Source organism: Spirosoma lituiforme (assembly GCF_054776635.1).
In genome coordinates, this window is the sequence record NZ_BAAHBO010000007.1 from 115,344 (window position 1) to 173,014 (window position 57,671).

Annotated in this window: 40 protein-coding genes (2 of these 40 cut by a window edge); 36 read left to right on the forward strand and 4 right to left on the reverse strand. The window is 48.6% G+C overall.

Features of this window, described 5'->3' with window-relative positions:
- The 17 genes from mraY to ACYU87_RS21455 all read left to right on the forward strand — a co-directional run.
- Positions 1-471: the end of a phospho-N-acetylmuramoyl-pentapeptide-transferase gene (gene mraY / locus ACYU87_RS21375; protein WP_461136138.1), read on the forward strand. It extends 738 nt beyond the left edge of the window; 471 of the gene's 1,209 nt are visible here — the last part of the coding sequence; its start codon lies beyond the left edge, outside the window; its stop codon occupies positions 469-471.
- Between the two features lie 607 nt (positions 472-1,078).
- Entirely contained in the window at positions 1,079-1,522 is a 444-nt protein-coding gene (gene rplM, locus ACYU87_RS21380) for a 50S ribosomal protein L13 (RefSeq protein WP_461136139.1), read from the forward strand.
- A 6-nt stretch (positions 1,523-1,528) separates the two neighbouring features.
- Entirely contained in the window at positions 1,529-1,915 is a 387-nt protein-coding gene (gene rpsI, locus ACYU87_RS21385) for a 30S ribosomal protein S9 (RefSeq protein WP_461136140.1), read from the forward strand.
- Positions 1,916-2,055: 140 nt separating this feature from the next.
- Positions 2,056-2,889, forward strand: coding sequence for a 30S ribosomal protein S2 (rpsB, locus tag ACYU87_RS21390; RefSeq protein ID WP_461136141.1), 834 nt, complete (start codon positions 2,056-2,058; stop codon positions 2,887-2,889).
- A gap of 192 nt (positions 2,890-3,081) precedes the next feature.
- Complete coding sequence (gene tsf / locus ACYU87_RS21395) at positions 3,082-3,915, forward strand: translation elongation factor Ts (RefSeq protein WP_461136142.1); 834 nt, start codon at positions 3,082-3,084, stop codon at positions 3,913-3,915.
- 380 nt (positions 3,916-4,295) lie between these two features.
- The gene (locus ACYU87_RS21400) at positions 4,296-4,901 is read left to right on the forward strand and encodes an RNA polymerase sigma factor (RefSeq protein ID WP_461136143.1); all 606 of its coding nucleotides are present in this window, start codon (positions 4,296-4,298) and stop codon (positions 4,899-4,901) included.
- Between the two features lie 209 nt (positions 4,902-5,110).
- The gene (locus ACYU87_RS21405; RefSeq protein WP_461136144.1) at positions 5,111-5,950 is read left to right on the forward strand and encodes a mechanosensitive ion channel family protein; all 840 of its coding nucleotides are present in this window, start codon (positions 5,111-5,113) and stop codon (positions 5,948-5,950) included.
- 44 nt (positions 5,951-5,994) lie between these two features.
- Positions 5,995-6,972: a DUF3078 domain-containing protein gene (locus ACYU87_RS21410; protein WP_461136145.1), complete on the forward strand. Its 978-nt coding sequence runs from the start codon at positions 5,995-5,997 to the stop codon at positions 6,970-6,972.
- A gap of 35 nt (positions 6,973-7,007) precedes the next feature.
- Entirely contained in the window at positions 7,008-7,340 is a 333-nt protein-coding gene (gene mscL, locus ACYU87_RS21415; RefSeq protein ID WP_461136146.1) for a large-conductance mechanosensitive channel protein MscL, read from the forward strand.
- Positions 7,341-7,430: 90 nt separating this feature from the next.
- The gene (gene murD, locus ACYU87_RS21420; RefSeq protein ID WP_461136147.1) at positions 7,431-8,780 is read left to right on the forward strand and encodes a UDP-N-acetylmuramoyl-L-alanine--D-glutamate ligase; all 1,350 of its coding nucleotides are present in this window, start codon (positions 7,431-7,433) and stop codon (positions 8,778-8,780) included.
- 70 nt (positions 8,781-8,850) lie between these two features.
- On the forward strand, positions 8,851-9,972 hold the full coding sequence (locus tag ACYU87_RS21425; RefSeq protein WP_046576897.1) for an FtsW/RodA/SpoVE family cell cycle protein: 1,122 nt from the start codon (positions 8,851-8,853) through the stop codon (positions 9,970-9,972).
- 108 nt (positions 9,973-10,080) lie between these two features.
- Positions 10,081-11,187 (forward strand): undecaprenyldiphospho-muramoylpentapeptide beta-N-acetylglucosaminyltransferase, encoded by a 1,107-nt coding sequence (murG, locus tag ACYU87_RS21430; protein ID WP_461136148.1) that lies wholly within the window; start codon positions 10,081-10,083, stop codon positions 11,185-11,187.
- Between the two features lie 40 nt (positions 11,188-11,227).
- Positions 11,228-12,613, forward strand: a complete 1,386-nt coding sequence (gene murC / locus ACYU87_RS21435) for a UDP-N-acetylmuramate--L-alanine ligase (protein WP_461136149.1) — start codon at positions 11,228-11,230, stop codon at positions 12,611-12,613.
- A gap of 37 nt (positions 12,614-12,650) precedes the next feature.
- Positions 12,651-13,424, forward strand: a complete 774-nt coding sequence (locus ACYU87_RS21440; protein ID WP_461136150.1) for a cell division protein FtsQ/DivIB — start codon at positions 12,651-12,653, stop codon at positions 13,422-13,424.
- A gap of 11 nt (positions 13,425-13,435) precedes the next feature.
- Complete coding sequence (gene ftsA, locus ACYU87_RS21445) at positions 13,436-14,818, forward strand: cell division protein FtsA (RefSeq protein WP_461136151.1); 1,383 nt, start codon at positions 13,436-13,438, stop codon at positions 14,816-14,818.
- A gap of 80 nt (positions 14,819-14,898) precedes the next feature.
- The gene (ftsZ, locus tag ACYU87_RS21450; protein ID WP_461136335.1) at positions 14,899-16,332 is read left to right on the forward strand and encodes a cell division protein FtsZ; all 1,434 of its coding nucleotides are present in this window, start codon (positions 14,899-14,901) and stop codon (positions 16,330-16,332) included.
- A 65-nt stretch (positions 16,333-16,397) separates the two neighbouring features.
- The gene (locus ACYU87_RS21455; RefSeq protein WP_461136152.1) at positions 16,398-17,105 is read left to right on the forward strand and encodes a DNA alkylation repair protein; all 708 of its coding nucleotides are present in this window, start codon (positions 16,398-16,400) and stop codon (positions 17,103-17,105) included.
- Between the two features lie 95 nt (positions 17,106-17,200).
- On the opposite strand, the gene ffh is transcribed toward ACYU87_RS21455, so the two are convergent.
- Entirely contained in the window at positions 17,201-18,520 is a 1,320-nt protein-coding gene (gene ffh, locus ACYU87_RS21460; protein WP_461136153.1) for a signal recognition particle protein, read from the reverse strand.
- Positions 18,521-18,899: 379 nt separating this feature from the next.
- On the opposite strand from ffh, the gene ACYU87_RS21465 reads away from it, so the two are divergent.
- Positions 18,900-19,247 carry a hypothetical protein gene (locus tag ACYU87_RS21465; protein ID WP_461136154.1) on the forward strand — a complete coding sequence of 116 codons (348 nt, stop codon included), beginning with the start codon at positions 18,900-18,902 and terminating at the stop codon, positions 19,245-19,247.
- A 231-nt stretch (positions 19,248-19,478) separates the two neighbouring features.
- Positions 19,479-20,321 (forward strand): endonuclease/exonuclease/phosphatase family protein, encoded by an 843-nt coding sequence (locus ACYU87_RS21470; protein WP_461136155.1) that lies wholly within the window; start codon positions 19,479-19,481, stop codon positions 20,319-20,321.
- 134 nt (positions 20,322-20,455) lie between these two features.
- On the opposite strand, the gene ACYU87_RS21475 is transcribed toward ACYU87_RS21470, so the two are convergent.
- The gene (locus ACYU87_RS21475; RefSeq protein WP_461136156.1) at positions 20,456-22,147 is read right to left on the reverse strand and encodes an amidohydrolase; all 1,692 of its coding nucleotides are present in this window, start codon (positions 22,145-22,147) and stop codon (positions 20,456-20,458) included.
- 322 nt (positions 22,148-22,469) lie between these two features.
- On the opposite strand from ACYU87_RS21475, the gene ACYU87_RS21480 reads away from it, so the two are divergent.
- Both ACYU87_RS21480 and ACYU87_RS21485 read left to right on the forward strand, forming a co-directional pair.
- A complete protein-coding gene (locus ACYU87_RS21480; protein ID WP_461136157.1) occupies positions 22,470-23,687 on the forward strand; it encodes an NADP-dependent isocitrate dehydrogenase in 1,218 nt (405 codons plus the stop codon).
- A 79-nt stretch (positions 23,688-23,766) separates the two neighbouring features.
- Entirely contained in the window at positions 23,767-24,174 is a 408-nt protein-coding gene (locus ACYU87_RS21485) for a Dabb family protein (protein ID WP_461136158.1), read from the forward strand.
- A gap of 130 nt (positions 24,175-24,304) precedes the next feature.
- Here the strand turns inward: ACYU87_RS21485 and ACYU87_RS21490 are convergent, their stop codons facing one another.
- Positions 24,305-24,811 carry a SixA phosphatase family protein gene (locus ACYU87_RS21490; protein ID WP_461136159.1) on the reverse strand — a complete coding sequence of 169 codons (507 nt, stop codon included), beginning with the start codon at positions 24,809-24,811 and terminating at the stop codon, positions 24,305-24,307.
- Positions 24,812-24,923: 112 nt separating this feature from the next.
- Positions 24,924-25,721: a 3-keto-disaccharide hydrolase gene (locus tag ACYU87_RS21495; protein ID WP_461136160.1), complete on the reverse strand. Its 798-nt coding sequence runs from the start codon at positions 25,719-25,721 to the stop codon at positions 24,924-24,926.
- 123 nt (positions 25,722-25,844) lie between these two features.
- Between ACYU87_RS21495 and ACYU87_RS21500 the strand changes: the two genes are divergently transcribed.
- The 15 genes from ACYU87_RS21500 to ACYU87_RS21570 all read left to right on the forward strand — a co-directional run.
- On the forward strand, positions 25,845-27,764 hold the full coding sequence (locus ACYU87_RS21500) for a family 16 glycoside hydrolase (RefSeq protein WP_461136161.1): 1,920 nt from the start codon (positions 25,845-25,847) through the stop codon (positions 27,762-27,764).
- A 6-nt stretch (positions 27,765-27,770) separates the two neighbouring features.
- The gene (locus tag ACYU87_RS21505; protein WP_461136162.1) at positions 27,771-29,780 is read left to right on the forward strand and encodes a c-type cytochrome; all 2,010 of its coding nucleotides are present in this window, start codon (positions 27,771-27,773) and stop codon (positions 29,778-29,780) included.
- Positions 29,781-31,156: 1,376 nt separating this feature from the next.
- Complete coding sequence (locus ACYU87_RS21510; protein WP_461136163.1) at positions 31,157-33,481, forward strand: GumC family protein; 2,325 nt, start codon at positions 31,157-31,159, stop codon at positions 33,479-33,481.
- Positions 33,482-33,548: 67 nt separating this feature from the next.
- Positions 33,549-34,214, forward strand: a complete 666-nt coding sequence (locus ACYU87_RS21515) for a sugar transferase (protein ID WP_461136164.1) — start codon at positions 33,549-33,551, stop codon at positions 34,212-34,214.
- 172 nt (positions 34,215-34,386) lie between these two features.
- Positions 34,387-35,823 carry a lipopolysaccharide biosynthesis protein gene (locus tag ACYU87_RS21520; protein WP_461136339.1) on the forward strand — a complete coding sequence of 479 codons (1,437 nt, stop codon included), beginning with the start codon at positions 34,387-34,389 and terminating at the stop codon, positions 35,821-35,823.
- A 66-nt stretch (positions 35,824-35,889) separates the two neighbouring features.
- On the forward strand, positions 35,890-37,551 hold the full coding sequence (locus tag ACYU87_RS21525; protein WP_461136165.1) for a hypothetical protein: 1,662 nt from the start codon (positions 35,890-35,892) through the stop codon (positions 37,549-37,551).
- Positions 37,552-37,570: 19 nt separating this feature from the next.
- Complete coding sequence (locus ACYU87_RS21530) at positions 37,571-38,647, forward strand: glycosyltransferase family 9 protein (protein ID WP_461136166.1); 1,077 nt, start codon at positions 37,571-37,573, stop codon at positions 38,645-38,647.
- 61 nt (positions 38,648-38,708) lie between these two features.
- Positions 38,709-39,956, forward strand: a complete 1,248-nt coding sequence (locus ACYU87_RS21535; protein ID WP_461136167.1) for a glycosyltransferase — start codon at positions 38,709-38,711, stop codon at positions 39,954-39,956.
- Positions 39,957-39,981: 25 nt separating this feature from the next.
- Entirely contained in the window at positions 39,982-41,136 is a 1,155-nt protein-coding gene (locus tag ACYU87_RS21540; RefSeq protein ID WP_461136168.1) for a glycosyltransferase family 4 protein, read from the forward strand.
- The gene (locus tag ACYU87_RS21545; protein WP_461136169.1) at positions 41,105-41,662 is read left to right on the forward strand and encodes a DapH/DapD/GlmU-related protein; all 558 of its coding nucleotides are present in this window, start codon (positions 41,105-41,107) and stop codon (positions 41,660-41,662) included. Before ACYU87_RS21540 ends, ACYU87_RS21545 begins: the two co-directional genes overlap by 32 nt.
- Positions 41,663-41,797: 135 nt before the next feature.
- A complete protein-coding gene (locus ACYU87_RS21550; RefSeq protein WP_461136170.1) occupies positions 41,798-42,802 on the forward strand; it encodes an acyltransferase family protein in 1,005 nt (334 codons plus the stop codon).
- Between the two features lie 634 nt (positions 42,803-43,436).
- Complete coding sequence (locus ACYU87_RS21555; protein ID WP_461136171.1) at positions 43,437-44,261, forward strand: glycosyltransferase family 2 protein; 825 nt, start codon at positions 43,437-43,439, stop codon at positions 44,259-44,261.
- 74 nt (positions 44,262-44,335) lie between these two features.
- On the forward strand, positions 44,336-45,568 hold the full coding sequence (locus tag ACYU87_RS21560) for a WcaI family glycosyltransferase (protein ID WP_461136172.1): 1,233 nt from the start codon (positions 44,336-44,338) through the stop codon (positions 45,566-45,568).
- A 314-nt stretch (positions 45,569-45,882) separates the two neighbouring features.
- Positions 45,883-52,572: an amino acid adenylation domain-containing protein gene (locus ACYU87_RS21565; protein WP_461136173.1), complete on the forward strand. Its 6,690-nt coding sequence runs from the start codon at positions 45,883-45,885 to the stop codon at positions 52,570-52,572.
- A protein-coding gene (locus ACYU87_RS21570) for an amino acid adenylation domain-containing protein (protein ID WP_461136174.1) crosses the window boundary here: on the forward strand, positions 52,569-57,671 show its 5' portion. 87 nt of this gene lie beyond the right edge of the window; 5,103 of the gene's 5,190 nt are visible here — the first part of the coding sequence; it begins with the start codon at positions 52,569-52,571; the stop codon falls past the right edge of the window. The genes ACYU87_RS21565 and ACYU87_RS21570 overlap by 4 nt, the downstream gene beginning before the upstream one ends.

The following is a 57,671-nucleotide window of genomic DNA, read 5'->3' on the forward strand; positions in this document are numbered from 1 at the left end:
ACGATTGGCGTGTTGGCGTATTTGTCCGGTAACAAAGTTTTCTCGCAGTACCTCAATATCATGTACATCCCGAATTCAGGCGAGCTGGTTATATTCTGCGCGGCCTTCGTGGGAGCCTGCGTCGGCTTTTTATGGTATAACTCCTACCCGGCACAGGTATTCATGGGTGATACCGGTAGCCTGATGCTAGGGGGCGTCATTGCCGTGTTGTTCCTGGCCATTCGTAAAGAGTTAATGATCCCCATTATCTGCGGTATTTTTCTGGTCGAACTGGTGTCCGTTATCATGCAGGTCAGCTATTTTAAATACACAAAGCAAAAGTTCGGGGAAGGCCGACGAATCTTCCTGATGTCGCCCCTCCACCATCATTTTCAGAAGAAAGGGTACCATGAAGCCAAGCTGGTGACGCGTTTCTGGATCGTTGGTATTATTCTGTCGGTACTGGCTTTAGCAACATTGAAGCTACGGTAACAGGTCATTAACGAAGAGTCGAGAACCTCATTTCCGGCTCTTCATTAACTGTTCTATATCGTTCAAGAGATTTGAACGATACGTTCGGACTTTTCAACCAGAATGTCCATATCACCCGTGGTTCGATTGTAACCATGCAGAATTACAGAATACCCGCCAACTAATACGTAGAGGACTTTTCGTTTCTGTAAAGCCACCAAAAAATCCTAAAAATCTACCTTAAAGAGATCAGTCATTTTCGTGTTTTCGAGCTGAAAAAGCAGTGCGGTCCAACGAGGGGGGGTATTTACATCATACCGAAATGCGGTGCTGTTCAAATAAGCAGCCGCTTTTAATCAGTCAGCAAACGTTGCCGGTTGATTTCGGGCATGGTAACGTTCTGTTTCTTCGTGAGTACCCATGTGAAACGCAGTCCTGTCCAGTCGAAACGAATCAGCCATTTGACGTTAGCAGGTTAGATAAAGCAAAAATAAGGCGTTGCTTTCATATTCTAGCCATCCCCTTGTTTTTCAGTACTCTATCTCGTATATTTGCACTCCCGTTTCAGGACGGGCCTGTTTTTTACGCAGGTAAGGTAGTATAAATCAAACAATTAGTCTCCATAACAGTGAATACGCTCAGTTACAAAACCATCTCTGCCAACAAAGAAACGGTGCAGAAGGAATGGATTGTGGTTGACGCTCAGGGTGAAGTGCTTGGTCGGCTGGCCAGCAACATCGCACGCCTGATTCGCGGCAAACACAAAACCAACTTCACTCCACACGTTGACTGCGGAGATAACGTGATTGTCATCAATGCCGATAAGGTTCGCCTTACCGGAGCCAAGATGACCGACAAAGTCTACGTCCGCCACACAGGTTATCCTGGTGGTCAACGGTTCGCATCGCCCCGGTTGCTGCTTGAAAAACATCCTGAGCGTATCATCGAACACGCCGTCAAAGGTATGTTGCCGAAAAATCGGCTCGGTCGTCGGTTGTATACCAACCTGTACGTTTATGCCGGTGGTCAACACCCACATGAGGCTCAGCAACCAACAGAAGTTAAATTCTAAGTCATAATGGATCGTATTAATACCATTGGCCGCCGTAAAACTGCCATCTCCCGCATCTATATGTCGGCGGGCAGCGGAGCCATCTCGGTGAACGGAAAAGACTACAAACAGTATTTTCCTACCGAAGTCCTGCAAATCATTCTGAACCAGCCGTTCGCAACGGTCAACGGTGTTGGCGGTTACGACGTAAAAGTAAACGTTCGCGGTGGTGGTGTATCGGGACAAGCCGAAGCGACGCGGATGGCTATCGCCCGTGCCCTTGTTGAACTGAACGCTGAGTTCCGTCCGGCCCTCAAAAAAGAAGGCTTCCTGACACGGGATTCGCGTATGGTCGAACGGAAAAAATATGGCCGTCGGAAAGCCCGTCGTCGGTTCCAGTTCTCGAAACGTTAATATGGTTTTACGGTTGCGGATTGCGTTTTTTTCACAGCCACAACCTGAAGCCGTAGACAGAATTTGTCCAGACTGCCCTTAGATGATGCCGACGGGTGGTGCTGCGTATTTTTTAACAACATTCATATTTCAAGTCGGAAATGGCACAAATTGAATATAAAGACCTCCTCGACGCGGGTGTGCACTTCGGTCACCTTACGCGTAAGTGGGATCCCCGGATGGCTCCGTACATCTTCATGGAGAAGAACGGCATCCACATTATTGACCTCAACAAAACAGTTGCTGCGTTAGACGAAGCTGCGAACGCGATCAAAGGTATCGTTCGTTCGGGCCGGAAAGTGATGTTTGTCGCAACGAAGAAGCAGGCTCAGGAAATCGTTTCGGAAGAAGCGCGTCGCCTGAAAATGCCATACGTTACGGATCGCTGGCAGGGCGGTATGTTAACGAACTTCGCTACGATCCGTAAGTCGCTGAAGAAAATGCAAACGCTGGACAAAATGCTGAAAGACGAGGAGACCGTCAAAAGTATTGCCAAGCGTGAGCGTTTGACACGCAGCCGCGATAAAGAAAAATTGGAACGCGTATTGGGCGGTATTGCCGATCTGACTCGTTTGCCAGCCGCTCTGTTCGTTGTTGACGTAAAGCGTGAACACATCGCTGTTGCTGAAGCCCATCGTTTGGGTATCCCCGTATTTGCCATGTGCGATACGAACTCGAATCCCGAAGAAGTTGACTTCGCTATTCCAGCTAACGATGATGCGTATAAGTCGATCTCGCTGATTACGCTTGCCATCGGTAAGGCCATCGAAGAAGGCCTGATGGAGCGGAAACAGGATAAAGACGATCAGCGCGTTCAGGAAGAAGAAGAAGCTAAACGTTCTGAAGATCTGGCCCAGGCGAAAGCCGAAGGCGAAACTCAGCCAGAAGCGACTGCTGCTCCGGCCGCCGTTGCTGAAGATGAGCAGGACGCATAAAAGGTTTATGGTATATGGTTTCCGGCGGCCCGTTGCTACGGTTGCTAACGCTTTACGAACTATATACCGAATGCCGTAAACCTGACTTTGAAATAGCCCGTAGCCAGCCGCTATGGGCTATTCCATTTCGGGACCCAATGCTTTGAGTACCAAACATTTTTTGGCAATTTAATTAGACAATAACCTATTATTATGGCAATTACTGCTGCTGACGTAAATAAACTTCGGCAAGAGACCGGAGCCGGCATGATGGACTGTAAAAAAGCCCTCACCGAAGCCGAAGGCGACTTTGACAAAGCGAAAGAAATTCTGCGGAAGCAGGGTCAGAAAATAGCCGATAAACGGGCTGACAACGCAACGGCTGAAGGCATTGTATTGGCGCACGTTAGTTCGGATGGTAAAAGCGGTAAAGTCATCGCACTGGCCTGCGAAACGGAGCCAGTTTCTAAAGTGGCTGATTTCCAGAGCCTGGCAAAGGCGGTACTTGACGCAGCCGTTTCTACGGACGCGACAGACAAAGCAACTCTTCTGGCAGCTCCCCAGGCTGATGGCCGTTCCCTCCAGGATCACATCACCGACCTGATGGGCAAAATTGGCGAGAAGGTTGATGTTGCTTCATTCGAAACGGTTTCTGCAGATCAAGTTGTATCGTACATTCACTCAAATGGTAAACTGGGTGTATTGGTTGGTATGATGAATACGAACGGTACCGACGTTACTGAAGTAGGTAAGGACATCGCTATGCAAATTGCGGCTATGAAGCCGGTTGCTTTGGATAAAGACGGTGTTGATGCAACGATCGTACAGCGCGAAATCGAAATCGGCAAAGAACAGGCTCGTCAGGAAGGCAAGCCAGAAGCAATGCTCGAGAAAATCGCGATGGGTAAGCTCAACAAATTCTACAAAGACAATACCCTATTGAACCAGGAGTTTGTTAAAGACAGTTCGGTGACGATTGCCCAATTATTGGAAAAAACCAGCAAAGGACTAACTGTAACTGCTTTCAAGCGGGTATCAATTGGTTAATAGTCTGGTCACTCATAGTAAAAATACCCGGCCTTGTGGTCGGGTATTTTTCGTTTAAAGGGTCATTGTCACCGCCTGGCGTAGAATAGAGCAACCAATTGGCGAATACATATCTGGAAAGCATCACGTTACCTATCGACATGATCATTTTATAACTCAATTGCATTTACAGTAGCTTGTTAGTCACACTATTGTTGATAGAGGTTGGCTGGTGTGACCAATCCAAAAAGTCAGGGTACCATCCAAATGAATCAGGCATGTAATTTATGCCCATGTTTCATATGCCAGTACACTAAACTAAAGATAATTTATACCGCTACATATCAAGCTGCTGTTACTTTCGATCGGCCCCTGTGTCTTACTATCCATTATTACATAAAATGGATACTTTTTCAGATGAGGAGTTGGTACGTCTGTACGTAGAAACGCAGCGGAACGCATACTTTGAGCGACTGTACAAACGATACTGCGATAAAGTCTATCGAAAATGCTTATCGTTTACAAAAGACCCGGTCCGTGCAGAAGATCTGACACATGATATTTTCCTTAAGCTGGTTGTAAAACTGAGTGGCTTCCGTGGACAGTCTAAATTCTCGACCTGGTTGTACTCGATCACTTACAATTACTGTACTGATCAATTAAGATCGCACAACGTGCGCCGGGAAGTATACATAGACGATGGTTGGGAACGATTGGATGTTGGCGACGACGATGGTCTGGCTGAACTAGCCGAGATGGAGGCTCAACAACTTCAGAAAGCGCTGCATTACCTGCCGATTGAGGAACAGACTATGCTACTCATGAAATACCAGGATGACATTAGTATCCGTGAGATTGCCGTTCACAGTGGCCTGACAGAGAGTGCCGTGAAAATGAGACTCAAGCGATCACGTGACAAACTGCGGAAACACTATCTGGAAGGTGCTGTCTTCTGGTTATTGGTCGCCATCAAAGTAGCCCTTTCTGTTCGCCGGCCTTTTCGTTAACTAATCCCTTATGGAATCTCCAAAACCGTTCAAAGAAATCGAATCAGATGCCGTCTGTCCACCTCATTTACAAAATGAACTAGTTTCAGAAATTGATTTGATCCGGAATGCGATCACACTTATAGATGTTTATGTCGGTAATTTATTCGATCTGGTCACTACCCTCGTAAACCCATCCCAAATCTCACAGAACGACACACATCTCCCCCATGAGACAGCTTCCTAATCTGGCAGAAGTAGTACGTAATACGTTTCAGAATCTGATCAATCAATTCGTTGAATTTGTTCCCCGCATAGTTGGGGCTATGCTAATTTTGTTGATTGGTGTTGGGTTTGCCCGGCTGGCAGCTTTTATCATCCGCCGGGTCCTGAATCAGGTAGGTCTGGATAGGATCGGTAATCGGTTAAATGAAATCAGCTTTATAAAGCGGTTGAAAACCGAAATTAAGCTCAGTGAAATCATTGCCAAAATTCTTTACTACTACATCTTACTAATGTTCATTACAGCCTCTACCCAAACACTAGGGGTAGCTGTGATCTCCGACATGGTAGCGTCTCTGGTAAATTTCATTCCTAAATTAATCGTAGCGGCTATAATGCTACAAGTGGGCGTTTTACTGGCCGATGCCTTGAGGGAGGCTGTTCTGGGTCTATGTAAATCGTTCAATATCAGTTCCGGACGGTTACTTAGCATGATTGTGTTCGTCTTTTTTCTGATTGTTACTGTCATCAGCGCACTAGGGCAAGCGGGCATCAATACCGAACTGCTGGAATCAAGCTTCAATCTCATTATTGGTGGGATCATCTTTGCGTTTGCTATTGGTTACGGGTCAGCATCACGCGATTTGATGGCTAATATTCTATCGTCTTTTTATACGAAGAACAAGTATCAGGAAGGCCAGATTATTCAAATCGACCAGGTAAAAGGTAAAATCATAAAGATCGATTCCTTATCATTGACGCTTCGCACTGGAGACACAACCACCGTGATTCCTTTGCAGGCGCTACAAACGAAAAACGTAGAATTGTTTCAACCGGCTGATTTATAATGACCTATTTTTACAAAGAATGCTCTTTGCTAACAAAATATGCAGTGTGCCTACTTATCTGCTGGCTATGTTTTGACCAAGTCTCCGCGCAGGACTCGACCAGAATAACGACAAACTTTAAAGACACGATCTCAGTAAAACCTGATACATCTTATTGGCAGCGGTCATTCAGTGGTGGCGTTAATTTTAATCAAGCTTCGTTCAGTAACTGGTCGGGAGGTGGGGTGAACTCGATTGCTATCGGGGGCGTTGTTACAGCCCGCTCCTTATACGAAAAAGGGAAGACCTCCTGGGACAATACCGCCGATCTTCAGCTGGGGTACGTAACCCAACTAGGCAGCACCCGCAAAGCAGCCGACCAGATTATTCTTATATCCGTACTGGGTCATCGGATAGCGCCTGAATGGGATTTATTCGTTTCGGGTACGTTCAATACATTTTTCACGGCCGGTTACCGATACGACAAGCTGCCGGCTGACCAAACCAGTCTCAAGGTTTCCAATTTTTTTGCACCGGCTCAACTAACGTTTTCTGCCGGGTTAGCCTACAAACCCACCGACTGGTTTGCCCTCCGGTTAAGCCCGTTGGCTCCCCGGTTTACGTTCCTGGCGGATCAGCGTGTACGTGTGCGGCAAGATGCGACAACGGGCCTTTACGTGCCCGATCCTACCCAACGAGCCTACGGCGTGGACCCCGGTAAAAGTAGCCGAACGGAATGGCTGGCGTTTCAACTACAGGCCGTTCTGAATAAAAACTTAAGCGAAAACGTTTCGTTGAACACTCGTTATCAACTCTTTACAGAGTACTCTCAATTTAACAACATCAACCACCGACTCGACCTTACACTAACGGCTAAAGTGAGTCGATACCTGAATACGACATTTGGCTTCATCGCTCTCTACAATAAGGACTTTAGCTCTTTTCTGCAAATTCAGCAAACACTGGCGATCGGCCTTTCTTATAACCTGAGTTCTTTCCGAAAAAAGAAGGAAAAGGCTGACTCTTCGTTAGGGCGCTTCTAATATAATTAACCTTTATAAACTACATTAAGAGTCTTATGCTGAACGAATTTCGTGCATTTATTGCCCAGGGTAACGTATTGGATTTAGCCGTTGGCGTCATTATTGGGGCTGCCTTTGGCAAGATTACGACCTCTTTGGTGGAAGACATCGTCAACCCAATCTTAGGCCTGTTTCTCGGCGGTGTTGATTTTAGTCAGTTAAAAATTGTCTTGAAAGAAGCCGTTGGAACGACTCCCGAAGTGGCTATCCGTTATGGCAACTTTATGAATACATTTATACAGTTTTTGATTATTGCCTGGGTTGTTTTTCTGATTGTAAAATTAGCCAACCGGGCCCGTTTATCGAGTTCGTTAGCGCCCAAAAGCTAACACCTGACAAGAAAATTTACCATTGGAGCCCCGGCCTATAGTCAGGGCTTCTTCATTTATGCGTTATTTTGCTATTTGTATAGCTTTTCTATGTCAGTTCAAAAAATAGTCATTCTTGGCGGGGGCGAAAGCGGTGTCGGTGCGGCCCTACTGGCCCAAGCCAAAGGTTTTGATATCTTCCTCTCTGATAGAGGGTCGCTTAAAGCAGAATACCGAAACACGCTTGAAGCAGCAAATATCCCTTTCGAGGAAGGTCAGCATACAGAAGAACGCGTTTTAGCGGCAAACGAAGTGATAAAAAGTCCCGGCATTCCTGCCACGGTGCCACTCGTTCAGCAGTTGCGGGCACAGGGAACGCCCGTTATTTCCGAAATTGAATTTGCGGCTCGCTATACAAGCGCCCGATTGATTGGCATTACTGGCAGCAACGGCAAAACGACCACCACTCTCCTGACGTACCATCTACTTAAAACGGCGGGCCTGAATGTGGGACTGGCCGGCAACATAGGCGACAGTTTTGCCGCGCAGGTCATTGCCGACCATTTCGATTACTATGTTCTGGAGCTGAGCAGCTTCCAGCTGGACGACATGTATCAAACCCATCTTGACGTCATGGTGCTGCTTAACATTACCCCCGATCATCTGGATCGTTACCAGTACAGCTTCCAGAATTATGTGGATTCTAAATTTCGAATTTTACAAAACGCCCGCCCGCAGAACAATTTCATCTATTTTATGGAGAGCCAACCCATCCTGGATGAATTGGCCAAGCGGCAACCGGACGTACATCAACTCCCTATTTCCCTAAAAGACTCTCCATCACCTGGCGGCTATCTGGCTGATGGGCAATTGATTACTAAGAATAAGCAGCATTCCTTTTCCATTTCACAAAGCGATACACCTTTGCGTGGGCCGCATAATGCCCTCAATATGCTGGCGGCCATCCTGGCGGCCCAGTCGGTAGGTATAACCAACGAAGCCATTGAAGCAGGCCTGAAATCTTTCCAGAATGCAGCCCACCGGCTCGAACCGGCCGGTTTGATCAACGGCGTTCAGTTCATCAATGATTCCAAAGCCACGAATGTCGATTCGGTTTTTTATGCGCTCTCCAGCATGGACGCACCAACAATCTGGATTGCAGGAGGTCAGGATAAAGGGAACGATTACAGCCAGTTAGACGAACTGGTGCACAAAAAAGTAAAAGCGTTGATTTGTTTAGGCGTAGACAATCATAAATTAGTAGATCATTTCGGCAGCACTGTTTCGTTTATCTATGAAACACAGGACATTACCGACGCTATCGCCAAAGGGCTTGAGTGGGGTAATCCCGGCGATGTTGTTCTGCTATCACCGGCCTGTGCCAGTTTCGATTTATTTAAAAACTACGAAGACCGGGGTAACCAGTTTAAAGCAGCCGTAAGAAAGATGTATGATATATGATGTAGGATGTATATAATACAAACCCGCACACATCATACATCCTATATCCTATATCATATATTAGAAAAACATGTTTCTTCGCGACTGGATTCGTACACATCTCAAAGGCGACCGTCAGATCTGGTGGATCGTACTTTACCTGTCCATCATGAGTGTGCTGGTTGTTTACAGCGCAACGGGTACCAAAGCCTTTCGTGAACTCGATGGTAATACCGAAATATTTTTGCTCAAGCACGGATCCCTCCTGCTTATTGGACTGGCTTGCACTTATTTCGCCCACAAGATCAATTACGTGTATTACGCCCGGCTCTCAAAATTCGGGCTATGGCTCTCCATTCCTTTATTACTTTGGGCCTTTTTTAAAGGCTCAACCCTGAATGATGCCTCGCGGTGGGTAACGATTCCGATCATTAACCAAACGTTTCAGCCCTCCGATTTGGCCAAACTGGCGCTTATTTCCAACCTGGCAGCTATGCTGGCCAAGCGGCAGCGCTTTATGAGCGATCCAATCGTGCTTTTCAACCTGATTCTGTGGATTGGCGTTATTTGCTCACTCATTATTTTATCAAATACGTCAACGGCGCTTCTATTGGGGGCTACTTGTTTTTTACTGATGTACATTGGCCGGGTACCCGTACGTTATCTGGGGTACATGATTGCCGTTTGTGTCGTGTTCGGCGGTATAGCCCTGGCGGCTGGGCAGCGCTTTGGCACAGCCTCGAACCGGGTAAAGAATTTTATGAGTTCCGATACAATTTTTTACCAGGTCGAACAATCGTACATCGCGCTGGCTAACGGTGGCTTAACAGGTCAGGGACCCGGCAACAGCCATCAGCGAAACACCCTGCCCAACCCATTTTCCGACTTCATTTATGCCATTATCGTCGAAGAATATGGCCTGTTACTGGGGGGCATTCCGGTGGTTCTGGCGTACATCTGGTTCTTGTGGCGAGGCATGAAAACCCTCCAAAAGGCAACCCGCCCCTTTGGAGGACTGCTATCGGCGGGTTTAACGTTCAGCATTGTTTTTCAGGCCTTTGCCAGTATTTGCGTAGCGATTGGGTTAGCTCCCGTAACGGGCCAGCCCCTGCCTTTGCTAAGTATGGGTGGCACCTCCCTCATTTTTACGGGCCTGGCCATAGGTATTGTTCTGAGCGTGAGCCGCGACGAAGCCGACGAGAGTAAAATTTAATGTTCGTGGAATATTGCTCACGGTGTTCTGTATACGAACACTGACCCAAATCCAGGGCCTTCCCGTAAACCGACAAACCGCAAGCCGTATTCCATAATCACCTATTGAATGAAAATTATTATTAGTGGGGGTGGTACTGGAGGACACATCTATCCAGCGATCGCCATCGCCAACGAACTCAAAACCATTAACCCAGCTACAGAAATTCTGTTTGTCGGGGCCGAAGGCAAAATGGAGATGGAAAAAGTACCGCGCGCTGGCTACTCCATTGTGGGGTTGCCCATTGTGGGTATCAAACGCGAACTAACACTGTCAAATCTGGCTTTTCCGTTCAAATTGGGCACTAGTCTATGGCGGGCGCGGCAAATTGTTCGCGACTTCCGGCCCGACGTAGCCGTGGGCGTGGGCGGCTACGCCAGCGGTCCCCTCCTCCTGGCCGCTTCTCTAAACGGTACGCCAACGCTCATTCAGGAACAAAATTCATACGCTGGCCTGACGAACAAGGTACTGGCCCGTTGGGCAAAACGAATTTGCGTAGCCTACCCAGGTATGGAGGCCTTTTTCCCGGCTGACAAGATCAGGATCACCGGCAATCCCGTTCGCAGTACCATTCAGTTTTCCGGCGAACAAGTAGCGGCTGGTCAGGCGCTTTTCGGCCTGGATAGCAACCGACCCACATTATTGATTATTGGTGGCAGCCAGGGAGCCCGGACAATAAATGAAAGTATAGAAAGTGGGCTGAAACGCTTCGTCGATGCGGGTGTTCAGGTCATCTGGCAAACGGGGCCGGCTTTCATTGAGCGGGCCAAGACGGCCATAACGGCCGTTGGATCAAACCTGATCAAGGCCTACGATTTCATTTATGACATGGATAAGGCCTATGCCGTTGCCAATTCTGTTGTATCACGAGCGGGCGCTTTATCCGTCTCAGAACTGTGTTTGGTTGGTCGCCCGGCTATTCTGGTACCGTTTCCGGCAGCCGCCGAAGACCACCAGACTAAAAATGCCATGAGTCTGGTCGATCATAACGCAGCTATGCTCGTAACCGACCAGTCAGCCCGGCAAGAACTGGTTACAACGGCTCTTAACCTGTTAGCGGATACATCCCAGCAGCAACGCCTGAGTAGAGAAATCAAGACGTTTGCCCGACCAAACGCAGCTCGGGATATTGCAAGCGAAGTAATTAAACTGGCTGGCCCGAGCCTTGCCGTATAACTAATTTTAAGGGGCGAGTGAAAGCCTGGCCCAGACAATCATGAGATTAGACCAATTCAACTACATTTATTTTCTGGGAATCGGCGGAATTGGGATGAGCGCGCTGGCCCGCTGGTTCCGCGTGAATGGCTATGATGTAGCCGGTTATGACAAAACACCTACCGCCCTGACCGAGGTGCTTCAGGCCGAAGGCATGGTCATTCACTTTACGGATGATGTTGAGCAGATTCCAGCCCGGTTTCGCGAAAATCCAACTGAAACACTGGTCATTTATACGCCCGCCGTTCCCAAAACGCATTCGGAATACATATACCTCACAGAACAGGGATTCACTCTACAGAAACGTTCGCAGGTGCTGGGTCTGCTGGCGGGCCAGATGACCACGATCGGGGTTGCTGGTACACATGGCAAAACGACTACATCGTCAATGGTGGCCCACATTCTACGCGATGCCGGGGTAAACTGTGCTGCTTTTCTGGGCGGTATCACCAATAATTACGGGACAAATTTTTTGCTTAATCAGCCCGCCGACGACCTGAAGTCCGTAGTGTGCGTAGTTGAAGCCGATGAGTTCGACCGTTCGTTCCTGACCCTGTTCCCGACCTACGCCATTGTTACCTCCACAGATGCCGATCATCTGGATATTTACGGTGCCCACGATGCCGTGCTCGATTCGTTTGGCAAATTTGTTAGTCAGATTGAGCCCGAGGGCGTGCTGTTTATGAAGGATGGTTTGGCTCTTGCCGACAAAACCAAAGCAACAGTTCGGCCCTATTCACTGGAAAAAGGAAATTACTATAGCCAAAACCTACGCATTGAACAGGCTACCTTCATTTTTGACCTTGTTTACCCAACCGGTGTCATTACCGACATTCAGCTGAGCGTTCCGGGTTTCCATAATGTTGAAAACGCAGTGGCAGCCGGCGCAGTTGCCCTTGAAGTAGGCGTATCGCCGGAAGCGATCCAGCGGGCGCTGAACAGTTATCGGGGCGTTCGTCGCCGTTTTGAATACATTCTAAAAACCGATTCTATTGTCTTTATCGATGATTACGCACACCATCCGGCTGAAGTACAGGCATTTCTGTCGTCGGTAAAAGCGCTTTATCCGGATCGGGAAGTAACGGCTATTTTTCAACCCCACTTATTTAGTCGTACTCGGGATTTTGCCGAAGGTTTTGCGGAAAGTTTATCGTTGGCTGATCACGTTATTCTGCTGGATATTTATCCGGCCCGCGAATTACCCATAGAAGGAGTTACCTCAGACCTGATTTTTCGAGACATACACTCGAAAACAAAGAAAAAATGCACCAAAGCTGAATTACCCGACGTTCTGCGAACAATAAAACCTACCTTACTTGTAACCATTGGCGCGGGAGACATTGATCAGATGTTGACGCCGTTAAAAAACATGCTTGTAGACCAATAGATAAATATATCCCAAAAACAATCCAGCTTATTTACAGATGTTTTCTACCTTTAAATCATCCAAAAAGTGGTTACTCACGGCCGCAAGCGTTCTATGCCTGTTCGGAATTATCGCATTTACCGAAATCCGACACAGTCAAAAGCATGTCCGTGAAGTAGTTATAAAATTGGATCAGGTTGATGGACATCGTTTTCTAACACGTCGGGATGTAATGGGTTATTTGACCAATCAGGGATCTGACCCAATCATCGGCGAAAATTACGAAAAAATCGATTTACACAAACTAGAAATTAGGTTACAAAAGCATGGTTTGATAAAAAAATGTCAAATTTTTCGTGACTTGGCTGGTAGCCTACTCGTCGTTATTGAACAACCCCGCCCGTTGGCACGATTAATGCCCCCGGGAGATGGAATTCGGAATGTGTCAGGTCAGTATGTAAGTGAAGAAGGACGTTTTTTCCCGATTTCCATGAATTACTCGGCTCGCGTACCAATTTTGACTGGCAGCTATTTTGCCCAGAACCGTTCACTAACCAACGAGCGAAATCAGCCGCTATTGAATTTACTAAAACGGGTTCATGATGATCCCTTTTGGCGGGCACAGATTACCGAGTTATCAGTCGATGAGCGGGGCGACATAAAAATGTGGCCTCAAATGGGCAACCATACCATCGAATTTGGGCCACCGACAGAAATAGACGAGAAACTTAAGAAACTGAAACTAGTTTATACGGACGTTCTACCGGCCAAAGGTTGGGACCACTACAGCAGGGTAAGCGTTCAGTATCGAAATCAAATTGTGTGCGAATGATACCAACGGGCATGGACGAGAAGATAGTAGTGGGTCTGGACATCGGCAGCACGAAAGTTTGTGCGGTTGCCGGTCGATTGATTCGGAACAATAAAGAACAGGAAACGCTCGAGGTACTGGGCGTGGGCGAAACGAACTTGACCGATGGCGTAGCAAAAGGCTCTGTCGTCAATGTCAACAACACGGTAAATGCGATCAAACGAGCCGTTGCTGATGCGTCCAACCAGTCGAATCTGAACATTCATCTGGTAAACGTAAGCTTTAGCGGTTCGCACGTAACATCGGTTAAATCAAGCGGTAGTATTACTCGATCATCCTCGGGCGATGAGGTGCAGATCGAAGACATTGACCATCTGCTTAATGACATGTACCGTACATCCATTCCGGCAGACAAGGAAATTATCCATGTTTTGCCAATGGATTTTGTGGTCGATAACGAAACCAGCGTCAACCAGCCAGTGGGACGCAATGGCGTTAAGCTAGGGGCTGATTTTCAGCTCATCACAGCGCAAGCCAACGCTGCCCGTAACATTCGTAAGTGCATTCTTCGCAACAACCTGGCTCAGGATACCATGATGCTGTCGGCACTGGCATCGGGTCTAGCGGTACTGACCGACGAAGAGAAATATGCTGGCGTTGCTCTGGTCGATATTGGTGGCGGCACAACCGAAATGGCGATTTATTACCGAAATGTTTTACGCCATGTGGCTGTACTCCCTTGGGCTGGTAACAGCCTAACGTCTGATATTCAGGCAGGTTGTAAAATTCTTCCTAACCAGGCTGAATTGCTCAAGCGGAAATTTGGCAGTGCTAACCCCAATGAATACAACCTCAACGAAGTTGTTGCCGTACCGGGACTCAGCAATCGCAAGCCAAAGGATGTACTGCTCAAAAATGTAGCGGTCATTATTGAAGATCGGCTTCGTGAAATTGCCGCTTTGGTTCAGGCCGAAATTATTCGGTCGGGCTATGATGGCAAGCTTCTGGGCGGTATCGTACTGACGGGCGGATCGGCCCTGATTCCGGGTGTTGAACATATTTTTGGCCGGGTAACGGGTGTCGAAGAAGTTCGGGTAGGGTATCCGGAGCATCTCGAACCCAATGGCCGTGCCGATTTAGTTGGTGATCCAGCATATGCCACGGCCGTCGGTCTTGTCTGGGCAGGTTACAAAACGATTGATAATCGAATCTCGTTTATCAGCGATCCAAACCGGAGTTACAAAGAAGACGAACAACCTGCTGGCCCCGTCCGACCTATTTACCCAACGGGGGGGAGCACCCAAAAACCACCAGCCAGCGTTAAGGCACCCGAACCCGAACCGAAGAAAAGTTGGTTTGAAAAACTTAAAGAAGCACTTCAACCGACGCGGGGTAACGAAACCGATACGTATTGATGATGGACTCAAACCGGCCTGAGCCGGAGCAAAGGCAAGCAGGCAGTTTTTACAACGAACAGACACCATATACCCACACGATGAATAGTCAGGGCTATAGATTCGAACTTCCAGACGACAACCCAATTATTATTAAGGTTGTTGGCGTGGGCGGCATGGGCGGCAATGCCGTCAAGCACATGCACAAGTTAAAAATGCAGGATGTGAGTTTTGCGGTGTGCAATACTGACCGTCAGGCCCTTATGAGTAATCCTGTGCCGACCAAGCTGCAATTGGGCGATGGATTAGGGGCAGGTACCGAAGCAAAGGCGGGTGAAGACGCGGCTCGGGCTAGTATCGATGAAATCCGAAACTTACTGGCTCCTCCGACCAAAATGGTGTTCATTACGGCGGGTATGGGGGGTGGTACAGGTACGGGTGCCGCGCCGGTGGTCGCCGAAGTTGCCCGCGAAATGGGCTTACTGACCGTGGCGGTTGTTACGGCTCCATACTGGTACGAAGGAACCGATAAAAAAGAGCAGGCGCGTGAGGGTATCGAGAAACTTAAGAAAAGTTGCGATACCGTTCTCGTTGTACTGAACGATAAACTCGCTGAGCTGTATAGCGAATTGACCTGGACGGAAGCCTACGCTCATGCCGATGACGTACTAGCGAACGCGGTAAAAAGCATTGCGGAGATTATCACCACCCAGGGCGATATTAACGCTGACTTTGCCGACGTTAAGAAAGTACTCGAACAGGCCGGCCAATCGGTCATGGGGTCGGCTGTAGTAGGGGGCGAAGACCGCGCACTGCGCGCTATTGAAGCCGCTCTGAATTCACCGTTGCTCAACGACCATGATATTCGGGGAGCCAAACGTATTTTGCTTACCATCTCTTCGAGTAAGGAACATGCCATGCGGTTGAAAGAACAGATGGCTATTTCGGAGCACGTTGCGAAGAAAATTCAGAGTGAAGCCAAAATGTTCAAGTTCGGTGCTATAACGGACGATGAGCTTGGCGAAAATCTGCGCGTAACCATCATTGCCGCGGGCTTTGACGGCACAACGACCTTGATGGACCAGTTGAAGGATACAACCCTGTCAGAAGCGCCTGTTGAGCCAGAGGCTATACTGATTGATTTACCCGAAGACAGTCTGGATCAGGATGACCGGAAGGAAGAATTAGTACTGGTTGACAGCGATGGCGACGAAATTGATCCGAATCCCCAGGGATTGAGTGTCAAGTCAGATGACAAGCAAACCCCAACCAGCTATAATGGTACAACTATAATTCGCCCGGAAACACCCGGTATCATTCGCCCTTACCAGGATGATGCTGATGTGCTGATGCTCGACGATGAAGAGCGCCCCAGCGATGCTGACCTGATCAAGCGGATGGTTGATGCCTTTGCGAAAGGGCAATATCTGGCCGCCGACCTTGACCGACCTACTTTCGAGCGGAATAAAACAATGCTTTATTCGCTGCCAATGCTGTCAGAACAGGAGTTCGTGCGTTCGAAATTAAATGATTGATCGGGCGTAGATGCGTTCCAGTATTGGGCAGGGATTCAACCATCTCTGCCTTTTATTTTGCCCTTATGAAATCGACGTGTGCCGACGTTAAAGATACCTTAGTTAGTCTGGCCCAACCAGAGCGGGCCCTTGTATTGACTCGCTTTTTTAAAACGGAGCCGGGTCAATACGGCGAAGGCGATCAATTTTTAGGCATTACTGTTCCACAACAACGGGTAATTGTCCGGCAACACGCAACGTTGTCATTGTCAGAAGTAGAGAAACTGGTACAGGATCCGATCCACGAATGCAGAATGGTCGGACTGCTCATCTGGGTGACGCAATACAGTAAAGCCTCTCCCGCTCATCGGTTGATCATTCAGGAGCGCTATCTGGCCAATCGACGTTATATCAATAATTGGGATCTGGTGGATGCTACGTGTCCCCATATTCTCGGTAGACACGCACAAACAAACGATCGGTCTATTCTTTACGAACTGGCGAGTGAAGATAATTTGTGGAGCCAGCGACTAGCGATCGTTTCTACACTATCACTTATTCGGGTCGGGCAGTTTAGCGACACCTTTGCCATTGCCGAACAACTCCTGTCGCATAAACACGATCTCATTCACAAAGCGGTTGGCTGGATGCTTCGAGAGGTAGGGAAGCGCAATGCAGACGCGTTAGAGGAGTTTCTGCACGATAACGTCAGTCGGATGCCCCGTACGGCCCTTCGCTACGCCATCGAACGATTCGACCCCGTACGTCGGCAGTACTATTTGACACTGCGTTGATTTATTTGGTTTGTCATTTACGGTTTGTGGTTGACTGACCGGACCGGCAAAAGCAACCGGCGCTGGTGCGGTCAGTCAACCACTACCCAAAGAAACTATCGCATCATCTTGTTCATCTTACCCGATGCCTGCATGGTGTTCATTTTCTTCATCATCTTCCGCATCTCATCGAACTGCTTCAGCAGATTGTTCACCTGAGTGATGTTCGTGCCGCTACCGGCCGCAATACGTTTCTTACGGCTTCCATCAATAATATCCGGACGGCTGCGTTCTTTCGGCGTCATCGAACTGATAATAGCCTCGATCGGTTTAAACGAGTCATTGTCAATATCCAGGTCCTTTATCATTTTGCCCATGCCCGGAATCATACCCAGCAGGTCTTTGACGTTACCCATCTTTTTGATCTGTTGCAACTGCGACAGGAAATCATCGAAGTCGAATTGATTCTTGCGCATTTTGGCATTAATACGCTTGGCTTCGTCTTCGTCAAATGCCTGTTGTGCCCGTTCCACCAGCGAAATCACGTCACCCATCCCCAGAATCCGGCTAGCCATCCGATCTGGATAGAACACATCAAGGGCTTCCATTTTTTCGCCCGTACTGATAAATTTGATGGGCTTGTTAACAACCGTTTTGATAGACAAGGCCGCCCCGCCCCGTGCGTCACCGTCGAGTTTGGTTAAGACAACCCCGTCAAAATTAAGCCGCTCATTAAACGTTTTGGCGGTATTAACGGCGTCCTGTCCGGTCATGGAATCCACGACAAACAGCGTCTCGGAGGGTGAGATCGCCCGCTTGAGCGCTTCAATTTCCTGCATCATGGCTTCGTCGACGGCTAACCGACCGGCCGTATCCACAATGACGATTTTCTTTCCGGCCTTCCGGGCTAACGCAATACCATTCTGAGCAATCTCGACGGCATTTTTGTTTTCGGGTTCCGCATACACGTCGACACCGACCTGTTCACCCAGTACTTTCAACTGATCAATAGCGGCCGGGCGGTAAATATCGGCGGCTATGAGCTGCACGCCCCGGCCCTGTTTTTTCAGATACGATGCCAGCTTACCCGAGAAGGTCGTTTTACCCGACCCCTGCAAACCCGCAATCAGAATAATTGCCGGATCGCCTTTGGTATTGATGCTCTGCGCTTCGCCCCCCATCAGTTCGGTCAGTTCTTCCTGCACGATCTTGACAAACAGCTGGCCGGGTTCAACCGATATGAGCACTTTCCGATCAAGTGCTTTATCACGAATGCGATCCGTGATTTCCTTCGCTACTTTGTAGTTAACGTCGGCATCCGTTAGCGCACGACGTACTTCTTTGATCGTCGCGGCAACGTTGATTTCGGTAATACGGCCCTGCCCTTTCAGGGTCTTGATGGCCTTATTTAATTTATCCTGAAGGTTCTCGAACATAGTCTATCACAAACAATGACACAAAGATAACAGTTTCTGGCGGGCGTTTTTGCAGTGATATACTACTAAGATAAGCTTGTACGTTATTCTCGCGTATTTGCTCGTTACTCGTTTGACGGGAATTGCGAATATATTCCTATCTGCCCCCCAATGAATAAGAACTTTTCTTGCCAGCCATATAATAATCGGCAAAATTAGTAGTCTGGCAAAAAAAAGTTGGCACTGTGTTTGTACAGTCTGACTATAGATCAATTATTTTACAATTACTTAATACAACTATATGAAGCAATAATACTATTACGTACATTTGTAATGAAGGCATTTCTGTTTGCGGTCATCACGGATGTTCACCAGTAGGGATTATAAAACCAATTTCTTTATGAGAATCAATTTAAGAAAGGCAGCTACGGGTTATTTCGCCATTGCCTTGCTGCTAACCTATCCGCTGGTCTCATCAGAAACGGATGCCATGCCAGCACGGAATGCCTCTACAATGTCAGGCACTGTGGCACCAGCACCTGTTACACGTGCGCAGACCCGGCCAGCCCTCCTGGACAAGTCGCCCGTTCTGGCTAGAAATTCATCCGCAAAAGCCGAACCGGCCGTCACAACGGCCGCCGTAAAAGAACAGAAGACAGACGATAAGAAAGCGATTGGTCGGTGCTGGAAACGGCTCATGAACATGGCGCGCGAAATACGACACGCGCACACAAATACGACTAAGTAATATTTTCTACCCTCACCTACGCGAATGCCCGATCGTCAACCCTGACTGTCGGGTATTTGTGTTTATAGACTATTTCCGGGAGCAGTCGGGACCAAATTCCAATACTAAATCAGAACCCCGGCTGGTAGAAATCCGCTAGTTTACGGTTTATAAACGGTAGCATGCGTTACAGCCAGAACTACTTAATGCGCTACACCCACAAACCAACACGCTCGTTTAAACTCAACTACAATGCGCCTTTTACTCCTGCTCCTGCTTGGCAGTTCACTAACACCCATGACGACCTTTGCTCAAAAAGATACGCCAATTACCGTTGCTACCTACAACCTACGCTACAACAACAAAGGCGACGGTATCAACGCCTGGCCGAATCGGAAAGAAAGCGTGAAAGCCTTGATTCAGTTTCACGAATTCGATCTGTTTGGCACGCAGGAAGCCCTGCGCGACCAAGTAAATGACGTTGCGGAGTTACCTGAATTTGCCTTTATAGGTGCGGGTCGTGACGATGGAAAGGAAGCCGGCGAACACTCAGCGATTTTCTACAAAAAAGATCGGTTTAAAGTCCTTCAGTCCGGTAACTTCTGGCTGAGCGAAACGCCCGATAAACCCGGAAAGGGATGGGATGCAACCTGCTGCAACCGTATTTGTTCGTGGGCAAAATTCAATGATTTGAAAACAAAGAAAGACGTTTATTTTTTCAGCGTTCACTTCGATCATCAGGGCGTTGAAGCCCGTCGGCAATCGGGGAAGTTGATGGTGGAAAAGATCAGGGAAATCGCCAAAAATACGCCCGTTATTCTCGTCGGTGATTTTAATTCGACGCCCGAAACGGAGCAGATCAAAACCATTCAGACCTTGCTCAGCGACTCGCGCAGCGTAACCAAGCTGGCTCCATACGGGCCGGAAGGCACATTCAACAGTTTTAAATTCGATGCGCCCCTGAAAGACCGAATCGACTATATTTTTGTGAGTAAGCAGTTCGATGTACTAAAATACGGTGTCCTGACTGATGCCAAAGAGCAACGCTACCCCTCCGACCACCAACCGGTAGTCGCAAAAGTGGTGTTCAAATAAAGACCCAGCTATTTTTCTGGTAGCTGGTAAGATAAGGCAGCTTTAGGGTCCGTGTCCTCACGGACCACAAAACGGAAACGGGGCCTCACTCCCATTGAGTAAAGGCCCCGTTTCCGTTATTCTGATCTCGCCAACTACCGCGACGATGAAACTTTAGCCGCAGCTTTCTCCACTTCTTTTTTTACCGCTTCCCGCTGATCGTCGCGAACCGTCGGATACTTGATTCCCAACTGCTCCAGATACGTTTTGTACTTGCTCGGATCGTAATAGAACTTCTCCAGCTTGGGCTTAAACTCGGTCATGATCTTTTTATTCAGATAAATAGCCGGTTGCTCTTTCGACGTAATCAACGATTCATACTTGATGTCTTTAGTCTGTTCATCTTTATAGTACGCCCAGGCCTCTTTAATAATTTCCGGTTTCAGCAGCATATCCAATAGGGTCATAGCCTCCGCTTTGGCTCCTGCCACAATACCTTTGTGTGCAATGGGGGTTGCCATGGAAATAGCGTTGGCCCAGTGGTGACCAGGTAAACCCGGAATATTGCTGGGGTAGCGCAGCACGATTGTCGGCAGTGACCACGAGATATCGGCTATATCATCCGAGCCACCCCCCATTGGTGTCATCGCCTGGCCTCCCATCATCACAACGGGGGCGGTTGACGTGGGCATTCCCATCGAATCCAGCTTGACCGCCAGCCCTTCCACTTTGGGTGCCTGTAACTCCAGTTGAGAAGCACGCGCTAACAGTTGATCATCGTCGGTCCAGGTAGGCAAGCCCACTTTTTTGATGTTATCGTACATGACCGAAGCAATTGGACGGTTGGTGTGCACGGGCCACGCCGACCCCAGAATCTCGTACGTAAATTTCGTATCGGTCATCAGGGCGGCCCCTTCGGCTATTTTCACTCCGGTTTCGAAAAGCTTCTTGATTTTCGGATAGGTACGCTCGCGGAAGTAATACCAAACAGCGGCTTTGGAAGGAACCACATTAGGTTGATCGCCCCCATCGGAGATAACGTAGTGGGATCGCTGGGTCAGTTCGAGGTGTTCGCGCCGGAAGTTCCAGCCAATATTCATCAGTTCGACCGCGTCCAGCGCCGAACGACCCCGCCAGGGAGCACCCGCTGCGTGAGCCGCCTGTCCTTCAAAATTGAATCGAACCGAAACCAACCCATTATAGCCATTATCGCCCCAAGAGACGCCGAGATTATTGCCGACGTGCGTGAAAATGCAGGCATCCACATCCTTGAAATAGCCATCCCGAATGTAAAACGCTTTGGTACCGACGAGTTCTTCGGCAACGCCTGGCCAAAGCATGAGCGTACCGGGAATTTTTTCCCGTTCCATCAGTTTTTTTACCGCCAGCACGGCCACAATGTTGAGCGCCTGCCCTGAATTATGCCCTTCACCATGACCGGGAGCCCCTTCCACAATCGGGTCTTTGTAGGCGACACCGGGTTTCTGGCTGGCTTTCGGAATACAGTCGATATCGGAGCCAATCGCAATCAGTGGCTTCCCCGATCCCCAGGTGGCGATCCAGGCCGTCGGAATTCCGGCAACGCCTTTCTTTACGGTAAATCCTTCTTTTTCGAGGAGTGTCGTCAGGTATTTAAACGATTCCTCTTCCTGAAAGCCCAATTCGGCAAAACTGAACAGCATATCGTTGATTTGCTGCGCCTGTTCCTTATTGGCCTCAACAGCGGCTACCGCTTCTGCTTTGAGTTTTTCTAGTTTGTCTCCGCCTTTGGCTCCCTTTTTTGCCTGGCCGAAGAGCACGGCTGGCATCAGCAGAAAAGCTATTAGTAGATTTGTACAGTTTTTCATAAGTAATGCCAAATTTTGTTTAGGTAGTTATCTTACTAGCCAATAAATGTACTGAAAAACCAATCACGAGACGTACTAAATTTTATTAAAACCTGATTCCGGATAAATGAGCAAATAGTAAGAGTGTTCTTTCTGAAGGCGCTAAAATGTTACCGACACTGTGCGTTGAACAAGTGCTGAATATTCCAAAATCCGCTGGTTATTCATACATAGACTTGTTTTGTTTTCATTTTCTCCCTTGCCCCGCTTTCACTACTTTTGCACCAAGCAGGCGGCCCTGTCAAGTTTTCGTATCGTTTTCAATCGTTTATAATCAAGTCAAATGGAAAAAATTAAAGTGGCAAATCCGGTTGTCGAACTGGATGGCGACGAAATGACCCGTATCATCTGGAAATTCATTAAAGACAAACTGATTCTGCCCTACGTTGACGTTGACATTAAATACTATGATCTGGGTATCGAGTATCGCGATGAAACCAACGATCAGGTAACGATTGATGCAGCCAACGCGATTAAAGAATTCGGTGTCGGTATCAAATGTGCTACCATCACCCCCGACGAAGACCGCGTTAAAGAGTTCAACCTGAAGCAGATGTGGAAGTCGCCAAACGGCACGATCCGCAACATTCTGGATGGTACCGTTTTCCGGGAGCCTATCGTCATGAACAACGTTCCCCGTCTGGTAACCAACTGGAAATATCCCATCATCGTGGGTCGGCATGCTTTCGGTGACCAGTACCGCGCAACTGATTTCCTGGTACCGGGCAAGGGTAAGCTGACCATGAAATTTGAAGGCGAAGACGGTACAGTTCTGGAATATGACGTATTCAACTTCCCCGGCGCTGGTGTGGCGATGGGAATGTATAACCTCGACGAGTCGATCCGTGGTTTTGCCAAAGCCTGTTTCAACATGGCTATGCAGAAAAACTGGCCGTTATACCTCTCGACCAAGAATACGATTCTGAAAAAATACGACGGTCGTTTCAAGGATATTTTCCAGGAGATCTACGACACTGAGTTTGCCGGCAAGGTTCATTACGAACACCGTCTGATCGACGACATGGTTGCTTCGGCCCTGAAATGGGAAGGTAATTTTGTGTGGGCCTGTAAAAACTACGACGGCGACGTTCAGTCGGATACCGTTGCGCAGGGATTTGGTTCACTGGGTCTGATGACGTCGGTACTGGTTACGCCCGATGGTAAGACGATGGAAGCCGAAGCGGCTCACGGTACGGTTACACGTCACTACCGCGAGTACCAGAAGGGCAACAAAACGTCTACGAACCCGATTGCTTCGATTTACGCCTGGACGCGTGGTCTGGCTTTCCGTGGTCAGTTGGATGGCAACCAGCCGCTCATTGATTTCGCTAACGCCCTCGAAGCCGTTTGCGTCGAAACCGTTGAAAGCGGTAAAATGACGAAAGATCTGGCTCTGTCGGCTTACCCGGCTGGTACGAAGTTGGTGGCAGGTGAACATTACCTGAACACGGAAGACTTCCTCGAAGCACTGGACGAGAACCTGCAAGCGAAATTAGCTTAAGCCATAAAGATAAAAAAAATGCCGCTCGACTACGGGCGGCATTTTTTTTATCTTTATGGCTTAAACCCCTAATCAATTTATGAAGTACATTCTTTCAATCGTCGTTTTTTCGTTGCTTACGATCACGGCTTACGCCCATACGCCAACCGGCAAACCACCCGTTAAGAAGATGAAAAGCAGTTCTGTTCAGCACATCGTATTATTTAAATTCAAGCCCGAAACAACGGCCGAAAAGGTAACCGAAATCGTAGCGGCATTCGAAGCACTCCCGTCTAAGATCAGCCAGATCAAGGGATTCAAATGGGGCACAAATAACAGCCCCGAAAAGCTGGATAAAGGTCTGACCCACGCGTTCATTCTAACCTTCGACAACGAGAAGGACCGGGATGCCTATCTGCCCCACCCAGCTCATAAAGCGTTCGGCGGCATCGTTGGCCCCTGGCTGGCGGATGTTACGGTCGTTGATTTCACCGATCAGGCCAAGTAAGTATAAAGTGGTCCGTGTCTTCACGGACTACGGGCATGAGTAGGTCAAATAAGCGATTTAATCGGAGTGGTGTCATTTTCTTAACACTGACACTGCGGGAAACACTACGAAGAGTAAACTGACTCATATTCTAGGGAGCGGTTGGCTGGCCATAAGTACTTGACGAAAAGGTAACCGAACGCCGAAAAGGCCCCTGATGAATACGCAACCGAAATAAGTTATCGAAGTCGCCCGATTCTATTTTGGTCATGGCTGGTTTGGCTCCAAGTCCTCTGGCAATTTCCAGAATCGTATTGCTATGGCCCACCACCAGTACAGTCTTACGGCGAGTCGCATTGATCCGGTTCACAATGGCCTCGGCTGGCTTGGCCGGATAGTCCGTCACCGGAACGCCAATTCGCTTGGCCAGTGCCTGAGCCGTCTGGCGAGTCCGGCGATAGGGTGTCGAGAAGATGGAGTCGATTCCGCGATTGGCCAGTGTTTGGGCGAGTACAGCCGCCCGAGCATACCCCGCCGGGGTCAGGTCGCTCGTATCCGTTTCGTTTAGTTTTTCGGCATGGCGAACAATGTAAACAGTGGTTGTGGAACAGGCCATCGAGACGAAAAGCAGGGCGATCAATAAAGCGAAAAGGCGCATCAAAGTACTGGTTGAAAAAAAGTAAGAATTCAGGCTACGAGTAGACAAAAAGCCCCCGGCATTCACCGGGGGCTTTCGTTTGTGGTTCAATCCATAATCATCTTTGTTGTCATTACAACTCACGAACCCAGATATTCCGGAAACCAACTGGGTTGCCGTGGTCCTGCAACAGGATCGGGCCAGCGCCGTGCGCCTGTACTTTCGGGTAGCCAATGTATTCCGTTGTACCCCGAATGGCCGCGTGGTTTTGCACCAGAATACCGTTTAACAATACGGTTACGTAAGCGTAATCAAGCATCATTCCAGCTTTGTTGAACCGGGGAGCCTGGTAGATGACATCGTAGGACTGCCATTCGCCGGGTTTACGACTTGGGTTTACTAACGGAATCGCCTGTTTGTAGATTGAACCGACCATACCATCCACGTAGGTTGGGTTGTTGTAGTTGTCGAGTACCTGCAGTTCATAACGGCCCTGCAGAAAGACACCACTGTTTCCCCGACCCTGGCTGTTTCCCTCTACCTTCTCGGGTGTTTTGAACTCAATGTGGAGCTGAAAATCGTTAAACTCCTTTTTCGAGCGGGCCGAGAAACCTTTGGTCGAGTACATCACGCCATCGGTTACCGGCCATTTCAGCGGCCCCTCATTGGTCTTTTCCCAGTTAGCGGGCGAGTAACCTTTAATGGCAACCCACTGATCTGTGTTTTTACCGTCAAAAAGCACGACGGCGTCAGAGGGGGGTGTCGTACCACTTGTACTGGCCGAGAAATTACCCGGCGTCACGACGGGTGGTACCGGCTCCCAGATTTCGGTAGACTGTGGGGTTTGTTTGTTTGGCTCAGGTTGAGCAAAAGCCTGGTTCATTAAGGCGAGGCTAAAGCAAACGGCCAGCGATACGCTTAGGTTTTTCATGAAAAAGATTCGGGTTAAAGAATTCCGACGATAAAACGCTCAAAGATAGGTTAAATGTCAATTTGCGGCCTTTTACAAAGAAAAAATGTAACTTTCAGTCCTCATAACTCCATTTTCTATCTCATGATAACCCCCATTCGTACGACCCGTTTTTTCTGGTCGATGGGCGTAGGCTGGGCTGTTGGTATTGGGTTGGCCATTGCTCAACCCGCCCCAGCGCCCGGTATTGCCGTTCCTCTCAATGATTTAAGCGCGTTTACAGCCCCTACCGACAACTGGCGCATCGTTGGTCAGGTTCGGGCTGATCTGGCCAAACCCAACACCATTACCACCGAGAAAGGTACCGGAATTCTGGTAAACGTGCCCCTGGCAAAAATGCCGACCGATGCCAAAAATCCCTACAAGTACGACCTGGTCACTACGCTTCAGCACGGCGATCTGGATCTGGAATTCGACTACATGATGGCGTCGAAATCCAATTCGGGTGTATATCTGCAGGGCCGTTACGAAATACAGTTACGCGATAGCTGGGATATTCGTACGCCAAACGTGCATGATAATGGGGCCGTTTATGAACGCTGGGACGATAAACGCCCCGAAGGGCAGAAAGGCTACGAAGGCCACGCAGCCCGTCAGAATGCCAGCCGCGCACCGGGCTTGTGGCAGCACATGAAAATATCGTTTCAGGCACCTCGTTTCAGCGGAAACGGCGGGGCAAAAACCGAAAATGGCCGCGTCATCCGGATCGAGTTAAACGGTGTTCCCATTCAGGAAGATGTTGAATTAACGGGGCCCACCCGTGGCTCGGCCTTTGCCGATGAAAAACCCCTGGGGCCACTGCGCTTCCAGGGCGATCATGGCGCCGTGGCTTTCCGCAACATCCGCTACATTGCCTACGATAAACCTCGCCCCGAACTGCTTAACCTTAAATACGCTGTTTATAAAGGTAAATACGAAAAAGAACCGGACTACGACAAAACGGCTCCCGAATCAGAGGGGGCAACGAAGGTGTTGTCGGCCTCGGTCAGCCGGATTCCAAACGAGTTTCTGATTCGGTACTCGGGTACCTTGCGCGTCGCCGAACCCGGCGAGTATCGCTTCAACCTTGGGGTACCAGGGGGCGGTGGTATGCTCAAGATCAACAAGCAGTCTGTTATAACGCCGGGCGGATGGAATGGTAGCGGCAAAGTAACCCTTCCCAAAGGCGATCTGCCCTTCGAACTCTTTTACGCCAAATTCGTGGATTGGGCACAACCGGCACTCGGCCTGACCGTTGCCGGACCTGGTGTGCGTGAGTTCGTCATCAGCGAAGGAGCGGGCAGCAATGGCGAAGAAGTTGACCCAATTATGATCGATGCACCCAGCAACACGGTTCTCCGTAGCTTTATGGATATGCCCGGCATATCCATGCCAGATGATAAGAATACGACCCCGGCGGAACGCCAGGGCCGGCCAATCCGTGTGGTTCATGCGATCTCCGTTGGTAGCCCCGAGCAGGTGCATTACACGTATGATCTGGACAAAGGAGCTCTGCTCCAGGTTTGGCGGGGTTCGTTTCTGGATGCTACACCCATGTGGCACGATCGGGGCGATGGGTCATCGCGGCCAATGGGCATGGTTCAACGGTTGGGTGCGCCAGTGCTTTTCCTGAGTCGACTGACGTCTCCACAAGCGAACTGGATTGCCGATACAACCGGCTCCAGCTATCGCCCGAAGGGATACGTGCTGGATGAAAATGACCTGCCCACCTTTCGTTACCAGAGTTTCGGCTCCTCGATTAACGACAAAATTCGGGTATTGCCCGAAGGAAAGGGCGTTCAGCGTGAGGTGACCATCACTAACCCGGCGGGCGACCTATACGCCCGGCTTATCAGCGGCTCAAGCATTACACCCGTGGAAGGTGGCCTGTACCTGGTTGATGGCCAGGAATATGTACGCGTAGACGATGCATCGGGAGCCAAGCCAACCATTCGGGATGCCAACGGCCGCCAGGAGCTGATCGTTCCGGTGAAAGGAAAAGTGACCTACTCAATCTTGTTCTAAAAGAGAATGAAACATATACTAACCACGCTTCTAACAGCCGCTACCCTGACGGCTGCTTCGGCCCAGGAATCGCCGAAGGAGGAAGATTTTTTCAAGATTCTGAAAGTAACAGCGCCCGAAGGTACACTACTCGAGGTAGGCGGCATGACCACGCTGCCCGACGGGAGCCTGGGGGTAGCTACTCGCCGGGGCGACGTCTGGATTGTGGAGAACCCAACCAGCCGCAAACCGTTCTTCCGGAAGTTTGCGTCGGGTCTGCACGAAATCCTGGGACTTACCTACAAAGACGGCGCTTTTTACTGCGCGCAACGTGGCGAACTGACCAAAATGGTTGACTCCGATAAAAACGGGAAAGCCGATATCTTCGAAACCGTCTACGCCTGGCCCTTGTCGGGTCATTACCACGAATACAGCTTCGGCCCTAAAATTGCGCCCGACGGCCAGTTCTTCGTAACGGGCAATGTGGCCTTCGGCGATGAAGAATGGTGGCGGGGCGAAAGTCGCGTTCCGTGGCGGGGATGGACGATGAAAATCAGCGAAAACGGGACGATGCAACCCTGGGCAACTGGTATGCGTTCGCCCTGTGGCCTGGGCATCTACGAGGGTGAACTTTTCTACACCGACAACCAGGGCGAATGGATGGGCTCGGGGGGCGTTTTCCACGTTAAGAAAGGCTCCTTCACGGGTCACCCGGCTGGCTTGCGCTGGACGGGCCTAGCCAATTCACCCGTTAAATTCACAACCGATCAGTTCGTGTCCAAGATTGACGAGCGTCGGCGCCGGGATGAAAACGGTCGGGCCATCAAACCCGAAAATGTCGTCAATGAGACCCCGAACCTGTTTTTCAACCTGAAAGAAATGTTTCCTAACGTGGACGTGCAGACGCCCGCCGTTTGGCTGCCGCATGGTATTCTGGGTATCTCAAATTCCGAGATCGTGGAAATTCCACAGGGTACGTTTGGCCCATTTGCGGGGCAACTGCTGGTTGGCGATCAGGGTATGAGCAAGATCTCGCGGGTGTTCATGGAAAAAGTGAATGGCGAGTATCAGGGCGGTGCCATCGAATTCCGGAATGGATTCCGGTCGGGGGTATTGCGGATGGCCTTCGCGAAAGATGGTTCGCTGTTTGTCGGCGAAACCAACCGGGGCTGGGGGTCAGCCGGGGAAGCCAACGAAGGCTTGCAACGGGTAAGCTGGAACGGTGGGATTCCTTTCGAGATGCGCACGGTGAAAGCCATGCCCGATGGTTTCGAAGTCGAGTTCACAAAACCCGTTGATCGGAAATCGGCCGAGGATTTAGCGTCTTACCGAGTCGAGAGCTTTCTATACAAATACCATGCGGTGTACGGAAGCCCAACAATCAACAAAGAAGCACTGCCCCTCAAAGGTGTGAAGGTTTCGGCGGATGGTCTCAAGGCCCGGATCATTGTCGGTGACCTGCGGAAATACTATATTCACCAATTAACGCTGGATGGTGTTCGGGGCGCCGAAGGTTCCTATTCGCTGGTTCACCCCATTGCCTACTATACGCTGAACAACATCCCTGAAGGCGAAAAACTGGCCATGAGCGACGTAAGTACCCGCAATTCGGCGGCTACTCCGGCAGCACCAGCAACCACCGAAACAGGCAAAAAGTCGACACCTGCCAAAGCCGGAACGAAACCGGTTACGGGGGCTAAACCCAAATTGGCAGAAGGCCAGGCCGTAACGATGGCGAAAGCGCCAACCTACGATGAAGTGAAGGGTCTGCTGAACCGCCATACCTGTTCGGCCTGCCACCAGGCCAACAAACGGCAGGTTGGACCGGCGTTCGCGGATGTAGCCAAACGCAAGTACACAAACGACCAGATTCTGGAGCTGATCTATAATCCAAAGCCCAAGAACTGGCCCGACTATGCTACTGAAATGCCGCCCATGCCACAAGTTCCAAAAGCGGATGCACTCAAGATAGCCGCCTGGATCAACTCGCTAGCAGCATCGACCGGCAGCACAGCAACCAGTGAACAAAAGCCTTAGGTCAATGTCTCACTAATCACTAACAAAAAGAATCCGATTGCTTACGATACAATTGGTAAATAAGCAAAGAAGCCATGGTCTCACTGATCATGGCTTCTTTGCTTATAGTCGTTTATTGAGCTGCACTTGTCATTGAACCAACTGTACCGTCTCTTCGACGACATGCTCCACCGATTGCGTAAAATCCATCAACCCATTAAAAAAACAATCCCACCAGCCAGATGACAATCAGTAAAAAAACGACGATTACAATCGAAAATATGATTGTCCAGGGGCCAGGAACGAAGGGATTTTTCCTCATACGGGTAATCGGTGGGCAGCATGGTTCGGCACAAAATACGTACATCACGAACAAACTATGCATACCTGAAGGACAAACTTGCGAAAGCAAAGGAGGAATCGGTCTGAGCATCAGTCCCGCTCTTGCCCGTTTTATGGGTAACAAAAGGATAAACAAGCTTCGATTGATCACAATTTCCGTTTCCAGGCAACATTCCATGTCACAACCGCGTAACCGATCTGAATTCCTGACTGGCAATCCATTTATCAAAGCTACTTATCCCCTAGTCAAAAACTGAAGCTAAATAGCTAGTTACCAGCTAGTAACCCACAGAATTACCCGTTCTTTATACTAATAAATAAACAGTTAACAGAACTATGTTACTTAAGAGACAAATAATTGAGCCAATGACTCCGTTTTAAACAATCTTCTTTTTAGGGGGACGGCAGCAAAAAGCCCGAGGTTATCTATTGAGTGGCTATAATGAGGAATATTCATACTAGCACCTAAAAAAATACAAGTGACTATTTTGTCATTTCAGATAATAATAAACTTAGGCAAAATATATATTATCAACTAAGTTAAGAATCGAAACTTAGAAATACTAAACCAATTCATATCATACACTTACAGTTTTTAACATTATTAAAAGCTCTTTACCTTCATCAGGTTATTTCAATAAATCATCGGTCAACTATTCATTTAGAACCACTTTGTAATTTATCCATCGAGCATACCAGTTGCGGTGAAATACGAACAGATACAATGTGCGCTCTATCGTCTGACAAAGCTATAATTCACAATCGTCAGTAGTCAAATTTTGGCTTATGGACGATATTTAGTTAACTATATTCTAAACCGAAAACAATGATAAGCAAGTTCATTTAATTGATTAATTTCCAATTAATAAGTATCAATTATTGATAATTAATCAAATTTTTTGAACGGTTTCATCACAGGGATCAGGGAAGTTGTACGCACGTTGACCATAAAAAAGTAAACAACTCCCCAGGTAATACACCAGACTATTTTTCTGATTAGCAATGAAGACCAATGTTTTGTTGGTATCGAAATAGTTAAAATAACCGTTCAGATTATGTCAGCAAATACGTATACATACACACAGCACCAACTAGTAGAGACAGATGGCCTGAATATCAGAGCTATGCTATCAAGGTATCTTAGATTATGGCCTTGGTTTATCTTGTCTATAATAGTAATGCTTTCTATTGGCCACGTTTATTTGTTAAATAAGCAGCCTATATATAAGATACAAGCTAGCTTACTTGTCCAGGACCAGCAAAAAGGTAGTGAACAATCCAGCTCCCTAAAGGAATTAGGTGTATTTACCCATAAACAGGTCGTTGAAAATGAAATTGAAATTCTACGCTCGTTCACGCTTATGAACCGAGTGGCGGAAAAACTTCATTTGGATGTACGTTATTTTCAGAATAACGCATTTGGGAAACACGAACTGTACACCGATTCACCAGTAGAATTAACGATCGAATCAAGAAAACCAGAATTGTATAAAAAACCGCTAAACATAACACTACCGAGTGATAAATCTGTAAAAATAAATGAGCAGATATATCCAGTAAATCAATTTGTAGAAACACCGTACGGGCGACTAAAAATAACAACAAAAAATCTACCTCTCGATAGTACATCAACCTATTCCATACAGGTAACAAAACGGGCAACATCTGTCAAAAACTACCTAACTAATCTTCATGCTATTCCCACAGGGAAAGGTTCAACGGTTATCTTGCTCTCACTCGAAGATGCCGTGCCGGAGAAAGGTGAAGCTATTTTAAATCAGTTGATACGCGAGTACAACGAAGCCGCTATCATGGATAAGAATAAAGTAGCGGCCAGTACATTGAAATTTATTGAAGATAGGCTCAATATCGTCTCCGGCGAACTGGCATCTGCCGAACGAAATGTAGAGCAGTATAAATCACACCAGGGAATCACCGATCTGAGCGCACAAGCGCAAACATTTTTGCAAACAGTACAGCAAAACGATGCGCTGATGAATCAGGTACAGATTCAGCTTGCCACGTTGAATGATCTGCAAAAATACATAGAAGGTAAAGGCGATAATAGAGGTAATACACCCGCCGTAGTTGGGTTAAGCGATCCTGTTCTACTGAGCCTCATCAATAATTTAACCCAACTTGAGCAGCAACGGGACCATCTTCTGCACACTACCTCAGAATTAAATCCACTCCTGGAAACGGTGGACAGCCAGATTAAACTAACCAAAAATAATATGGCGAGTACAATCCTGACGATGAAGAATATGCTGCAAAGTACGCAGCGGCAATACGTTGACAAGAATGGGTCAGTAGAGGGCGCCATCCGGACAATTCCACAAAAGGAACGCGTTTTAATGGACATCACCCGACAACAGGCTATCAAGAATAGTTTATACACTTATCTGTTACAAAAACGCGAAGAAACAGCTGTGGCTTTTGCCTCAACCATGGCTGACACCCGAACCATCGATACAGCCTTAAGCGAAGACGAACCGGTGAGGCCAAACAAGTCCATCATTTTTGCCTTGTTCGGCCTTTTAGGACTGGTTATGCCGATTGCTGTCGTGGCTAGTAACGATGCGCTGAACAACCGAGTAACCCGACGGGTCGATGTTGAAGAAGTTACGCAGGTGCCAATTCTCGGTGAACTGGTAAAAAAGCGCCAAAAGGGTTCATTAGTGATTACGCCAAAGGGGCAATCGGTTATTGCTGAACAGATTAGAACAATACGAGCCTGCCTCCCTTCCCTTCGGAATGAGGCTACTGAAAGCCAGGTTCTGCTCTTCACATCGAGCATCAGCGGGGAAGGAAAGTCGTTTGTTTCGGTCAATCTGGGCATGAGCCTGGCTTATGTAGATAAGCCAACTGTTATTCTGGATATGGATCTAAGGGCTCCCAAACTCCACAAGGTTTTTGAACTCAAAAATGCAGTAGGCATCAGCGATTATTTGCAGGGTGAATCCACACTTGACGATGTATTGACACCCGTTCCTGGCAGCACGAATTATTACGTCATCACCAGCGGAAATATTCCCAGCAACCCTTCTGAATTATTGAGCAGCCCACGGTTGGAGCAATTAATTACGGAACTCCGTGATCGATTTGATTACATAATTATCGATACCCCACCCGTCGGACTTGTTTCGGATGCGCGCATCATTGCGCCTTTAATTGACACCACGTTCTTCATGGTTCGTCATAACGTAACCCCAAAAAATCATTTACGGATGATTGAGAAATTACACATGGATAACCGCTTTCCAAGATTGAATATTATCCTGAATGCCGTTGATGGCAGCGATGCGTATCAATACAGCAATCGCCACAATGAGGATTATATATATGGCAAAACGGGCAGAAAAAAGTGGATGTTGTCCTGATAGCCGTAGCGTAAAACAAGTAGCCCGACATGTGCTCATCTTTGCTCATCAATAAAACATATTCGTTATGTTGACTTCTATCAACGTTAAAGCCTTTCCGCCAGAAGTAGAACATGATATGCTATTTATTGAAAAAAAACATATCAATATTTACAAACGTCTGTTCGATCTATCTCTGGCCAGTCTGATGACAATAGCCATTTTAATCTGGCTAATTCCATTGGTTGGACTTCTCATAAAATTAGAATCGAGAGGGCCTATCTTATTTATTCAATTACGGACAGGACGTAATGGCAGGCCCTTTTTTTGCTTTAAATTCAGAACAATGACGCACGAGCCTAACGCTGTTTTTAAGCAAGCGACAAAAGACGATCACCGTATAACGCGAATAGGTAAGTTTTTAAGAAGAACTAGCTTGGACGAGATGCCGCAATTCCTGAATGTTTTACTGGGAAATATGAGTATTGTAGGGCCCCGTCCACACGCGATAGAACATGATGCAAATTACTGGGGCGTCTTGAAAGGATACCATCATCGTTATGCCGCTCTACCTGGCATTACAGGTCTGGCTCAAGTCCGTGGTTCACGTGGTCTAACCGATAAATTCGTCAAAATTCATCACCGATTACAGTACGATCTCTTTTATATCAGGAAGCACACGTTACTACTCGACATAAAAATTTGCTGGTGGACAGTAACGGAAATATTGAAGGGAGATAAAAACGCTTGGTGACTGAGAACAACTAAAATATAATAGGAAAGTTTTCCTTTTAAAGCCGATCAATCCGCCTATGTCTACAGCATCACGAGTATTATCTGGCAGTGCAGCATCCTGGGCACAAATTGGTGTCACTATGGTGTCGCAGATAGCACTTGTTCCAATTTATTTAACCCATTGGAGTGTTGTGACATATGGTGTTTGGTTATCAACGTATGCCTTGATCAGTATTTTATCGATAGTTGATTTTGGTCATCAGGAATTTCTGGGCTATGAATTTCTGCGTATTGGTAAAGGAAATAATCATGAATTGAGTAATTATTTATGGTCAGGCATTTTCATAAATATTCTCATCAATCTGATAGAAGTAATGTTGATCATTATTCTAATTAACACAGATGCCTTGTCTTTTCTGATCAATAAATCAACCAGCACGAATAGTAGTCTTATTCGCGACGCTGGACTCGTTTTGTTATGTCAAAGTTTTACCTGGCCGGTATTTGGCGTAGCCGGCATATTTTTTAGAGCGCTGGCTCCTTATGGTCATTCGCCACACATGTTCTGGTGGAATTTTCTTACGGCTATCGTGAATTCCGCTGCGCCGATTGTGGCCGTAATTTTCGGGGCCGATTTATTAACGACTGGAATAATAACCGCGAGTGCAATAACTCTTTTTAATATCCCTATTTATATCGATCTGTTTTTCTTAGCGCGTAAAGAAGAGATCAACTTTAGTCGACCATCTTGGAAACTAGGGTCGTATAATTTTGTCCGTTCACTAGCCATATTTGGCAAAGTGTTACTCGAAAATGTCAGACAGCAAGGCATACGACTTTTTCTGGCACCATTAGCGGGCGCTACCGGGCTGGTTGCTTTTTCGACAATGCGCACGGGTGCCAACGTGGCTTTGCAGGGACTTCGTACCATAACCAACCCACTGATGCCCGAACTGGTCCGTTTTTTACACCAGCGCGATCAGGATCGGGTCGATGCGTCATTCGGCATTATATGGATCATGGTGGTTGCATTGATCGCGCCCGCCATCGTTGTCTTACAAGCCATTGTTGAACCCCTTTACACCATCTGGACACGCGGGCAGGTTCCCTTCGACCCCCTGTTGTTTGCCACCCTGTCGCTGGCGATCCTGGTATATGCCGTAGCGCAACCCGCCATGGCGGTTGTGATTGGCAACAATCTACTCAAGCCCCAGGTCGTGCTTCCAGCGCTGGCGGCCATTATTGTCATTGCCGGTCTGTTCTTACTGGTACCCGGCCATGGCATACTTGGCGCCGGTGTTGCCTTGCTGCTGGCCGAGATAGCCGCTGCCATTGGCTATAAGACGGTAGCTGAACGCTGGCTGAACGAAAATGAGTTAAAATGGCCCAATCAGCCGTTCGGTATAGCGGCTACGTCAATTTGGATCGCTGCCGTTGCAATGGGAGCTATGACGCAATTTCCCCGCGTGAAATGGATGATACTCCTGGTATCCGTTGTTCTGTTTGCCTGGAATTTCTGGCGGTACTGGAAAATTCTCCCTTCGTTTGCCGCAGAACGGATTCGAAAAATCCTGATGAGTTTGCCCGGTGTACGAAACATGCAGCCCGTCGATCAATTGTCCGATTAGTGGCTGAGTCTGTACATCTATTCATTTATCTATACTTCATTATCCAGACTTCAATCATCTAGCAGCATGACACCCACTATACCTGATACCTATGCGCGACCAATGACTCGCCCGGAGCAGGTCCAGTTTGCTCCAAAAGCAACTGAAAGGTTTGTTTTTGTCGTTGTGCGGTGGTCCTGGATTACGCTTCTTATAGCCTCCATCCTGCAATGCATTTTATTTCAGACCACGGCCAACTGGGTTGCCGTCGTGTGTGTACTCATTGCCTGGGCTATTATAACAAAGGTCTTTTTACGTTCGAGCGTTTTACTGAACTATCCGCTCTCCACGATTTTGGTCCTGGGATTTGCCTCGACTCAGTTTTATTTTCCTCTCCTCTTCACACTCATTGAAGGTAAACCAATTGTTTTTAATCTGGAGCGACCCTATGATGTATTTCTTCATTCAATGGCGTCGTTATTCGTCATTGTTTTAGCGCATATTTTTTATCAGACAGTCTTCAAAAAAACAATCAACAGAACAAATTCTTTTTTGCAAAAAGTCGGATTCTTCGATCCACCAACCAGCGTTCAATTATGGCTAATGGGCCTGATGGGTGTTGGTGCCACTTTTTACAGTTACATCTATACCCCAGTAGGCTGGTCACCAACGGGTGCAGCGTCTGATAAATTTATTCAGGCACTAATTCCGTTCTCGTACGCGCCTTATTTTATCCCCGTTGGAAAGTTGTACGGAAGCAAGGAAACACTCACAAAAAAAACAACCGTATTGCTAATCTTATTTACGCTTTTTCTTTTCATCGTCAGTATTGCCCGTAATAACCGAACCGGGTTTATTGTCGGTTTCACCTCCATCAGTTTTGCGTATGGATTAGGCTTATTGATCGACTATTTCAAACCCCGTTTTTTCACGCTAAAAAACACAGTTATTGGCCTGATAAGTCTTTGGTTTATTACGGGACCCGTTGCCGACATCAGTACCGCGATGGTTATGGTTCGGGACGATCGACACAACATTGCGTACACGGAACTTCTGGAACGTACGTTCACTACTTTTTTTGATAAAGAAGGTATCCGGCTATTTCGATTGATGGGAAATGATGCTACCGAGAATCGATTCTGGGACGAGTATTACATGGACAACATCTTCCTGGCGCGGTTCTCCAACCTCAAATACAACGACTTAAGTCTAATAATGGCATCCAAAGTCAGTAATCCGGACTCGGATATGTTGGCCTACACCATTGATCACTTCTTCTCAATACTCCCGCTACCTTTTTTAGAAACGCTGGGGCTTAATGTAGATAAAGCGTTTGTTAGCTCTGGTTCGTTCGGTGATTATTTTCATTACAAAGTAACCGGTAACGCCTGGGCTATTGGCGGCTTCCGTACGGGTCATCTTTCGGGTGTAAGTATGGCAGCGTTTGGCTGGTGGTATTTAGCCATTCTGGGCATCGGCCTTATTCCAATTTTCATTCTGTTCGACAAATTTTCCATCAGAAAATCAACCCGTTTTCTTTCGTCAAACGCGGCACCAATAACCTTTAGTCTGTGCGGCCTACTCGTGTTAACCGACATTTTTCGATTTCTCACGATCGAGAGCGTAGAAGGCATTGGTGCATTTCTGTTGCGTGGCTGGATACAGATGATTCTTCTGTACGCTTTATTTTATCAGTCAACTCGTTTGTTAGGTAACGTTGTAACGAAGAAACGTACTAAGGTCAATTGAGAATACGACAACCGATGTTATGAAAAAATCAGGAGATAACGTTCTTATTTATAGGCTAGGCAGCTTAGGCGATACGGTCATGGCACTCCCCTGTTTTCACAAGGTGAAAGAGTCTTTTCCCAATGCCAATTTGACTTTGTTGACCAACCGTCCGGTAGCCACTAAAGCAGCTCCGCTGGAAACTATATTAGGGCAGGATTATTTTTTCAACAGCGTGCTTAATTACCCGGTTGGTACTCGAAATCCGTTTGTTTTTGCGCAATTAATCTGGAAAATCCGATCACTGAAAATAGACACGGTCGTTAGCCTCATGTCAACTCGATCTCAACTGGCAATCAAGCGGGATCGGTTGTTTTTTAAAGCGGCCGGCGTTAGCCAGTTTATCGGTTTGTCCAATGAAAATCTAGCTGATTCTGCCGACAGTTCTGCCGAAACCGAGTGGGAAGCTGTTCGTCTGGCCCGGCAGGTGCGTGCACTAGGGGCAGTTCCCCTCGACGACAACCGATACTGGGACCTTCGACTTACAGCTTCTGAGCTTCAGCTTGCTGAGCAGGCGTTGTATGCCATTCCGCACCGAACCCCCATCATAGCGGCCAGCATTGGTACAAAAAACCAGTCAAATGATTGGGAAATGGCCAACTGGACTCACTTGTTCGGGCAGCTTCGGGCCTCGTTACCCGGTTGGCGACTGGTGTTGATCGGAGCTGCTGAAGAAGCCGAACGGTCAACCACTATTCTGGAAGCTTGGGGTGGCCCTGGGCTGAATCTTTGCGGAAAACTGACACCCAGAGTCTCAGCCGCTGTATTGAAACGGGCCAGCGTTTTTGTCGGACACGATAGTGGACCAATGCACCTGGCAGCCTCGGTTGGAACGCCCTGCGTGGGCATTTTTTCGGCCAGAAATTTACCCGGTCGGTGGTTTCCGAGAGGAGCTAGAAATCGAATCATTTATCACCGAACGGAGTGTGCCGGTTGCGGCTTGGAGGTATGCCTGGAGAAGCAGAAAAAATGCATTCTCTCGATCACCGTCGACGAAGTTCAGGAGGCTGTCCTGAACACAATTTCTATTCGGACGCAAACGGGTTCCCTTGCCTGATCACGAAGGTCCAGAGTCAAATCGAAGGCGCACCAGTGAGCTTATCATAACCTGTCAACCCATGAACATACTCCACGTTATTGCCGGCATGAATCCCAGTATGGGCGGTGTGAGTCAGGCAGTTAGAACCATGTGTACTGAACTTACAAAGCAAGGGATGTACAATGAAGTAACTGGTTTGGACAGCCCCGGCGAACCTTTTCTGCAAAACGAACCGGCCCTTATTCACAGGCTGGGTCCGGCAAAAACGCCCTGGTCTTACGGCGCTAAGTTTGGGCCCTGGTTGGTTAATAACCTCCACCGGTTCGATGTTATTCTGCTTCATGGCTTGTGGCTTTATCATGGTTACGCCCTGCAAAAAGCCATCCAGACTTGCCGAGATCAGCGGAAGGACAACCTACTACCGAGAGTTTTCATCATGCCTCATGGTATGCTTGATCCTTATTTTCAGCAGGCTCCGGGCCGGAAAATGAAGGCACTTCGCAATTGGCTTTACTGGAAACTAATTGAAAACAAAGTTATTGAAGACGCCAGCGGCTTGCTGTTTACCTGCGAAGAAGAGCAGCAGCTCGCGCGGGAACCGTTTCAGCCCTACAAACCGAAATCGGAGGTCGTCGTTGGTCTGGGCGTTGAGTCCCCCCCGGCCTATACGCCCGCGATGCGGGAAGCTTTTCTTAAGAAGTGTCCTGACCTGGTTGATACACCTTATATCCTGTTTCTCAGTCGCATCAATCCGAAAAAAGGAGTTGATCTACTGGTAAACGCGTACGCACAGATAGCCCAAACCCAGGCAACGGCCGGAGTAAACACGTTGCAGCATGATACTCTGGGTATCGAACAGGACGTACTCCTGAGCCTACCCAAACTACTCATTGCCGGTCCTGGTCTCGATACCCCATACGGGCAGTCCGTTCAGCAGTTAGCCCAGTCGAATCAGGAAGCTAAAGCAGCCATTTCCTTTACTGATATGCTCAGTGGTGATGCCAAGTGGGGGGCTTTTTACGGCTGCGAAGCATTCGTTCTACCGAGTCATCAGGAAAATTTTGGTATAGCCGTCGTAGAAGCGCTGGCTTGCGGCAAGCCCGTACTGATTTCTGACCAGGTAAACATCTGGCGGGAAATCAACAGATCGGGTAGCGGGTTTGTAGCCCCTGATTCGGTGGCCGGAGTCCATCAACTAATAGACCGGTGGCTGAACTTATCCATTGACGAGAAGCAACAAATGGGTAGCAAAGCCCTGACCACATTTCAGAAAAACTTTTCTATCGTCCCCACGACTCGAAACCTGATCAACGCTCTAAGTAACTGATTAGATAATTTTTACGATCGCCATTATGCTACGAATTGCCATTATTCAAGGAGCTTTTCTTCCCGTTCCGCCTTTGCTGGGGGGAGCCGTTGAAAAAATGTGGTTCTTTCTGGGAAAAGAGTTCGCGCGACGGGGCCACGAGGTTACGCATATCTCCCGTAACCATGAAGATCTGCCCGCCACTGAATTCGTAGACGGGGTTTGTTATCTGCGCGTGCAAGGCTACAAGACGCCAAAATCCGGCCTTATTCTTAAAGGGTATGATCTACTTTATACCCTGAGCGTACGTAAGCTTCTTTCGGCCGATTTTGACATCGTGGTTACCAATACCTTTTGGGCACCCATTCTGCTGGCGGCTAAGTACCAGCAGGCCTGCATGGTGGATGTGCAGCGGATGCCCAAACGACAAATGCGGTTGTATAGTCGGGTAGCGCGTTTACGAGCCAACTCAACCCCCGTTGCCAGTGCCATTCGTAACGAATTAGACTCGGCCTCGCAGGATAAGGTCGTGCTGATTCCGAATCCGCTGCCTTTTATCCCCACACAGCGTATCGACTTCGCCAATAAGAAGCCGATTATACTCTACGCAGGACGAATTAATAAAGAAAAAGGGCTCGATATATTGATAAACGCGTTTAAAAAGACATCACAGGCCTACAAGCTGCAAATTGTCGGTCCGTGGGAAATTTCGGCAGGCGGGTCGGGATTAGCTTACCTCAAATCACTAAAACAGCTGGCCGAGAACGCTGATATTGAGTTCATTGATCCAATATATGACATGCAGGCGCTGAATAATCGTTACATCGACGCATCCTTATTTGTCTACCCTTCAGTAGCCGAGCAGGGGGAAACATTCGGCCTGGCACCTTTAGAGGCAATGGCGTGGGGATGCGTACCGATCGTTTCCAATCTGGCCTGCTTCCACGACTTTATTAAGGACGGCGAAAACGGACTGGTTTTTGATCACCGTGCGCCAACCGCCATCAGTCAGCTGGCCAAACATATATTCATCCTGCAACAAGACGACCTGCTACGGATCAGGCTGGCGAAGAACGCCCTGAATGTGCGTCACAGCCATTCCGTAACGCATGTTGCCAGCCTCTTTCTGGAAGAATTTGGTCGTATATCAACCGAAAAAAAAGCAACTCATGGTAAACCAAGTCTTTCACACGCAAAGTAGTCCATACACAAGTCCCTGGAGCACAAAACAACGGGTTAAAATGTTTTTATGGGATTACGTCTGGCTTTTACTCTGCTCCTGGACGCCCAAGCCAGCAAACCCATGGCGAATTGCCTGGCTGAAGGTGTTCGGAGCCCAAATTTATGGACGCCCGTTCGTTCACCAGCGGGCGCGTATCCAGATCCCCTGGAACCTGACAATCCATGATCGTGCGGCCCTCGGCGACCGAACAAATGTTTATTCCTTGGGAAAAATTACCCTTTACGAATGCGCTACCATCGCTCAGGAAGCTTACCTCTGCACGGGTACACACGCGTTCAATCTGGCTGCTAAAAACTTGCTTACCTCACCCATTACCATTGGCGCTCATGCTTTTGTCGGTGCCCGGGCGTTCATCATGCCGGGGGTCAGCATTGGTGAACAGTCCATTGTGGGCGCGTGTAGTGTTGTCACGAAAGATGTAGAATCCGGTTCGACGGTGGCCGGCAACCCGGCTCGTATCATTGGCCTGAAGAAAATTTACTAGCGACCACCAAAAACAAAAGCCATGATACTAAGCCTATAAAATTTCTCCGGCCTACCATCGGAGCCATTTATCTGGTAGGATCACCTTAAAACTCGATGCCGTTTCGCACTCAATAATTCGGCGTTGATTTCTGTTATGAAAAGAACTAAACTCGACAGTCTGATACTACTAAGGGCTATAGCCGTTGTGGCTGTATGCTTTTGTCATTTTGGGTACGCACTATATGCCGAGAATTCATATAATGACTTATTTGTCTTTTTCTATAACTACGGAAAATACGGTGTTCAAATTTTCTTTGTCGTATCTGGCTTTGTTATACCGTTGAGTTTGTACATGGCCCGGTACTCAATCGACTACTACTTCCGTTTCCTGTTGAAACGATTCATCCGCCTGCACCCACCTTACCTCGTAGCTCTCGCTATTACATTACTGCTAAGTTTTTTCTCCTATCGAATACGCGGCCTCGTTTATCCAGAAACAATCGAGTCAATCATAGCCAGCTTATTCTACTTTCATTTTCCGGTCGATAATCCAGTTTTCTGGACGCTGGCTGTCGAAGCTGAGTATTATCTCTTTATAGGTTTATTTTATTCGCTGATCATCAAAAAACCGAAAATATACGTACTCGTTTTCATCCCAGTTCTTATTTTGATTGGTCAATCAAAGCTGATAGATTACATCTTATTTTTTTCGTACATTATTTATTTTCTGATAGGTATCATCGGATTCATGATTTACACAAACCAAGGATCAAAAGTGCTCAACGCAGTAGCACTACTTATGTTACTTCCATTAGCCTATACCCTATACGGCGCTACGGAAGCATTGGTCGCATCAACCACCATTGGTTTTATTCTATGGTATACTAATTCTATTGGACGAATTATAAACTTTACAGGAGAAATATCATACTCATTATACTTAATTCATTTCCCTATCGGCATTAAGTTCATAAATCTTCTTAATCCCTATTTTTCTCCTACAAACAAATGGATACTTTTCATTATAACAAGCTTCGTTATAACATTTCTATCCTGGATATTCTATAAAATCTTTGAAAAACCATTCGCTAAACTTTCCACTAAACTAAAATACAAGCCACCCGTACCAGACTACACGGTTGTAGGATCAGAAGCTTAATATTCCATACTTACTGTTCATAATCAATTATGAATACTATAGCGCTTAAAATCACCTCCCGTCAAGCATAAAAATCAGGCAAACCGAAGCTCATATTAATCAGAGATTAAAATTTTACTGAGCGGAAATCAAAACTGAAAACCAATCACTTAAGCCCAAATATACCGCAATCTGACATCCATGTAGCGCTATATTTCTTTTTTTCTTCGAATGAACAAATAGTAGACTAAGCAACAACGATTAGCCTTGATTAAAATCTTATTATTTACATTTTTTAATTATTGACAATAGTTATACGGAATTTATTTGTCAATATGAATAAAAACCAATCTTCTTATAAATATAGTGTATTACTTCCCGATACTAGTTAACCATTTGAAAATCAGTATATTTATCTTGTTATACAAGCCACAAATGAGTAATCTTGTCGTAAGAATTTTCTTATAACCTATTCTTGTTTTATGAGAACTGAATTAACTACTGTCAGTGGACGATATTAATTAAATAAATATGATAACACCTGTACAGGAAGTAATCAGTTGATCGACATTTTCGGTGCTACAAAAGTAGGGTACAAGCATAGGCAAGTATGTAGAAAAATAAAATCATTTAAACTATTTCTGTTCGACACGTTATGATCTCAGTTCTTATACTTACCAAAAATGAAGAGCAGGATTTACCCAGATGCCTGAAATCCGTTTCTTGGTGTGATGATGTGCATGTGTTCGACTCATTCAGTGACGACCGAACAGTAGAAATTGCTAAAACTGCTGAAGTAAAGGTCACACAGCGCAAATTTGATAATTGGGCAGCGCATCAAAACTGGGGTTTAAGCAATATAAAATTTAAATACGATTGGGTGCTTTATATTGATGCTGATGAGCGCGTCTCTCCTAGTTTAAAACAAGAACTTTTAAATTTTAAGCCTGATATTACCAATGCTGTTGCTTACGAAATTCAACGACGAGACTTTGCCTGGAATGGTACATGGCTGAAGCATGCCCAAATGTCACCTTATTACCTTCGTCTCTTTCGACCGGACAAAATGCGGTATGAGCGGTTAGTTAATCCGGTTTCCATTCCGGATGGTCCTACTTCTCGGTTGAGTGGATTTCTTGATCATTATCCTTTCAGTAAAGGGTTTCGTTTTTGGTGGCAACGGCATCTCGGGTATGCCGATATGGAAGCAGCCATGCGTATTGCCGACCTAGACAAAGGGACACTATTTTCTGTTCGAAAAGCTTTATTCGGGCAAGATTTTAGCGAGCGCCGATATCACCAGAAAGGAATCTTCTATAAGTTACCCGGTCGTCCACTAATCAAATGGTTCTACATGGTTTTCTGGCGTCTGTCTTTTCTCGACGGTCAGGCTGGCCTGACTAATGCCACGCTACAGGCAATTTATGAATACTTTATTGTCTTGAAAACAAAGGAATTATTAAGAAAACAGGAGCCTTAAACTAACTAGCTCTTGACAATATACGTGATACAAGCTAAAACGAATTTTCCTCTTTTTTAAGCATGTGAAGGCTAATGAACATTCTAATTTACGATATCAACTATGCGCCGGAACTTACAGGGGTAGGCCGGTATACAGGTGAGATGGGTGCTTGGTTGGCCCAGCAGGGTCATACAGTACGGGTAATTACGGGTATGCCCTACTATCCCGAATGGAAAGTACACAAAAAATACCGGGGTAAACTGTGGTTTACGGAAATTATTGAGGGCGCAACCGTAAATCGCTGTCCGTTTTACGTTCCCGAAAATGTGACTGCGCTAACCAGAATCCTTCACGAATTCTCGTTCGTAGCCAGCAGTCTGGTTTATTGGCTTGGTATTTTTTTTACGAAGCGCTACGATGTTGTCATCTGCATATCACCCCCTTTTCACATCGGAATACTACCCGTTATTTATACAAGACTTCGTAAGGTTCCGCTTTGGTGTCATATACAGGATTTGCAGATCGATATGGCCAAAGAACTAAAAATGTTCAAGAATAAGAACTTTCTGAAACTGCTGTTTTGGGTCGAAGAATTTATTCTGAAACGGTGTACCATTGTATCGACCATCAGCGAGGGGATGGTACGTAAGGTAGCCCAGAAAAATGTGGTTCAGTCGACCTGTTTACTGTTTCCGAACTGGGTAGATGAAACATCCATCAAGCCATTGCCCCGTGAGGAGTCGTTACGTAAAGAACTAGGGCTGAGTGAACACGATAAAGTCGTCATGTATTCGGGTAGCCTGGGAGAGAAACAGGGGTTGGAACTGATCATTGAGGCTGCCAATCATTTCGCGGTTAAGAGCCATGTTAAGTTTTTGATTTTTGGCGCTGGTGGGGCTAAATCATCGCTGGAATCTTTGGTGAAAGAGCAAAAACTCACAAACGTATGGTTTCATCCGTTACAGCCCTACGACAAATTATCGGCCCTTTTGGCCACGGCCGATATTCATTTGGTTTTACAGAAAAAATCAGCGTCCGACCTGGTCCTTCCCTCCAAACTAACGGGTATTCTGGCGGCTGGCGGTTGTGCGCTGGTCTCTGCTACGCCCGGCACGTCCCTATATGATATCATCAATCGCCACCAGATCGGTATGCTTATCGAACCGGAGTCTAGTGAAGCATTGATTACGGGAATAAATGACGCCCTGAGCCTTGACTTGTCCGAACTGAAGAACAAAGCCCGGTCATTTGCCAAGAACAATCTTGAAAAACAGGCCATTCTCCAGCAGTTTGAGCGAGAGTTGCTGAATTTGAAAAGCGCATAGACCGCCGGGGTATATCTACATGAAACCTGTATTTTGACGATAAGGCAGGAATATCACCCTGCCTGTACAATAAACCGTAGTGAAGTAAGCTGGTACGGAACGCCGTACCAGCCATCGAATAAACCTAGCGACTTAACTTAGTAATCTATCTGATTAGCCTATAGATGGCCTTATAAGCTGCCATCCGAATACCCGCCCTTCGCCTTTAATAGTCTGATTTTAAGCTTTATTCTTTTTTAGGTATGAGCCCTGTGTTCCCATACAGGCTTATGCCGTACGAGTCTACTTTTTGATACTGTAAATTATTGTAGGCGATGAACGATCCATACCACATCAATTCCCTTAACGGAAACCCTTTAACCGACCCTGATCCACACCCGTTGGTCAATGAACCGAACGAGCAGACCATTACGGCCTTGTTTGCGAAGCAGGTCAAAAAAAGCCCACAGTGCCTAGCGGTACAGTTTGATGGCCAGCACCTGACATACCAGCAGCTGGACGAGCGATCCTCGCAGTTGGCGAACTACCTCCGAAAGCAGGGGGTGCGGGAAGAAACGCTTGTGCCGATCTGTCTGAACCGCTCCCTGGACATGATTATCGGCCTGCTGGCCATTCTCAAGGCGGGTGGCGCTTACGTGCCGATTGAGCCGGACTATCCGCAGGAACGGCTACGTTACCTGCTGTCGGATGTGGGGGGAGATGTTGTCGTTACGACGGCTCACTCCGCTTCGTCATTGACGGTTCTGACGGCAACTCAAACGTTGATCTATATCGACCGGGACTGGGAAACCATCGCGCAGGAATCAACCCAGGCCCCTGTCACGGCGCTGGCCGCTCATAATCTGGCGTATGTAATCTACACCTCTGGCTCAACGGGGCAGCCCAAAGGCGTCATGGTAGAGCATCAGTCGATAGCCAATGAGATCAGTAGCTATGCCACCCTGTTTGGCTTCGGCAGTACGGATAAGCAGCTGGTACTGGCTAATTTTTCGTTTGATGCCTCGGTCGAGCAGATTTTCGTACCAATTATCAGTGGAGCCTGCCTTGTTTTGATTTCCCTGAATGATCAGCTGGACCCGCATACGTTAGCCAAAACAATTGATGAAGAGGGCATTACGCACATCCAGACGACGCCAACCTTTTTGCGAACGATCCAGCCTCGCTCGTACGCTACCCTGAAACGGGTTTGTTCAGGTGGTGAGGTTTGCCCGGTCGACCTGGCCGAGCAGTGGAGTCAGTATGTTCGTTTTTTCAATAAATACGGGCCAACCGAAACGGCAGTTAACGTAAGTTATCATGCCTATGATCAGAAAAAAAAATACGAAACGCACCTCCCCATCGGAAAACCACTTCCGAACACACACTTGTATATCCTGGACGAGTCTGGTAGGGCGGTACCCCCTGGAGAAACCGGCGAACTGTACGTGGGCGGCATTCAGGTAGCCCGCGGCTATCTGAACAGACCCGAATTAACGGCCAGTCGGTTTGTTCAGATTGCCGCTGACCCAACGGGTTCACGTCTCTACAGAACAGGCGATCTGGTGCGGCTCCTGCCAGATGGCGACGTAGCGTTCGTCGGGCGAACAGACGATCAGGTGAAGGTGAGAGGGTACCGGATCGAATTGGGTGAGATCGAGTGTGTGCTCGATCATCATCCGTCGGTCAGGCAATCCGTCGTTATTACCCGACAGGATTCAGGGGGGAGTAACCAGTTGGTCGCCTATGTAATACCCGAACCCGAATTCGACAAAAACGACCTTACGCGGTATCTGAAGAATAAGTTACCCGGCTACATGGTACCCGGCTACGTCATTGAAACAGACCGGTTTCCGACCAATAACAGCGGCAAAATAGATCGAAAAGCACTGGCTAATTTGTCCATCAAAAGGCCTGACATAAACACCCTGTATAGAAAACCGGAAACCAGCCTGGAAAAACAGATTGCCGACCTGTGGAAATCAATACTCTACCTGGACGACGTTGGTGCTGATGACAGTTTCTTTGCGCTGGGCGGAAATTCGTTACTGGCTGTAAACTTTGTCACGGCGCTTAACGATCGGTTCGGGTATCGGCTACCTGTCGCTCAATTGTATCAGCACCAAACGATTGGAAACATAGCGCAATGTCTGAATCGGGAAAACGGTACGTTGCCGAGGGCCAGTAGGGAAAATCAGCCGGAGGTGCCGCGAACCAGTGACGTTGCGGTGATCGGTATGGCCGGGCGCTTTCCGGGTGCCAATACCATTGACGAACTCTGGACACTTTTGACAGAAGGCCGGGAGGCCATTCGCTTCTTTACCGATCAGGAACTGGACCCCAGTATACCGGATCGCCTGAAAGCTGACCCAACGTACGTGAAAGCGCGGGGTATCATCGACAACGTCGACCAATTCGATCCTGCTTTCTTCGGCATAAATCCCAAAATGGCGGAGTTAATGGATCCGCAGCAACGTGTCTTTTTAGAAATTTCCTGGGAAGCCCTGGAAAGTGCGGGTTACGTCCCCGAAAAATACGACGGTCTGATCGGGGTTTTTGCCGGATGCCGCTTCAATTCCTATTACCTGAATAATATTGCATCGAACCCGGATCTGATCGACAAGGCTGGCTTTTTCAATGTAATGACCGTCAACGACAAGGATTACATTTCGTCCCGGACAGCTTACGCCTTGAATTTAAAAGGTCCTGCGGTTACCGTCCAGTCGGCCTGCTCCACGTCGCTGCTGGCCATTGTTCAGGCCGTAGAAAGCATTCGAAAAGGGCAGTGTACGATGGCACTGGCCGGTGGGGCATCCGTTACGGCACCCGTCAACAGTGGGCATTTGTACGACGAAGGGGCCATTCTGAGCAACGATGGGCATTGTCGGCCCTTTGATGCAAACGCCAGAGGAACCGTGTTCAGCGATGGCGCAGGGGTTGTCTTGTTGAAAAACCGGCAGCAGGCCGAAAAGGATGGTGATACGATTTATGCCCTTATCCGGGGCGTTGGCGTAACCAATGACGGTGGCGAAAAGAGTAGTTTTTCGGCCCCGAGTGCCAATGGGCAGGCGGGTGCGATCAAAAGAGCGTTGCAGGATGCTGGCGTAGCTGCGTCCTCTATTTCGTATGTCGAAGCACACGGTACCGCTACGCCCCTGGGCGACCCGATTGAGGTGGAGGGGCTCAAAAAAGCGTTCGATACGCAGGCCGAACATCCGTTTTGTGCGCTAGGCTCCATCAAAAGTAACATCGGTCATCTGGTAAGCGCTGCCGGTGTTGCGGGCTTCATAAAAACGGTGTTGAGTCTGCATCACCGGCAAATTCCACCCTCTTTATTTTACAAAAATCCTAACCCGGCCATCGACTTCACGAACAGCCCTTTCTACGTCAACGCTGCCTTAAAAGACTGGCAATCAAACGCCATACGCCGGGCGGGTGTCAGCTCCTTTGGCGTGGGCGGCACAAACGTGCACGTGGTCGTAGAAGAAGCGGAGCCAAAACTACCTCTCCCTGAAAATAGCTCCAGCCGCCCCTGTCAGCTCATCAGCTGGTCAGCCAAATCCAGCGAAAGCCGCGAGGTTTATGGCCACTCCCTGGCGATCCATTGCCGACAGACCAGTCCGATCAAGTTGGCCGATGTGGCGTTTACCTTGCAAACGGCCCGGTCGGCCTTTACTCATCGCCGGTTTTTGGTTGCGTCTTCAGGGGATGAGCTTCTGGACAAAATCAGTGTACCGTTATCGGCTAACGCAAAGACGGTGACACAGGCACCGGGGCCCGTTGTGTTCATGTTTCCCGGCCAGGGTTCTCAGTACGCTAACATGGGTCGCGAGTTATACGAATGTGAACCCGCCTACCGCGATGCCATCGACGAATGCGCGGAGTTGCTTACGGCCCATTTGGACATCGACATCCGGCAGGTTCTTTACGTCGATAAAAGCGACAAAACGGCCGAAGAACGCCTGCAAAATACTCGCTACACCCAGCCTGCTTTATTCAGTACCGAATATGCCCTGGCTAAATTATGGATGAGTTGGGGCATTGAGCCCGCTATTCTTTGCGGCCATAGCATTGGTGAGTTTGTGGCGGCACAGTTGGCGGGGGTCTTTACCCTGGCCGATGCCCTGAAACTGATCAGCATACGTGGGCATCTGGTGAGTGAACTTCCTCGGGGCAGCATGCTGTCGGTACGTATGGAAGCCGAGAAGGTCGGGGCTTTGATGCCGGAGCCGTTGTCCATTGCGGCCATCAATAGCCGGAAGCGCTGCGTAGTAGCCGGTCACGACGAAGATATTGCGGACTTTGCCAGCGTTCTGGACGGTCTGGAAATACCTAATCGGGTGCTATCGACCAGCCATGCGTTTCACTCCGTCATGATGGAACCCGTTATTGCGGACTTCCAGAGGGCATTTGCCGAGGTTTCCCTACATACGCCAACCAAACCGATTGTATCGACCGTCAGTGGTACCTGGCTATCCGATAGCCAGGCGACCGACCCTCACTACTGGGCCACGCACCTGCGCCTGACCGTCCGGTTTGCGGATGCGCTCGACACGATTCTGGCGCACCATAAACCCATTGTGCTGGAGGTCGGCCCCGGCAGTGCAACTGCTTCGTTTGCCCGCCAGCAGGCGGCTTTCAGCGCAGCAACGATCCTGACCAGCTTGGGCCATAAGGAAGCCAAAACCGCTTATGAATCCATTTTGAATGCGCTGGGTCAGCTCTGGCTGAACGGGCTTGAGCCCGATTGGAACGCCTTCTACGCCGATCAGAGCAGGACGCGGGTCCCGTTGCCAACCTATGCGTTTGACAAGAAACGCTACTGGGTTGAACCAGCCGTCAAAACTCCCCGACTGAACGACGTTTCGGATAGCCGGGCAATTCAGGCAATCCCGCACGACTATTCGGTGAACCAACCTGTCTATCCGGCCAAGATGAGAAAAGATGTACTAGTCGATACCGTAAAGGAAATTTTGGAAGAGACTTCAGGCATTGACATGAAACGCCTAACGGGCGATATGAATTTCCTGGAAATCGGCTTCGATTCGCTGCTGCTTACCCAGCTATCGCTAAGTCTCAAAAAGCAATTCAGTTTACCGATCACATTCCGGCAATTGAACGAGGAGTATGCTACGCTCGATTCACTGATCAACTACCTCGACAGCAACTTACCCGCCGGAGCTTATGAGCCCTCAACCAACCCCCTGCCCGTTGCCCAGCCTCGTCTGTCCGCACCCACGACCCAGGTCAGGGTATCAGCTCAGCCGGAGGGCAATTCGGTATTGGATTTGATGGCCCAGCAGCTTCAGATTCTATCGAAGCAGGTGGCGCTGATGCAGGCCGGAAGCAGAGGAGAAACGGCCATGCCCGAGGTTGCTGCCAGCGCGCCAGTAGCCCGTAAGCCCGTTTCCCTGACGAAGGCGGAACTGACACCCGAAGAAGAGATCGAACTAAAAAAACCGTTTGGTGCCAGCGCCCGTATCGAACGGCAGCTTACGGAGTTGAACCCCGAACAGCAGGCCTTTCTGCGGCAGCTCACAGATCGGTATAACCAGAAAACAAAAAAGAGTAAAGATTACACGCAGCAACACCGCCCGTACATGGCCGACCCTCGGGTGGTTTCGGGTTTCAGGCCAGCCACAAAAGAACTCGTTTACCCCATTGTCATCAATAAATCCAAAGGCAGCCGCCTGTGGGATCTGGATGGCAATGAGTACATCGACATGCTCAACGGCTTCGGCTCAATCATGTTTGGTTACCAGCCCGACTTTATCCGGGACGCTCTCTATAACCAGATCGATTGCGGTTACGAGATTGGCCCGCAGCATGAGCTGGCCGGTGAGGTGAGCCGGTTGCTTTGCGATTTTACGGGCCATGAGCGGGTGGCGCTTTGCAATACGGGCTCGGAGGCCGTACTGGGGGCAATGCGTATAGCGCGCACGGTTACCAACCGATCCCTTATTGTGGCGTTTTCGGGTTCGTATCATGGCATCGTTGACGAGGTAATTGTTCGGGGATCGCAGCGGTTAAAATCGTTTCCGGCCTCACCAGGCATCATGCCGGAAGCGGTTCAAAACATGCTTATTCTAGACTATGGCACCGATAAAAGTCTGTCCATTATCCGGGAGAGAGCGCATGAAATCGCGGCTGTTCTGGTAGAGCCGGTGCAAAGCCGCCGACCTGAGTTTGTACCCATCGACTTCCTAAAAGACCTTCGGCAGGTTACGGCCGCTTCCGGAACGGTCCTGATCTTCGACGAAGTCATTACGGGCTTCCGAATACATCCCGGCGGCACGCAGGCCCTGTTTGGCATCAGGGCCGATCTGGCCACGTATGGCAAAGTCATTGGGGGTGGCCTGCCCATTGGGGTCATTGCCGGTACGAAGGGATTGATGGATGCGCTGGATGGTGGCTTCTGGCAGTATGGCGATGCCTCTGTTCCTGAGCAGGGCGTCACGTATTTTGCCGGTACCTTTGTGCGGCACCCGTTGGCGCTGGCGGCAACGAAAGCCTCGCTGCTGCACCTGAAGGCCGCCGGACCAGCGTTACAGGAAGCCCTGACCGCGAAAGCGCAGCGCGTGGCGATAGCCCTGAATGCAGCGCTTGAGCGGCACCAGATTCCGCTGTTTGTGGCGCAGTTCGGCTCCCTTTGGAGGATCAAAGCGCGGGAAGAGGTACCCTACAGCGAATTGCTCTTTACACTGTTGCGGCAGAAAGGTTTTCACATCTGGGACGGGTTCCCCTGCTTCATCACCGAAGCGCATACCGACGCCGAAATCGACCAGTTCATTGACCTGTTCCGCGAGAGTATCGCCGAACTGATCGACGCCGACTTTCTTAGAAAAAGTCAGCCGATTACCGCTACGCCACTCGGCAAAACGGTGGCGTCTTCACCCTACGAGTTCAGTACTCCCCCCGTGCCCAATGCCAGAATTGGTCGGGACCGGGCGGGTAATCCAGCCTGGTTTATTTCGGACCCGGCTCAACCTGGTCAGTACATACAAATTTATTCACACCAACATCCATGACTGAAAATTTTACTATCCCCGACGTTAACACGAGCGATTTTGACCCCTTTGCCGGCCCGGCGATTGAACGGGTAGCCCCCGCCACCGAGCCGCAACTGGAAATATGGCTGGCCTGCCTGCTGGGGGGCGAAAACGCGACGCGATCCTATAATTTATCCAGCTCACTACGACTCGAAGGTCCATTCAACCGGTCGGCCATGGAGCTGGCCCTGCAGGCGCTGGTCCGTCGGCACGATGCTTTGCGGTCCGTATTCAGCGCCAACGGCGAACATCTATTTATTCTCAAGGAAATCAACGTACCAATCACATATCAGGATTTGTGTACGACCACCCCGGACAAGCAGACACAGTTGATTGCTCACTACGTAGCGCGGGACGCCTTGAAGGTCGTTAATCTGGCGGAGGGACCTTTGTTCAACGTCGGGTTATTCAAACTGGCCGGACAGGTTCATCATCTGGTTTTGACGTCTCATCACATTGTTCGTGATGGCTGGTCGATGGGCGTCATGCTCCAGGATTTGAGCGTACTGTATTCCAGCTACGCCCAGGGCCTGACACCCAGTCTGCCCGCGGCTCCCTCGTTTGCCCAGTACGCCGAAGAACAACGCTACTTTTCGAAAACGGATACATACCGGGCCACCGAAGAATTCTGGCTCGGTACCTACAAAGACAACATTCCTTTACTTGAACTGCCCACCGATTATCCGCGTCCCGCCGTCCACACGTTCGACAGCAAGCGACTGGATTATCCAATGGATAGCACGTTGATGACGGCCGTTAAAAAGATGGGGCTGAAGGCCGGGTGCAGTTTTGTTACAACTTTGCTGGCCACATTTGAGGTGCTGCTCCATCGGCTATCGGGTCAGGAAGATATCATTGTTGGCTTACCTACCGCCGGGCAGTCGGCCACGGGCAACAAACGGTTGGTTGGTCATTGCGTGAACCTGTTGCCCATACGCAGCTACCTGGATGCGAACCTGCCCTTTTCCGACTTCTTAACGGGTTGCAAGCGAACGGTTCTGGATGCGCACGAATACCAGCGGTTAACGTTCAGCCAGCTGTTGAGAAAACTGAATGTGGTCCGCGATCAGTCGAGAACGCCGTTCGTGTCGGCCGTCTTCAACGTAGACCTGGGCATGAACGATGGCGTCAACTTTCACGGCCTGAACCACCACCTCATCAGCCACCCCAAAGACTACGAAAACTTCGAGTTGTTTTTCAATGCCAGCGGATCAGAAAACGCCTTAACCCTGGAGTGGGCTTATAACACGAACCTGTTCAAAGCTGAGACGATTGAACGGATGATGACCGACTTCGAAAATCTGCTGAAAACAGTAGTCGAAACACCCTCCATCCTAATTAGGGACATTGTTTTCACCTCCGAACGGAAGCTGTTTCAGACACTGGCACAACAGCTTCCGGCGAAAACCGTGTATCCGCGCCAGACGCCGGTTCATCAGTTGATTGCTCAGGCAGCCGCGGCTAATCCCGCCAACATTGCGCTGTCGTTCAACGACCAGGCCATCAGCTATCAGTCCCTGAATGAAACCGCCAACCAGTTGGCACATGTACTGATTCAGAAAGGCATCAAGGCGGGGCAGGTTATCGGCATTGCGCTGGACCGTTCGCCGGAGATGCTCATTACGCTGCTGGCCGTTCTGAAAACCGGCGCGGCTTACTTACCCCTTGATCCGGACTACCCTACCGACCGGCTGACATTTATGCTGGCGGATTCGGCAGCCACCATACTGATCACCCAGGCGAAACACCAGGGACGGTTAAGCACGCCAGTTGCCGAAGTACTTGTCGAGCAAGCACTAATCGAATCGGTAGTGTATTCCGTCGATGAACCGGACCGGTTTGTTTCAGGCGACGATCTGGCTTACGTACTCTACACGTCCGGCTCAACGGGTAAGCCAAAAGGTGTGTTGATCGAACACCATAGCCTGGTCAATTTTCTCTGGAGCATGCTGGGCGCGCCCGGCATCAAAAGCGATGATGTTTTGCTGGCGATAACGACCATTTCGTTCGATATCGCCGGTCTGGAATTATACCTTCCGCTGGTCGCCGGTGCCACAGTCCTGATGGCCGATACCGACACCGCCCGGGATGGTCGTGCTCTGGTGGAACTGATCAATACGAAGCGGGTAAGTATTATGCAGGCTACGCCCTCAACCTGGCGAATGATGCTGGATGCGGGCTGGAATACGTTTCTACCGCTCAAAGCCCTTTGTGGAGGAGAAGCCTTACCCCAGGATCTGGCCGAAAAACTTACCGACCGATGCCACGAAGTGTGGAACCTGTATGGCCCAACGGAAACAACTATCTGGTCGACGGTCAAGAAGATAGCCAGAAACGAACTCGTTACGATTGGCCAGCCCATCAACAACACTCAGGTCTATATCCTCGATAAATTCCTTAGGCCCGTTGTGACAGAAGCGGTTGGCGAATTATTTATCGGCGGTGAAGGCGTAGCCCGGGGTTACCTGAACCGGCAGGACCTGACGGCCGAACGGTTTGTGAGGCTGTCGTTCGACAAGCAGCCGGATCGCCTGCTGTACCGTACCGGCGACCTAGGCAAACGGCTGAAAAACGGTGAAATCCAATGCCTGGGCCGCGTCGATCAGCAGGTAAAAATAAGGGGCCACCGCATCGAACTGGGTGAAATTGATAACGCTCTGGTTGCCATCGGCGACGTAAAAGAAGCTGTTGTAGTTGCGCAGGAAGACCGACCGGGTGAACAACGACTGATTGCCTATGTGGTTCCTGACTCCATCTCGCCTACCGACTCTGTAAGCTGGCAAGAGCGATGGAATGCCATCTACGCCACAGGCATGAGCGTTGCCGAACAGACTGGCAATCAAAAGGATGTCAAATCAGAACTAAAGGACTGGGCGCACCAGTCAATTAAGCGGATAAGGCATTTACAACCGAAACGCGTTCTGGAAGTAGGTTGCGGAGACGGGCAACTGCTTCTGGAACTGGCACCGGATGTGAGTCAGTACATTGCCACTGACTACGCGCAGGCTGCGATTAACAAGCTACAGCCTATACTGGCTACCGATCCCGACCGGTGGCGTCATGTAACCGCGTCGGTAGCATCAGCCGACGATTTCAGCATGATCCCGGATGCCTCGCTCGATCTGGTCATCATCCACAGCGTGGCCCAGTACTTTCCCGATGCCGACTACCTCCAGCGCGTCATTGAGCGGGCAGTCAACGCTCTTGTTCCGGGGGGCTGTATTTTCATCGGTGATATGCAGGGGAAAAATACGCTGACCATGCACCATACAGCCGATCAGTTTCAACGTTCGTCGGACGAAAGCACCATAGCCGATGTCCGGAAAGTCATAGAAAGACGGGTCTTGATTGACGATGAATTACTGGCCGACCCCGCTTATTTTTACCGGCTGCAGAACACGGTACCCTCGATTTCAGCCGTTGATGTTCAGCTTCGGGAAGGCCGGTTTCTCAATGAAACAACCAAGTACCACTATGACGTCTGGCTATACATCGGCAATCCCCCCGAAGTGGTTGACCCTACGGTTGTTATCGACTGGCACGCTGGTTTTCCTAATGCATGCATTGAACAGACGCTTACCGAGCAGCCGCAGGCTATTCTTCAGGTCAGAAACATCCTTAATGCCCGGACAGCGGAGGACTACAGCCTTATTCAACTGATCGATGGCTTACCGGATGATACCTTGTTGAGCGAAGTCCGGCAGAAAATGAGATCGGAGCAGACCGGTCTGAACCCGGCTATCCTCTGGGAAATGGGCGAGACCTATGATTTCTTCGCTCACGTAAAATGGTCTACCGATGGGACGGATAACTTGATGGATGCCGTTTTCATTCCCCGCAAATTGACCAGACGAATACCCAAACCAACACTAGATCAGGCAGATACCCTATTTGTAAAGGAATTGTACCGGAATCCATTTGCCCCCACTCTAACTATCTCCCAACGGCAGGCATGGCAACAACAGCTCAGGAAAACACTTCCGGACTACATGGTTCCCGGCGAATTTGTATTACTGAGCCGCTTACCGCTCACGCTCAACGGGAAAATAGACCGCAAAGCGTTGCCGCCAGTCAGTCGGCGCGAAGCCGAAAGTCATACGGTTCTGACAGCCCCCCGAACGGACATTGAGAAGCTGGTGGCCGAGATCTGGCAGGAAAGTTTACGGCTGGACACAATTAGTGTATTTGACAATTTTTTCGAACTGGGCGGCCACTCCCTGATCGCCGTTCAGATTATGACTCGCCTGGAAAAAGAAACCGGCAAGCACCTGCCGCTATCCATGCTCTTCGAATGTCCGACGGTAGAGAAATTAGCCCTGGCGCTGCAGATGGATGGCAAGTTTATCGTTTGGGACTCCCTGGTCCCGATAAAGCCGCTGGGCACCAAGACCCCACTTTACATTATTCATGGCGCTGGCCTACACGTGATGCTATTCAACACATTGGCCAAAAACATGGATGCCGACCAGCCCATTTTTGGATTACAAGCCAAAGGAATAAACGGTGTCGATGAACCGTTGAGCAGCATTGAGGAGATTGCTGCTTATTACATTATGGCCATCAGGGCGCAAAATCCGGATGGACCTTACGCATTAGCGGGCTACTCGTTCGGTGGCATTATAGCGTATGAAATGTGTCGACAATTAAAACAGATGGGTAAAGAAGTTAAAGTGCTGGCTATGTTTGACACACACGCTGATCAATCAAACTATCTGGACCCCTGGATAAGCAAAGTTTGGGGTAACGTGCAGATCGGCTTAAAGAAATACCTCTACACGTTTGTTCTATTAAAGAAGGATATTTCAGGAACAATCAGTTACAAAAAAGGCTCAATAAAACGCCGGGTTACTACCATGTATAGTAAACTAAAATACACAGCAAACTACCATAAAGTATTTTATGGCAATCAGCACAAAGTTCATAAAAGTAACCAGCAGGCCACCCGTAATTACCGATTAACGCCACAGCATGTAACCGTAGATCTGTTTCGCGCAGAAAAACGCATGTACTACATCCAAGATTTTGAATTTCTGGGCTGGAAACCGTTTGCGTTAGAAGGCGTAACCGTCCATAAAGTA

Bases quoted from the DNA above. Each gene is read 5' to 3' on its own strand.
- ACYU87_RS21550 (WP_461136170.1), top strand. From the start codon at position 41,798: ATGAAAAGAACTAAACTCGACAGTCTGATACTACTAAGGGCTATAGCC.
- murG (WP_461136148.1), top strand. From the start codon at position 10,081: ATGAAAATTATTATTAGTGGGGGTGGTACTGGAGGACACATCTATCCA.
- ACYU87_RS21400 (WP_461136143.1), top strand. From the start codon at position 4,296: ATGGATACTTTTTCAGATGAGGAGTTGGTACGTCTGTACGTAGAAACG.
- ACYU87_RS21405 (WP_461136144.1), top strand. From the start codon at position 5,111: ATGAGACAGCTTCCTAATCTGGCAGAAGTAGTACGTAATACGTTTCAG.
- rpsI (WP_461136140.1), top strand. From the start codon at position 1,529: ATGGATCGTATTAATACCATTGGCCGCCGTAAAACTGCCATCTCCCGC.
- ACYU87_RS21560 (WP_461136172.1), top strand. From the start codon at position 44,336: ATGAACATTCTAATTTACGATATCAACTATGCGCCGGAACTTACAGGG.
- ACYU87_RS21480 (WP_461136157.1), top strand. From the start codon at position 22,470: ATGGAAAAAATTAAAGTGGCAAATCCGGTTGTCGAACTGGATGGCGAC.
- ACYU87_RS21470 (WP_461136155.1), top strand. From the start codon at position 19,479: ATGCGCCTTTTACTCCTGCTCCTGCTTGGCAGTTCACTAACACCCATG.
- ACYU87_RS21530 (WP_461136166.1), top strand. From the start codon at position 37,571: ATGAAAAAATCAGGAGATAACGTTCTTATTTATAGGCTAGGCAGCTTA.
- ACYU87_RS21565 (WP_461136173.1), top strand. From the start codon at position 45,883: ATGAACGATCCATACCACATCAATTCCCTTAACGGAAACCCTTTAACC.
- ACYU87_RS21525 (WP_461136165.1), top strand. From the start codon at position 35,890: ATGACACCCACTATACCTGATACCTATGCGCGACCAATGACTCGCCCG.
- rpsB (WP_461136141.1), top strand. From the start codon at position 2,056: ATGGCACAAATTGAATATAAAGACCTCCTCGACGCGGGTGTGCACTTC.
- ftsA (WP_461136151.1), top strand. From the start codon at position 13,436: ATGGACGAGAAGATAGTAGTGGGTCTGGACATCGGCAGCACGAAAGTT.
- ACYU87_RS21545 (WP_461136169.1), top strand. From the start codon at position 41,105: ATGGTAAACCAAGTCTTTCACACGCAAAGTAGTCCATACACAAGTCCC.
- ACYU87_RS21505 (WP_461136162.1), top strand. From the start codon at position 27,771: ATGAAACATATACTAACCACGCTTCTAACAGCCGCTACCCTGACGGCT.
- ffh (WP_461136153.1), bottom strand. From the start codon at position 18,520: ATGTTCGAGAACCTTCAGGATAAATTAAATAAGGCCATCAAGACCCTG.
- ACYU87_RS21500 (WP_461136161.1), top strand. From the start codon at position 25,845: ATGATAACCCCCATTCGTACGACCCGTTTTTTCTGGTCGATGGGCGTA.
- ACYU87_RS21455 (WP_461136152.1), top strand. From the start codon at position 16,398: ATGAAATCGACGTGTGCCGACGTTAAAGATACCTTAGTTAGTCTGGCC.
- ACYU87_RS21540 (WP_461136168.1), top strand. From the start codon at position 39,982: ATGCTACGAATTGCCATTATTCAAGGAGCTTTTCTTCCCGTTCCGCCT.
- ACYU87_RS21485 (WP_461136158.1), top strand. From the start codon at position 23,767: ATGAAGTACATTCTTTCAATCGTCGTTTTTTCGTTGCTTACGATCACG.
- ACYU87_RS21510 (WP_461136163.1), top strand. From the start codon at position 31,157: ATGTCAGCAAATACGTATACATACACACAGCACCAACTAGTAGAGACA.
- ACYU87_RS21490 (WP_461136159.1), bottom strand. From the start codon at position 24,811: ATGCGCCTTTTCGCTTTATTGATCGCCCTGCTTTTCGTCTCGATGGCC.
- ftsZ (WP_461136335.1), top strand. From the start codon at position 14,899: ATGAATAGTCAGGGCTATAGATTCGAACTTCCAGACGACAACCCAATT.
- ACYU87_RS21555 (WP_461136171.1), top strand. From the start codon at position 43,437: ATGATCTCAGTTCTTATACTTACCAAAAATGAAGAGCAGGATTTACCC.
- ACYU87_RS21440 (WP_461136150.1), top strand. From the start codon at position 12,651: ATGTTTTCTACCTTTAAATCATCCAAAAAGTGGTTACTCACGGCCGCA.
- murC (WP_461136149.1), top strand. From the start codon at position 11,228: ATGAGATTAGACCAATTCAACTACATTTATTTTCTGGGAATCGGCGGA.
- mscL (WP_461136146.1), top strand. From the start codon at position 7,008: ATGCTGAACGAATTTCGTGCATTTATTGCCCAGGGTAACGTATTGGAT.
- ACYU87_RS21495 (WP_461136160.1), bottom strand. From the start codon at position 25,721: ATGAAAAACCTAAGCGTATCGCTGGCCGTTTGCTTTAGCCTCGCCTTA.
- ACYU87_RS21535 (WP_461136167.1), top strand. From the start codon at position 38,709: ATGAACATACTCCACGTTATTGCCGGCATGAATCCCAGTATGGGCGGT.
- ACYU87_RS21515 (WP_461136164.1), top strand. From the start codon at position 33,549: ATGTTGACTTCTATCAACGTTAAAGCCTTTCCGCCAGAAGTAGAACAT.
- ACYU87_RS21475 (WP_461136156.1), bottom strand. From the start codon at position 22,147: ATGAAAAACTGTACAAATCTACTAATAGCTTTTCTGCTGATGCCAGCC.
- ACYU87_RS21465 (WP_461136154.1), top strand. From the start codon at position 18,900: ATGAGAATCAATTTAAGAAAGGCAGCTACGGGTTATTTCGCCATTGCC.
- murD (WP_461136147.1), top strand. From the start codon at position 7,431: ATGTCAGTTCAAAAAATAGTCATTCTTGGCGGGGGCGAAAGCGGTGTC.
- ACYU87_RS21425 (WP_046576897.1), top strand. From the start codon at position 8,851: ATGTTTCTTCGCGACTGGATTCGTACACATCTCAAAGGCGACCGTCAG.
- tsf (WP_461136142.1), top strand. From the start codon at position 3,082: ATGGCAATTACTGCTGCTGACGTAAATAAACTTCGGCAAGAGACCGGA.